Origin of the sequence: Neisseria sp. HMSC068C12 (assembly GCF_001814095.1) — a bacterium.
Lineage (GTDB): Bacteria > Pseudomonadota > Gammaproteobacteria > Burkholderiales > Neisseriaceae > Neisseria > Neisseria perflava.
On the sequence record NZ_KV814784.1, the window covers coordinates 1 to 57,124 of the forward strand.

57 protein-coding genes, 2 tRNA genes and 1 riboswitch (1 of these 60 cut by a window edge) are annotated in these 57,124 nt (G+C 49.7%); of the genes, 24 read left to right on the forward strand and 35 right to left on the reverse strand.

Going from position 1 to position 57,124, the window contains the following annotated elements; translation table 11 throughout:
- The 14 genes from HMPREF2952_RS01475 to glnA form a co-directional block, all read right to left on the reverse strand.
- The coding region (locus tag HMPREF2952_RS01475) for an ESPR-type extended signal peptide-containing protein (protein WP_283120691.1) at positions 1–2,305 on the reverse strand (2,305 nt) is incomplete at its 3' end.
- A 766-nt stretch (positions 2,306–3,071) separates the two neighbouring features.
- The gene (locus HMPREF2952_RS11445) at positions 3,072–3,200 is read right to left on the reverse strand and encodes a hypothetical protein (protein WP_256388877.1); all 129 of its coding nucleotides are present in this window, start codon (positions 3,198–3,200) and stop codon (positions 3,072–3,074) included.
- 24 nt (positions 3,201–3,224) lie between these two features.
- Positions 3,225–3,353: a hypothetical protein gene (locus HMPREF2952_RS11450; protein ID WP_039861836.1), complete on the reverse strand. Its 129-nt coding sequence runs from the start codon at positions 3,351–3,353 to the stop codon at positions 3,225–3,227.
- A gap of 47 nt (positions 3,354–3,400) precedes the next feature.
- Positions 3,401–4,981 carry a bifunctional phosphoribosylaminoimidazolecarboxamide formyltransferase/IMP cyclohydrolase gene (purH, locus tag HMPREF2952_RS01485; RefSeq protein ID WP_070695212.1) on the reverse strand — a complete coding sequence of 527 codons (1,581 nt, stop codon included), beginning with the start codon at positions 4,979–4,981 and terminating at the stop codon, positions 3,401–3,403.
- A 163-nt stretch (positions 4,982–5,144) separates the two neighbouring features.
- Positions 5,145–6,371 (reverse strand): chloride channel protein, encoded by a 1,227-nt coding sequence (locus tag HMPREF2952_RS01490; RefSeq protein ID WP_070504349.1) that lies wholly within the window; start codon positions 6,369–6,371, stop codon positions 5,145–5,147.
- Between the two features lie 51 nt (positions 6,372–6,422).
- Positions 6,423–7,241, reverse strand: a complete 819-nt coding sequence (locus tag HMPREF2952_RS01495) for a hypothetical protein (protein WP_004518783.1) — start codon at positions 7,239–7,241, stop codon at positions 6,423–6,425.
- 65 nt (positions 7,242–7,306) lie between these two features.
- On the reverse strand, positions 7,307–8,182 hold the full coding sequence (locus HMPREF2952_RS01500) for a DMT family transporter (RefSeq protein WP_004518784.1): 876 nt from the start codon (positions 8,180–8,182) through the stop codon (positions 7,307–7,309).
- Between the two features lie 76 nt (positions 8,183–8,258).
- Complete coding sequence (locus HMPREF2952_RS01505) at positions 8,259–8,993, reverse strand: glutamine amidotransferase-related protein (protein ID WP_004518785.1); 735 nt, start codon at positions 8,991–8,993, stop codon at positions 8,259–8,261.
- A 43-nt stretch (positions 8,994–9,036) separates the two neighbouring features.
- Positions 9,037–9,276, reverse strand: coding sequence for a Fis family transcriptional regulator (locus HMPREF2952_RS01510; protein WP_003684241.1), 240 nt, complete (start codon positions 9,274–9,276; stop codon positions 9,037–9,039).
- Positions 9,277–9,395: 119 nt separating this feature from the next.
- Entirely contained in the window at positions 9,396–9,917 is a 522-nt protein-coding gene (locus tag HMPREF2952_RS01515; protein WP_004518786.1) for a hypothetical protein, read from the reverse strand.
- Between the two features lie 130 nt (positions 9,918–10,047).
- Positions 10,048–10,320: a hypothetical protein gene (locus tag HMPREF2952_RS01520; protein ID WP_004518787.1), complete on the reverse strand. Its 273-nt coding sequence runs from the start codon at positions 10,318–10,320 to the stop codon at positions 10,048–10,050.
- A 38-nt stretch (positions 10,321–10,358) separates the two neighbouring features.
- A complete protein-coding gene (gene dusB, locus HMPREF2952_RS01525) occupies positions 10,359–11,363 on the reverse strand; it encodes a tRNA dihydrouridine synthase DusB (protein WP_004518788.1) in 1,005 nt (334 codons plus the stop codon).
- 131 nt (positions 11,364–11,494) lie between these two features.
- Positions 11,495–12,145: a site-2 protease family protein gene (locus HMPREF2952_RS01530; RefSeq protein ID WP_004518789.1), complete on the reverse strand. Its 651-nt coding sequence runs from the start codon at positions 12,143–12,145 to the stop codon at positions 11,495–11,497.
- A 375-nt stretch (positions 12,146–12,520) separates the two neighbouring features.
- Complete coding sequence (gene glnA / locus HMPREF2952_RS01540; RefSeq protein WP_004518791.1) at positions 12,521–13,939, reverse strand: type I glutamate--ammonia ligase; 1,419 nt, start codon at positions 13,937–13,939, stop codon at positions 12,521–12,523.
- Positions 13,940–14,136: 197 nt separating this feature from the next.
- Between glnA and aroE the strand changes: the two genes are divergently transcribed.
- Together aroE and mtgA are read left to right on the forward strand one after the other, a co-directional pair.
- Positions 14,137–14,946 carry a shikimate dehydrogenase gene (gene aroE / locus HMPREF2952_RS01545; protein ID WP_004518793.1) on the forward strand — a complete coding sequence of 270 codons (810 nt, stop codon included), beginning with the start codon at positions 14,137–14,139 and terminating at the stop codon, positions 14,944–14,946.
- A gap of 2 nt (positions 14,947–14,948) precedes the next feature.
- Positions 14,949–15,650, forward strand: a complete 702-nt coding sequence (gene mtgA, locus HMPREF2952_RS01550) for a monofunctional biosynthetic peptidoglycan transglycosylase (RefSeq protein WP_004518794.1) — start codon at positions 14,949–14,951, stop codon at positions 15,648–15,650.
- Between the two features lie 39 nt (positions 15,651–15,689).
- On the opposite strand, the gene pncB is transcribed toward mtgA, so the two are convergent.
- Both pncB and HMPREF2952_RS01560 read right to left on the reverse strand, forming a co-directional pair.
- Positions 15,690–16,910, reverse strand: a complete 1,221-nt coding sequence (gene pncB, locus HMPREF2952_RS01555; protein ID WP_039861840.1) for a nicotinate phosphoribosyltransferase — start codon at positions 16,908–16,910, stop codon at positions 15,690–15,692.
- A 92-nt stretch (positions 16,911–17,002) separates the two neighbouring features.
- Positions 17,003–18,298: a M23 family metallopeptidase gene (locus HMPREF2952_RS01560; protein WP_003748435.1), complete on the reverse strand. Its 1,296-nt coding sequence runs from the start codon at positions 18,296–18,298 to the stop codon at positions 17,003–17,005.
- A 362-nt stretch (positions 18,299–18,660) separates the two neighbouring features.
- Here HMPREF2952_RS01560 and HMPREF2952_RS01565 point away from each other — a divergent pair, with 362 nt between their 5' ends.
- Positions 18,661–19,641: a hypothetical protein gene (locus HMPREF2952_RS01565; protein ID WP_049337014.1), complete on the forward strand. Its 981-nt coding sequence runs from the start codon at positions 18,661–18,663 to the stop codon at positions 19,639–19,641.
- A 6-nt stretch (positions 19,642–19,647) separates the two neighbouring features.
- Here HMPREF2952_RS01565 and rfaQ read toward each other — a convergent pair whose 3' ends face one another.
- Positions 19,648–20,730, reverse strand: a complete 1,083-nt coding sequence (gene rfaQ, locus HMPREF2952_RS01570; protein ID WP_049337016.1) for a putative lipopolysaccharide heptosyltransferase III — start codon at positions 20,728–20,730, stop codon at positions 19,648–19,650.
- Between the two features lie 147 nt (positions 20,731–20,877).
- Positions 20,878–20,922: riboswitch (PreQ1 riboswitch) on the forward strand.
- A gap of 3 nt (positions 20,923–20,925) precedes the next feature.
- Between rfaQ and queF the strand changes: the two genes are divergently transcribed.
- Positions 20,926–21,399 (forward strand): preQ(1) synthase, encoded by a 474-nt coding sequence (gene queF / locus HMPREF2952_RS01575; protein WP_003748427.1) that lies wholly within the window; start codon positions 20,926–20,928, stop codon positions 21,397–21,399.
- 101 nt (positions 21,400–21,500) lie between these two features.
- Positions 21,501–22,178: a 7-cyano-7-deazaguanine/7-aminomethyl-7-deazaguanine transporter gene (locus HMPREF2952_RS01580; RefSeq protein ID WP_049337017.1), complete on the forward strand. Its 678-nt coding sequence runs from the start codon at positions 21,501–21,503 to the stop codon at positions 22,176–22,178.
- 67 nt (positions 22,179–22,245) lie between these two features.
- Here HMPREF2952_RS01580 and ubiM read toward each other — a convergent pair whose 3' ends face one another.
- The 3 genes from ubiM to rplU all read right to left on the reverse strand — a co-directional run bounded on the left by ubiM (position 22,246) and on the right by rplU (position 24,313).
- Complete coding sequence (gene ubiM / locus HMPREF2952_RS01585) at positions 22,246–23,430, reverse strand: 5-demethoxyubiquinol-8 5-hydroxylase UbiM (protein ID WP_004518804.1); 1,185 nt, start codon at positions 23,428–23,430, stop codon at positions 22,246–22,248.
- A 274-nt stretch (positions 23,431–23,704) separates the two neighbouring features.
- Positions 23,705–23,977, reverse strand: a complete 273-nt coding sequence (gene rpmA, locus HMPREF2952_RS01590) for a 50S ribosomal protein L27 (RefSeq protein WP_002212328.1) — start codon at positions 23,975–23,977, stop codon at positions 23,705–23,707.
- Between the two features lie 27 nt (positions 23,978–24,004).
- On the reverse strand, positions 24,005–24,313 hold the full coding sequence (gene rplU, locus HMPREF2952_RS01595) for a 50S ribosomal protein L21 (RefSeq protein WP_100066624.1): 309 nt from the start codon (positions 24,311–24,313) through the stop codon (positions 24,005–24,007).
- A gap of 263 nt (positions 24,314–24,576) precedes the next feature.
- Between rplU and ispB the strand changes: the two genes are divergently transcribed.
- From ispB to HMPREF2952_RS01610, 3 genes are all read left to right on the forward strand, one after another.
- Positions 24,577–25,551: an octaprenyl diphosphate synthase gene (ispB, locus tag HMPREF2952_RS01600; protein WP_004518806.1), complete on the forward strand. Its 975-nt coding sequence runs from the start codon at positions 24,577–24,579 to the stop codon at positions 25,549–25,551.
- A 4-nt stretch (positions 25,552–25,555) separates the two neighbouring features.
- A complete protein-coding gene (locus HMPREF2952_RS01605; protein ID WP_004518807.1) occupies positions 25,556–26,002 on the forward strand; it encodes a DUF441 domain-containing protein in 447 nt (148 codons plus the stop codon).
- A gap of 18 nt (positions 26,003–26,020) precedes the next feature.
- Positions 26,021–26,095: transfer RNA gene (locus tag HMPREF2952_RS01610), tRNA-Arg, on the forward strand.
- Positions 26,096–26,195: 100 nt separating this feature from the next.
- Here the strand turns inward: HMPREF2952_RS01610 and HMPREF2952_RS01615 are convergent.
- Entirely contained in the window at positions 26,196–27,353 is a 1,158-nt protein-coding gene (locus HMPREF2952_RS01615) for an NnrS family protein (protein ID WP_049344489.1), read from the reverse strand.
- Between the two features lie 86 nt (positions 27,354–27,439).
- The gene (locus HMPREF2952_RS01620; protein ID WP_049344491.1) at positions 27,440–27,820 is read right to left on the reverse strand and encodes a hemerythrin domain-containing protein; all 381 of its coding nucleotides are present in this window, start codon (positions 27,818–27,820) and stop codon (positions 27,440–27,442) included.
- A 146-nt stretch (positions 27,821–27,966) separates the two neighbouring features.
- On the opposite strand from HMPREF2952_RS01620, the gene HMPREF2952_RS01625 reads away from it, so the two are divergent.
- Positions 27,967–28,425: an RrF2 family transcriptional regulator gene (locus HMPREF2952_RS01625; protein ID WP_004518811.1), complete on the forward strand. Its 459-nt coding sequence runs from the start codon at positions 27,967–27,969 to the stop codon at positions 28,423–28,425.
- 596 nt (positions 28,426–29,021) lie between these two features.
- Here HMPREF2952_RS01625 and HMPREF2952_RS01635 read toward each other — a convergent pair.
- The 8 genes from HMPREF2952_RS01635 to HMPREF2952_RS01670 form a co-directional block, all read right to left on the reverse strand.
- Positions 29,022–29,097 (reverse strand) — tRNA-Ile (locus HMPREF2952_RS01635).
- Between the two features lie 93 nt (positions 29,098–29,190).
- The gene (gene folP, locus HMPREF2952_RS01640) at positions 29,191–30,042 is read right to left on the reverse strand and encodes a dihydropteroate synthase (RefSeq protein WP_070695213.1); all 852 of its coding nucleotides are present in this window, start codon (positions 30,040–30,042) and stop codon (positions 29,191–29,193) included.
- A gap of 83 nt (positions 30,043–30,125) precedes the next feature.
- Positions 30,126–31,787: an electron transfer flavoprotein-ubiquinone oxidoreductase gene (locus tag HMPREF2952_RS01645; RefSeq protein ID WP_070695214.1), complete on the reverse strand. Its 1,662-nt coding sequence runs from the start codon at positions 31,785–31,787 to the stop codon at positions 30,126–30,128.
- Positions 31,788–31,919: 132 nt separating this feature from the next.
- Positions 31,920–32,357, reverse strand: coding sequence for an ExbD/TolR family protein (locus tag HMPREF2952_RS01650; protein ID WP_049344497.1), 438 nt, complete (start codon positions 32,355–32,357; stop codon positions 31,920–31,922).
- 3 nt (positions 32,358–32,360) lie between these two features.
- Positions 32,361–33,020, reverse strand: coding sequence for a MotA/TolQ/ExbB proton channel family protein (locus HMPREF2952_RS01655; RefSeq protein ID WP_049332314.1), 660 nt, complete (start codon positions 33,018–33,020; stop codon positions 32,361–32,363).
- A gap of 102 nt (positions 33,021–33,122) precedes the next feature.
- Positions 33,123–34,052: an energy transducer TonB gene (locus HMPREF2952_RS01660; RefSeq protein ID WP_049344498.1), complete on the reverse strand. Its 930-nt coding sequence runs from the start codon at positions 34,050–34,052 to the stop codon at positions 33,123–33,125.
- 340 nt (positions 34,053–34,392) lie between these two features.
- Positions 34,393–35,289: a tyrosine recombinase XerC gene (locus HMPREF2952_RS01665; protein ID WP_070625055.1), complete on the reverse strand. Its 897-nt coding sequence runs from the start codon at positions 35,287–35,289 to the stop codon at positions 34,393–34,395.
- Between the two features lies 1 nt (position 35,290).
- Positions 35,291–35,719, reverse strand: a complete 429-nt coding sequence (locus HMPREF2952_RS01670) for an acyl-CoA thioesterase (protein WP_070588022.1) — start codon at positions 35,717–35,719, stop codon at positions 35,291–35,293.
- 150 nt (positions 35,720–35,869) lie between these two features.
- Between HMPREF2952_RS01670 and fba the strand changes: the two genes are divergently transcribed.
- The gene (gene fba, locus HMPREF2952_RS01675; RefSeq protein ID WP_003686828.1) at positions 35,870–36,934 is read left to right on the forward strand and encodes a class II fructose-bisphosphate aldolase; all 1,065 of its coding nucleotides are present in this window, start codon (positions 35,870–35,872) and stop codon (positions 36,932–36,934) included.
- A 128-nt stretch (positions 36,935–37,062) separates the two neighbouring features.
- Positions 37,063–37,992, forward strand: coding sequence for a glycosyltransferase family 2 protein (locus tag HMPREF2952_RS01680; protein ID WP_004518819.1), 930 nt, complete (start codon positions 37,063–37,065; stop codon positions 37,990–37,992).
- Positions 37,993–38,056: 64 nt separating this feature from the next.
- Here the strand turns inward: HMPREF2952_RS01680 and HMPREF2952_RS01685 are convergent, their stop codons facing one another.
- On the reverse strand, positions 38,057–39,733 hold the full coding sequence (locus tag HMPREF2952_RS01685) for a formate--tetrahydrofolate ligase (RefSeq protein ID WP_004518820.1): 1,677 nt from the start codon (positions 39,731–39,733) through the stop codon (positions 38,057–38,059).
- A gap of 178 nt (positions 39,734–39,911) precedes the next feature.
- Here HMPREF2952_RS01685 and HMPREF2952_RS01690 point away from each other — a divergent pair, with 178 nt between their 5' ends.
- A complete protein-coding gene (locus HMPREF2952_RS01690) occupies positions 39,912–40,343 on the forward strand; it encodes an EamA family transporter (protein WP_003680126.1) in 432 nt (143 codons plus the stop codon).
- A gap of 75 nt (positions 40,344–40,418) precedes the next feature.
- On the opposite strand, the gene HMPREF2952_RS01695 is transcribed toward HMPREF2952_RS01690, so the two are convergent.
- Positions 40,419–41,561, reverse strand: a complete 1,143-nt coding sequence (locus HMPREF2952_RS01695; protein ID WP_004518822.1) for an extracellular solute-binding protein — start codon at positions 41,559–41,561, stop codon at positions 40,419–40,421.
- Positions 41,562–41,868: 307 nt separating this feature from the next.
- On the opposite strand from HMPREF2952_RS01695, the gene rpsT reads away from it, so the two are divergent.
- From rpsT to lpxH, 6 genes are all read left to right on the forward strand, one after another.
- Positions 41,869–42,132 carry a 30S ribosomal protein S20 gene (gene rpsT, locus HMPREF2952_RS01700; RefSeq protein WP_002212556.1) on the forward strand — a complete coding sequence of 88 codons (264 nt, stop codon included), beginning with the start codon at positions 41,869–41,871 and terminating at the stop codon, positions 42,130–42,132.
- Positions 42,133–42,300: 168 nt separating this feature from the next.
- Positions 42,301–43,440 (forward strand): phospholipase A, encoded by a 1,140-nt coding sequence (locus HMPREF2952_RS01705; RefSeq protein ID WP_004518824.1) that lies wholly within the window; start codon positions 42,301–42,303, stop codon positions 43,438–43,440.
- 152 nt (positions 43,441–43,592) lie between these two features.
- Positions 43,593–44,294 carry a DUF502 domain-containing protein gene (locus tag HMPREF2952_RS01710; RefSeq protein ID WP_039861915.1) on the forward strand — a complete coding sequence of 234 codons (702 nt, stop codon included), beginning with the start codon at positions 43,593–43,595 and terminating at the stop codon, positions 44,292–44,294.
- 65 nt (positions 44,295–44,359) lie between these two features.
- On the forward strand, positions 44,360–46,168 hold the full coding sequence (aspS, locus tag HMPREF2952_RS01715) for an aspartate--tRNA ligase (RefSeq protein WP_004518826.1): 1,809 nt from the start codon (positions 44,360–44,362) through the stop codon (positions 46,166–46,168).
- 239 nt (positions 46,169–46,407) lie between these two features.
- Positions 46,408–47,793: a PIG-L deacetylase family protein gene (locus tag HMPREF2952_RS01720; protein ID WP_004518827.1), complete on the forward strand. Its 1,386-nt coding sequence runs from the start codon at positions 46,408–46,410 to the stop codon at positions 47,791–47,793.
- 151 nt (positions 47,794–47,944) lie between these two features.
- Positions 47,945–48,655: a UDP-2,3-diacylglucosamine diphosphatase gene (gene lpxH / locus HMPREF2952_RS01725; protein ID WP_198400576.1), complete on the forward strand. Its 711-nt coding sequence runs from the start codon at positions 47,945–47,947 to the stop codon at positions 48,653–48,655.
- Positions 48,656–48,726: 71 nt separating this feature from the next.
- Here lpxH and serB read toward each other — a convergent pair whose 3' ends face one another.
- On the reverse strand, positions 48,727–49,557 hold the full coding sequence (gene serB / locus HMPREF2952_RS01730) for a phosphoserine phosphatase SerB (protein ID WP_039861844.1): 831 nt from the start codon (positions 49,555–49,557) through the stop codon (positions 48,727–48,729).
- Between the two features lie 896 nt (positions 49,558–50,453).
- On the opposite strand from serB, the gene HMPREF2952_RS11135 reads away from it, so the two are divergent.
- Both HMPREF2952_RS11135 and argC read left to right on the forward strand, forming a co-directional pair.
- Complete coding sequence (locus HMPREF2952_RS11135) at positions 50,454–50,639, forward strand: hypothetical protein (RefSeq protein WP_004518831.1); 186 nt, start codon at positions 50,454–50,456, stop codon at positions 50,637–50,639.
- A 47-nt stretch (positions 50,640–50,686) separates the two neighbouring features.
- Positions 50,687–51,733: an N-acetyl-gamma-glutamyl-phosphate reductase gene (argC, locus tag HMPREF2952_RS01735; protein WP_004518832.1), complete on the forward strand. Its 1,047-nt coding sequence runs from the start codon at positions 50,687–50,689 to the stop codon at positions 51,731–51,733.
- Between the two features lie 76 nt (positions 51,734–51,809).
- Here the strand turns inward: argC and HMPREF2952_RS01740 are convergent, their stop codons facing one another.
- Positions 51,810–52,085 carry a hypothetical protein gene (locus HMPREF2952_RS01740; protein WP_003680156.1) on the reverse strand — a complete coding sequence of 92 codons (276 nt, stop codon included), beginning with the start codon at positions 52,083–52,085 and terminating at the stop codon, positions 51,810–51,812.
- A 261-nt stretch (positions 52,086–52,346) separates the two neighbouring features.
- On the opposite strand from HMPREF2952_RS01740, the gene HMPREF2952_RS01745 reads away from it, so the two are divergent.
- The 3 genes from HMPREF2952_RS01745 (at position 52,347) to HMPREF2952_RS01755 (ending at position 54,514) form a co-directional block, all read left to right on the forward strand.
- Positions 52,347–53,033, forward strand: a complete 687-nt coding sequence (locus HMPREF2952_RS01745) for a S24 family peptidase (protein ID WP_004518834.1) — start codon at positions 52,347–52,349, stop codon at positions 53,031–53,033.
- A 132-nt stretch (positions 53,034–53,165) separates the two neighbouring features.
- The gene (gene erpA, locus HMPREF2952_RS01750) at positions 53,166–53,504 is read left to right on the forward strand and encodes an iron-sulfur cluster insertion protein ErpA (protein ID WP_003680162.1); all 339 of its coding nucleotides are present in this window, start codon (positions 53,166–53,168) and stop codon (positions 53,502–53,504) included.
- A gap of 335 nt (positions 53,505–53,839) precedes the next feature.
- Entirely contained in the window at positions 53,840–54,514 is a 675-nt protein-coding gene (locus HMPREF2952_RS01755; RefSeq protein ID WP_004518836.1) for a hypothetical protein, read from the forward strand.
- Between the two features lie 80 nt (positions 54,515–54,594).
- Here HMPREF2952_RS01755 and HMPREF2952_RS01760 read toward each other — a convergent pair whose 3' ends face one another.
- The gene (locus HMPREF2952_RS01760; RefSeq protein ID WP_004518837.1) at positions 54,595–56,784 is read right to left on the reverse strand and encodes a primosomal protein N'; all 2,190 of its coding nucleotides are present in this window, start codon (positions 56,782–56,784) and stop codon (positions 54,595–54,597) included.
- Positions 56,785–56,919: 135 nt separating this feature from the next.
- On the opposite strand from HMPREF2952_RS01760, the gene HMPREF2952_RS01765 reads away from it, so the two are divergent.
- Positions 56,920–57,124, forward strand: partial view of a DsbC family protein gene (locus HMPREF2952_RS01765; protein ID WP_004518838.1) — the start only. It continues 587 nt past the right edge of the window; 205 of the gene's 792 nt are visible here — the first part of the coding sequence; it begins with the start codon at positions 56,920–56,922; the stop codon falls past the right edge of the window.

Genomic DNA, 57,124 nt, shown 5'->3' on the forward strand with positions numbered 1-57,124 from the left:
CACCTTTAGGGCCAGCAGGACCAGTATCGCCTTTTTCGCCTTTAGGGCCAGTTGCGCCAGTAGCACCAGTTGCACCGGTATCGCCTTTAGGGCCAGTTGCACCAGTTGCGCCGGTATCGCCTTTAGGGCCAGTTGCACCAGTTGCGCCGGTAGAACCAGTAGAACCACCACCAATTACGCTCAGGGTGTATTCGTTAGTGCCGTTTGAAGTCATCTTCAGACCGTCACCTGCGATCAGTTTCAGGGTGTTATTGGCATTTGATTTAGGATCGTATTTGTATGTACCTACATCTGGTGAGCTACCGCTACCATTATGGCCTGAGAATACAAACGGATTCAGGTTTTCGATGCGGTTTGCAACAGCGTACAATTGAGAGCCGTTGATTGCATCGGTAGAAGTTGCAGAAATACGGCCTGCGGCAACGTTTTGAATTTGACGTTCTTTACCTGCAGAACCTACAGACAATACTGCGCCATTGCCCAAACCGCTGGTTGCACCTGCGAAGCCGCTATAAGTGTAGCTGCCAACAGTAGCAGTGTTAGTAGGTACGAAGTTGCTGGTTGTAGAACCGTTACCCAGAGCTACGCTGTTTTCGATAGTAGATTTAGCTTCAGTACCCAAAGCCAGAGTGTTTTTAGCTGTTGCTTGAGCACCGTTACCCAGAGCAGTTGCATATTCACCGCCATTAGCTTGAGCACCACGGCCCAATGCAATTGCTTGTTTAGAAGCAGCGTTACTTTGTACGCCCAAAGCTACTGAGTATTTACCAGTTGCTGTAGCAGCAGGACCGAATGCTGCAGCAGAAGTACCATCAGCTACGGAACCACGACCGATTGCTACGTCAGAACCTTGTTTGGCTTGAGCGTCGCCACCCAATGCTACCGCGCCGTTTGCCAGAGCTTTAGAGCGCTCACCGATGGCTGTTGCTACGATACCGGTTGCTTGAGCTTCTGTACCGATTGCCATTGCCGAACCGGCATTATTTACTACGCCGTCGCCATCAGCGCCAGTAGAAGTACCGTCAGCTGTAGCAGCATGACCTACGGCAACGTCAGCAGCTTGCTTAGCAGTTGCACCGTTACCTTGAGCGATAGAGTTATTGCCAGCAGCTTTAGATTGAGTACCCAAAGCGATAGAGTTGTTACCGATTGCTTTAGCAGCAGTACCTGCTTTATTACCCAGAGTACCATCCATCGCACCGCCAATAGCTACAGAATTTTCACCTGTTGCTTGAGCGGATGCACCACCAGCAAATGAGCCTGTGCCATTAGCTTGAGACAATACGCCGATAGCGGTACCACGGTTAGCAGTTGATTCAGCATAAGCACCGATACCAATTGCGTTATCGCCTCTAGAAACTGTTTTAGTACCGACAGCAATGGAGTTATTGTTAGACGCAGTGGCAGTTTGACCCACAGCAATAGAGTTAGACTCAGCAGCAGTAGCGTTAGAACCTACAGCAACTGCAGCTTCTTTATTGGCTTGCGCATATGGACCAACTGCAACTGTCAGATTACCTTCTGCTTTTGTATATGAACCAACGCCGACAGCTTGAACACCTGACGCATTTGAGCTGGTACCCATTGCCATCGCATGGTCTTTACTTGCTACAGTATCTTTACCGACAGCAATAGTATTGGTCCAAGCACCATGAGCGTTATTACCAATAGCGATAGAATCTTGTTTTTCGGCGTTTGCATGCGTACCTACAGCAACTGCAGCAGCATTTGCATTGGAGTTATCACCAATAGCTGTTGCAAATTGTGCACCAGCATTTGCACGGTTACCGAATGCACTTGCGGAGTCTTGAGTAGCAGTTGCACGGTTACCTACTGCAGTCGCACGAATTTGAGTTGCTTGGGCTACATTACCGATTGCAACAGAAGCTTCACCACTTGCAACAGAGCTTACACCCATTGCAGTCGATGCACCGCCGGTTGCGATATTGTTATTACCTACTGCCAATGCTGCGTTTGCAGTCGCAGTATTGTTAGCACCGTAAGCGATAGTGCCATCTTGACTGCTGGCAGTATTTTGATAACCCACTACAACAGAGTTGACACCAACGTTTCTGTTAGAACCGTTGTAAGTACCATTTGGAGTAATGTTTACCGCACTACCACCCAAATCTACACCTGCCTGAGCAGCACTAGAAGCCATCAACGCACCTGCCGCTGCAACTGCAGCAGCTACGGCTTTACGCTTGTCAGAAGCGGATTTTTTGCCGTGTGCATGGCTGATTTCGGAAACCGCGGTCCATGTCTGGGTCGCGTGGTTCCAAATGACTTTAAAGACTTTATTCATATCGATTTTCCTGTAAGGGGTTTGATTTCTTTTGGGACGTTTGCTCGGCTATAAACCGCCTGCCCATACATATGCCGCACTTCAGAGTTTCCCCTTTATGCGGTTTTACGTCGTAACCTCTTGTATGCAATTCCCGTGCCAAAAGTTTCCACTCGGCCGAATGGCAGCTAAATTCCTGTTTTATGGGATTTTATGCTGATACATTTTGGGAAGCTTGTGAAGTTTGGGAAACGATGTGCCGTTTTTTGTCAGCTTGTTTCTTAACCAGTCACTTTTTGTCAGCTTCTTTCAATGCATTCGGAATCCTTGTCCAAATTTTATATGCGTTTGGTTTTACAAATCAACTCTTCCGATAAAGTGTTATTTTTTCGCCCTCAACGGTCATGCTGGTTAGATTTACTTGTTGCTTTTTTTAAACGATTTTTATAATTATATGATTCTTATTGAAATTTTTAAACAATAATGATTATTAAATAATATGTTAACAGGATAGTTATTTTAGTGATAGATTTAGATGTCAGCTTTTATTTAGAGAATTAATGAGATTTGTATCGAGGATCGGTTTAAACCGTGTGATGGGTTTATATCGCCTATTTTCAGACGGTCTTTGACGTTTTCTAACATAGCAAACAGCGGGCAAATGACACGAATTTATGCGCTATTGAGCCGATGGACAGCGTTAAAAAGGCAAGTGTAAAACTTGCCTTTACGTTTGGGATTTGTTTGTTCTCTATTGTAGAAAACTGTGTTGTTTTTTCAGACGGCCTTACCAATGGAATGTTTGGGTTACGCCTGCGGAAGCGCCGTTGTTGCCGGCATAGCCGTAGCCACCGGTATGACTGGAGGCGCAGGCGGTGAGTGTGGCGAGGGTAAGGATGAGGAGGATGTGTTTCATGTTTTTTCTCTGAATGGGTTGGTTTTAGGCTTTTGTGGCGTTGTGTTGCTGCATGAATTGGACGAGCTGGGGCTTGGTTGCTTTGTCCTGATTTACAGTTAGACCGCTAAATTGTTTGATGATTAAAGAAGGCCGTCTGAAAACGGGTTTCATGATATTGGAACTTTGTTTTCAGACGGCCTTTATTTTATATCAGCTTATCAGTGGCGGAAATGGCGGATGCCGGTTACGACCATGGCGATGCCGTGTTCGTCCGCTGCATCAAAAACTTCTTGGTCGCGCATGGAGCCTGCGGGGTGGATGATGGCTTTGATGCCCTGCTCGGCAATGACATCTACGCCGTCGCGGAATGGGAAGAAGGCATCGGAAGCGGCACATGCACCGTTGAGGTCGAAATTGGCATCTTGCGCTTTGCGGGCGGCGATGCGGGTGCTGTCCACGCGGCTCATTTGGCCTGCGCCGATGCCGTAGGTTTGACCGCCTTTGCCGAAGACGATGGCGTTAGATTTGACGTATTTTGCGACGTTCCATACAAACATCAGGTCGTTCCATTCTTGCTCGGTCGGTTCGCGTTTGGAGACGACTTTCAAATCGGCGCGGCTGATGCGGTGGATGTCGGGCGTTTGTACCAACAGTCCGCCGCCGACGCGTTTGAGTTCAAAGCGGTTGGCACCTGCTTCGAGCGGCACTTCCAATACGCGCACGTTTTTCTTGGCAGCGGCAATTTCGAGGGCTTCGGCGGTGAACTTCGGCGCCATGAGGACTTCCATAAATTGGTTGTCGGTAATTTGTTTGACGGTTTCGCCGTCCACTTCGCGGTTGAAGGCGATGATGCCGCCGAATGCGCTGGTGGTGTCGGTAGCGTAGGCGAGTTTGTAGGCATCCAAGGTATTGGAGGCGACGGCTACGCCGCACGGATTAGCGTGTTTCACGATCACGCAGGCCGGCGCGTCAAAGGATTTGACGGCTTCCCATGCGGCATCGGCATCAGCGATATTGTTGTAAGACAATTCTTTGCCTTGCAGCTGTTTGTAGGCGGAAAGGCTGCCTGCGGCGGGGGAAATATCGCGGTAGAACGCGGCGCGCTGGTGCGGGTTTTCGCCGTAGCGCATATCTTGTACTTTAATCCAGCTTTGGTTGAGCTGGCTTGGGAATTCGCCGATTTGGGGCTGGCCACTCAAGACGTCGTCTGAAAGCGAGGTCAGGTAGTTGGAAATCATGCCGTCGTATTGGGCGGTATGGCTGAATGCTTTGCGTGAGAGGTTGAAACGGGTTTTGTCGCTCAATGCGCCGTTGTTGGCTTCGAGTTCGGCGGCGATGGCCGGGAAATCGGCTGTGTCGGTAACGATGGCGACGTGTTTCCAGTTTTTCGCGGCAGAGCGCACCATGGTCGGGCCGCCGATGTCGATGTTTTCAATCGCGTCTTCCAGTGTGCAGTTTGGTTTGGCGATGGTGGCGGCGAAGGGGTAGAGATTGACGCACACGAGGTCGATGTTGCCGATGCCGTGTTCTTCCATCTTGGCGACGTGTTCGCCCAAATCGCGACGGCCGAGGATGCCGCCGTGGATTTTCGGATGCAGGGTTTTCACGCGGCCGTCGAGCATTTCGGGAAAACCGGTATAGTCGGCAACTTCGATAACGGGAACGCCTGCATCAGCCAAGAGTTTTGCTGTACCGCCGGTAGAGAGGATTTCTACACCGAGCTTGGTCAGGGTTTGGGCAAATTCGACTGCGCCTGTCTTGTCGGATAGGCTGATCAGGGCGCGTTTGATGGAAGACATTTGGATTTCCTTTGTTGAAGGTTTAATCAGTATGGGATGAATTTTCAGGGCGGTATTATCCCCTAGTTTCGCATTTTTGGCAGTAGGTTTTTATAGATATTGTTAACAATTTTATTGTAAAAGGCCGTCTGAAACGAGGTTTCAGACGGCCTGATGCTTTTGCCTATTTAAATCCCATTTTCTTCGCCACGCATACTGCGCCTGCCATGCCTGCACATAAGGGCATGAGCAAGGCAACGGGGGCGTAGGTTAGCTCTAAAATAAAGGCTATGGCCGTCAGGGGCATTTTGAGGGAAACGCCGAGGAAAACGGCTGCGCCGACAACGGCCGCGCTTTCGGACGACATGGCAGGAAAGAAAGTATTCCACGCGGCGGCAGCGGCAAAGGCGATGGTGCTGCCGAGCATCATGGACGGGGTAATCAGGCCGCCGTATGCGCCTGCCACCAGCGCCATTAAGACGACCAGCCATTTGACGGAGGTCAGCTCAAGGCTGTGTTGCCAGCCGGTCAATCCGCCAAAGGTCAGTTGGTTGCCTGCTTTGCCGTTGCCCAAAATTTCGGGAAACCAAACGGCAATCGCGCCAATGAGTGCAAACATACAGACGGCCAAGGGAATGATTTTGATATTATCGCGCTTGATGAAGGGGAATTTTTGGGCAGTACGCTGGAAAAAGACGGCGGTTGCGCCCAGTACTGGGCCGATGATGACGGAAAACCAAAGTAATGATGTGTTGATGGAAAGGTTAGCCGGATGATATTGCTGCACGTCGCCCAAGCCGATGCGCGCGACGGCAGTGGCGATGACGGAAGTCAGCAATGCGGCGGCGACGGCTTGCTGAGTCCATAAGCCCAGCATGGCTTCGAGGATAAAAAGTGTGGAGGCGAGCGGCACGTTATACACGGCTGCCAAACCTGCACCCGAGGCGCAAGCAATGACCAGCCTTGTGTCGTCTTCGCTCAACCCGAAACGGTTGACGCCTACTGAAGCAAAGGCAGCAGTCATTTCGCGCGGCGCAACTTCGCGGCCGAGCGGCGAGCCAAGCCCGACGGTAATGATTTGCAACAGAGCATGACTGACGGTTTCAAAAAACGGAAAACCGGCGAGCGGATTTTTAACCACAGCTTTAATGCTCGGTTGCGGCCTGCCGTAGCGTTTGAGCAACCACCACCCCAAGCCGACCACCGCGCCGCAAAAGGCCATCACTCCGATACGCCGCGCAGGACTTGCCTGCGATACGCCCTCTCGGAATGAAACGTATAGGCCGTCTGAACCGTAACCGTAGGCAAGATGTTGAATTGTATGCATGATTTCGGTTAATACAATGCCGACTATGCCGCCGATAATGCCGGTAATGATGAGGGCGGCCCAAAGTTTATGCGTTTCTTTCACGGGATTTGACTTGAGGTAGTAGTGGTTTGATCAAAGCGTTTTTCGAGGGAACTATTGTCCGCCCAAGGGATAGTTTTTGGGGGCGACGTGGGTTTTGCCGTTATAAGGGAAAATATATTTCTGATTTTTATAATTTTTCTTTCCTGATACGCCGCTGAGTTTTGCAGTCAGCGCCCATACGCCGGATACGGCAGGACGGCTTTTGTCAAAAGCAATTTTGGCTTCCAGACTGGTATATCTGTCTTTGCAGAGGCGTTTTTCACGCCCTTTCAATTCATCGCAATCGCCAAAATATGCGCCGTTATCGTTACCGCTGATCATGACGCTGTTGCGGATTCGGTTGCTATCATCGGTAAACAGGAAGTTTTGCGAAGTCGTCGTGTCGCCTTGGCCTGTATAACTTGATTCGGCAACATAGCCCCAGTTTTGTGCGCCCACCTGAACAAACTTCCATTCCTTATTCTCCGGCGGCTCGCCCCATGCGCCGATTTTATCTTTTCCGTGCTGTTTGATTGCCCACTTGCCGTCTGTTTTCTCCAAAACAAACAATTCTGCCAGACCGGAAGAAACATGAGCGTCCTGTTTTACTTTTTGTTCCATATCGTAGGCAAAACCTGTGTACAACACATAGCGCGCGGCTTTGCCGTTGCGCGTTACGGTATGATTGGCAACAGGTTTCATGCAATACATAATGTTGTCAGATGCTGTCTCACTGTCTTTCGGCGGCTTGGCGAGCTGGCATTTGTGCGCGGCAAGCGGTCGGTTGTAATACTTGGCAATGACGGCCTGTACAGCGGCTTTGTCGTTATCGGGTGCAGCCGACGTCAAAATAGGGCAGGCAAGCAAAAGCAGGGAGATAATGCGTTTCATAGAAATTTTCCCAAAATGTTTTATTGAAAAAAGTACTGCTTACTTCAGGCCGTCTGAAACCGTTTTCAGACGGCCTTTTTGTGTTTGTTGCCGATACGCGCCAGCATACCGGCGACAAAAGTGGACGCAATAACGACGGTAATGCCCATCGCAGACATAGCACTTAAATGTTCGCCCAAAATTAACACCGCCATGATAACGCCGATGACAGGCTCAAGCGAAATCAGCAGGCCGGAGACGTTGGCAGGGACTTTGTTCATGCCTTTGTTCCACAACAGATAGGCAAGCCAACTGCAACCGATCCCCATATACAAAATCGACAGCGTACCGCCCCATGACCAGTTGATTTGATAACTGTCTGCCAACACCAGCGAAAACGGCAGACACAATACCGCCGCCACCGCCATGGAAGCCACGGTAAATGCAGGCGCACCGATGCGGGCAATCATCTGCTGGCTCGGTCGTATCACGCCTGCAAAACCCAATCCCGCAAGCAAAATCAGCAAACAGCCGAACCAATCAATCGTGCCGCCTTCTTCTGCACCGCCCATTACCATCATGCCCACGCCGGCAAACGCCACCGCGCCGCAAATCCAGTGGTAAATTTTCGCTTTGTCGCTGAAAAAGAAATGACCGACAAAAACCACCAGCAAGGGTTCCAGCCCGACCATGGTAATCGCGCTGGCGGCAGACGTGTATTTCAAACCGATAAACTGAAGCATCAAAACGACAACGTAGTTGACAAAGGAAATCCATAACAACGGCTTCCACTCGCTCCGCGGAATCCTTCCCAAATGACGGCGGCACGACGGCAGTACCATCAACGCGGCAATCAACAACCGTGCCTCAACCATCAGCGCAGGGTCGATCATCTCGTAAGAATACTTGGCAGCGATAAAAGAGCTGCCCCAAATCAGCAGGGCAAGTATTTGATAGAACATGGTCCGACCTTTTAAAAAGGGTTAATCGTTTCTTCTCTATATTTATTATTCAGACGGCCTGGAGGGTTGGCCTTTTTTATTTTGTCTGCGTCAGAGAATCCAAAAAGTCGAAGAGTTTGGCATTCATTTCACTGAAATCCGCCGCTTCGATTTTATCCGGATGCTGGACATAAGTTTGGGCTTGGCTTTGTTCGGCCACATTTTCGCGTCCGTCCGCCGCAATCAGCAGCCCGACGGCTTCACGGTCAAACTCCAAATGGGCCTGGAAGGCATAATGTTTGGGCGCAAAACGGATAATCTGGCGCGGACAGCCTTTGCTGGTTGCCAACACAACCGCCTTATCCGTCAAACCGGGCATATCGCCGTGCCAATGGCCGGTATTCAGGGTTTTGCCCAACAGGGAAACATGGGCATCCGCCAAACCTTCCGCCGTCAGCTCAATCGGATAAATGCCGATTTCACGCTCAGGGCTGCGTGTGTGGCGCGCGCCGTAGGCAACGGATAAAAGCTGCGCACCCAAACACACGCCGACAATATATTTATCCGCCGCCATCGCCTGACGCATCAGGCGCAGCTCGGATTCGGGGTCGTAATACGAGAATGCCTGCCTGTCTTCATCAGGCGATTGCGGCCCGCCCATCACAATCAAAAAATCTATATCGTCCACATTGTCAGGCAGGGTTTCCCTTTCGTACACTTTGGTTGTACTGATGTTATGTCCGCGCCATTGCGCCCATTTCAAATATGCTCCCGGCACTTCAAATGCCTCGTGCAAGATGAAATGGATATTTAATTTATTCGGATTTTGCATTGTTATTTCTCCTTCGACCGTCAGGACGGATTGCCCTGCCGTATTACAGCATACCGTGCTGTTGTAATTTTTTACGCAGGGTATTGCGGTTCAAACCCAAAATAACGGCCGCTTTAGACTGGTTTCCGCCGCATTGCTCCATCACGCAGGCAAGCATCGGCTTTTCCACTTGATGCAATACCATATCATACACACCGCAAGGTTCCGTACCATCCAAGTCTTTGAAGTATTGTCGTAAGTTTTGTTCAATACATTGCGCAATGTCAGTCGTCGTTTGATTCATCGTGATTGTCTTTCTTTAGATTTGTTTTTAGATGATGAGTCCGTCTGAACATTCAGACGGCGTTTATTTAATTTGATTGAGAAATTTACTCTATTCAATTCTTATTTTTTATCAAAATCTTATACTGCAATAGATTTCTGTAATTTACTATCCCAAAATGCCCGCCATATCCCGTTTTCTTGAGCCAGATAGATAACAAATTCATTATTGGCATGATCGGCAACGTAACGAATGGAATACGGTTTTTCTTCACAATTGACTATCCAAACATGAAATTTCCGTGCTTTTTCCCAAGATTGGCGGTTATATCCTATTTCTTGATACGCTCTAGGAATAGGCGATTGAGCCTCTTTTTCCAGAGAGGTTTGAACCTGATTATCCCATGCGTTCAAACGCTGCAGGATTTCCATACATTGAGCTTCATCCCCTGAGGCAAAATACAGCAGGATATTATGCGCTCCCTCACTTAACTCCAGCTCAACCGTATTACCCTGCTCGTCATAATGCCCTTCATCATTGACCAGCCGACGAGTGGCATCAGCCAATTCCTGTTCCCAATCCACATGTTCGAAACGATTGCGCGGAAACATGGAATCAGCTTGATGCTTTTTAGAAAATATACGTTTAATCAACTGAAACATAGGGTTTCCTGAAACCATCTCCTCACACAACCTACTGCTCAAAGCAAGTAATCTTGCCAACCTTTTCTCCGTCAGGTTCGATTTCTGCTACATTATCTCCATATTTATTACCCCAAAAGAAACGCCCGTTCTACTCATACCAAGGCTTGCCCAGTACATACCAAGCCTTGTCCAAACTGTCACCGGGGCGGATGGTTTCGCATGTTGCTTTATCCTTACCTGCACTCAGCATACAAGCATCATGTTGACGACAATCAGGATTCATGCACCTGCTCTTGTCTTCATTCCAATAGCGATCCATTAATTTACAGGCTATCAGATTGTAGTCATAAGCATAAATACCAAATCCTGTCAGCAACAGCACGGCTATGCCGAAGCGTTTGAACCGTGAGGTCAATTTCATATTTACTTCCCCAAAAGAAAAATGCCGTCTGAAACCCTTTAGCCTTCCCGATAGTGGCATACCCAACGGTCGGTTTTCTCTGAAAGCGTCTCAAGATAGGCGGCAAGGGTGTCGTATTGTGCTGCGGCGCTGTCCAAGCGGTTGATGTCTCGGCGTGTTTGCTCGCCGTTGGGCATTTCATCGATGTACCAGCCGATGTGTTTGCGGGCGATGCGTACGCCGGCCACTTCGCCATAAAATTCATACATAGCGCGGATGTGGTTCAAAATGGTGGCGTTGCATTCTGCCAAGCTTAAGGCCGGCGGCAAAACGCCGTGTTCGGCGTAATGTTTTAAATCACGGAAAAGCCACGGACTGCCTTGTGCGCCGCGCCCTATCATGATGCCGTCTGCGGCGGTTTGCTTGAGGACGGCGGCAGCTTTTTGCGGCGAAGTAATATCGCCGTTGACCCAAACGGGAATGTTCAGACGGCCTTTGGTTTCGGCAATCAGTTCGTAACGCGCTTCACCTTTGTACATCTGCGTACGGGTGCGGCCGTGGATGGCAAGGGCTGCGATGCCTGATTCTTCGGCGATTTTGGCAATGGTCGGCAAATTTTGATGTTCATTGTGCCAGCCCAAACGGGTTTTGAGGGTAACGGGTACGTCCACCGCGTTGACAACGGCTTCCAAGATTTCGGCAACCAAAGGCTCGTTTTGCATCAATGCGCTGCCTGCCTGCACATTACAGACTTTTTTGGCCGGACAGCCCATGTTTATATCAATCACCTGAGCGCCCAAGCCGACGTTATACCGCGCGGCTTCCGCCATCTGCTGCGGATCGCTGCCGGCAATCTGCACGGCCACCACTCCGCCCTCGCCTTCAAAATCGCTGCGGCGCAAAGTTTTTTTGGTATGGCGCAAGCTCGGATCGCTGGTCAGCATTTCGCATACCGCCCACCCTGCGCCAAACTCGCGGCAAATCCGGCGGAACGGTTTGTCCGTAATGCCTGCCATGGGGGCGAGTGCGATGGGGTTGTCAATGAAATAGCCGCCGATGTGCATGATGTGTGCGCCAAATTGAAAGGGCTGAAATTGTACAATTTTTAAGCAATTTTTCCAATTGTATTTACATGTTGCACAATGAAAAAGGCCGTCTGAAACTGAGTTTCAGACGGCCTTTTCAGCCAAAACATTTAAATAAACAACATGACAACCATCCGCACTGCGTCCTGAATCATGGCAATAATCGGCCAAATCAGTTTGGCCAGCAGGCCGGTAAACAACAGGATCAGGATAATCCATGTGCCGTATGGCTCGATTTTACGGAACTGCATGGACTGTTTGGCGTTGAGAAAGGTATCGATAAAAATACCGCCGTCCCAAGGCAAAATCGGAATCAGGCTGAATGCGACCCAAATCGAGTTCACCATCACGCCGTAACCGGCCATCTGCGCCAAGGGCGCTTGATAAGACTCAGGCACATACGCGGCAAGTACGACGACAAAACCCCAGAAGAACGCCAAAATCAGATTGGCTATCGGACCCGAAATCGACACCCAACGCCACGCGCGGCGCGGATCACGGAAATTGCGCGAATCGATGGGCATGGGACGCGCCCAGCCGAACAGAAAACTGCCTATCATCAGACACACCAACGGCACGACAATCGTACCGACAGGATCGATGTGCGGCAGCGGATTGAGCGTCAAACGCCCAAGCTGCTCGCCAGTATGGTCGCCCCAATACCGCGCCGTATAACCGCGTGCCACTTCGCGCACGGTAATGGCCAACAACACGGGCAATACTGCCAGCAGAAATACGCCTAAATCAAAATTTGCAAACATGGTTTTCCTTATCAAACATGCCGTCTGAAAACAGAAAATATCCTTTCAGACGGCCTGAGGCTTTAATCTTCTTCTGTCTTATCCGAATCGAAAGACTCTTTCAGCTCTTCCCAAGTAATGCCTTTACCTTGAGGATTAAATTTGAAGACTGGTTCACTATAAAGTAATGGCGAATATCTTTAATAAAAGGCCTGTCATGCTGAAATTTAACACGCAATACCGATTCCATAAAGGTTTTCAAACGGCATGATTTATTGCTTCTCGCTATCATACCTAATTCAATTGCCCTATCTATTTCAAGCCTAAAGGCCGTCTGAAACTTCAAATCCAGTTTCAGACGGCCTTTGATTTCCTATTTAAAATGCCTCAGCTGTTTTACAGGCTGTAATACATTTCAAATTCCAGCGGATGAGGTGCCATGCGGATACGGCGGACATCTTCCTCTTTAAAGGCAATGTAGCTGTCGATCCAGTCTTTGCTGAATACGCCGCCGCGCAGGAGGAATTCGTGGTCGGCTTTGAGGGCGGCCAGTGCTTCTTCCAAAGAGGCGCAAACGGTAGGCACCAATGCATCTTCTTCCGGAGGTAGGTCGTACAGGTTTTTATCGGCAGGGTCGCCCGGATGGATTTTGTTTTGAATACCGTCCAAACCGGCCATCAACAAAGCGGCAAACGCCAAGTATGGGTTGGCGGTCGGATCAGGGAAACGCGCTTCGATGCGGCGTGCCTTGCTGCTGTTCACGGACGGAATACGGATGGAAGCGGAACGGTTTTTGGCGGAATATGCCAGTTTGGTCGGTGCTTCAAAGTGCGGCACGAGGCGTTTGTAGGAGTTGGTGGACGGATTAGTAATCGCGTTCAGGGCTTTGGCGTGTTTGATGATGCCGCCGATGTAATAAAGGGCGGTATCGGACAAACCGGCATAGCCATCGCCTGAGAACAGGTTTTGACCGTCTTTCCAAATGGATTGGTGAACGTGCATACCGCTGCCGTTGTCGCCCATGATGGGTTTGGGCATGAAGGTAGCGGTTTTGCCGAAGTTGTGGGCGACGTTTTGAATCACGTATTTCATGTCTTGGGTTTGGTCGGCGCGTTTAACCAAAGTGGCAAAACGGGTGCCGATTTCCATTTGGCTGCCGGTACCGACTTCACTGTGGTGCACTTCCACTTCGATGCCGAGTTCTTCCAAAACATTGACCATGGAAGAACGCAGGTCTTGACCGCAGTCAATCGGTGCAACAGGCGCGTAACCGCCTTTGACGGTCGGACGGTGGCCGGTATTTTGACCGTCCATGTGCAGGCCGCTTGACCATGCGCCGCTTTCGGAAGTGATTTCGTAACGGGTTTTGTGCATGTCGGTTTCGAACTCTACGCCGTCGAAGACGAAGAATTCAGGTTCTGGGCCGAAATAGGCGGTGTCGCCGATACCGGAAGATTTCAAATAGGCTTCGGCGCGGCGTGCGATAGAACGAGGGTCGCGGTCATAACCTTGGCCGTCAGCAGGGTCGATAACGTCGCAGGTAAAGACAACGGTGGTATCGTCGTAGAAAGGATCGACGAAAGCTGTAGACGCATCGGGACGCAACTGCATATCGGAAGCCTGAATACCTTTCCAACCGCCGATGGACGAACCGTCAAACGCTTGACCGTTTTCGAACCATTCTTCGGGATCGTCGAGAACGATGCGGGCGGGGATGGTAAAGTGGTGCTGCTTGCCTTTGGTATCGGTAAAGCGCAAATCTACGAAGCGGGCTTCGCTTTCTTCAATCAGTTTTACAGCGTCTTTGATGGACATCTTCAGCTCCTGAGGGATTGGGTTTAAGTTGTTATTCTATCACGGTAAGGCCGTCTGAAATACATCAGGGCACCCGTTTTTACGCAATGAAATATAGTTTCAGACTGTTTAATTGTCAACAATTTTACATTACGCTTTCTTAACATAAAGACCGCTATAATAAGCACTCTTTTCTTTTGTTTTCTCAGACCCATTTTATGAACAACACTCCGCGTTACGCCGTTTTCGGCAACCCCGTCGCCCACAGCAAGTCGCCGCAAATCCATCGGCAGTTTGCCCTTCATGAAGGCATCGACATCGAATATGAGCGCATTTGTGCCGAAATCGGCGGTTTTGCCGAGGCTGTTGCGGCGTTTCGTGCCGAGGGCGGGCAAGGTGCGAATGTAACTGTCCCATTCAAGCAGGAAGCTTTTGCGCTGGCGGACGAGCATTCTGACCGCGCTTTGGCTGCCGGCGCGGTCAATACGCTAGTGTGGTTGGAAGACGGCAGGATACGCGGCGACAATACCGACGGTATCGGTTTGGCCAACGACATCACGCAGGTCAAAAATATTGCCATCGAAGACAAAACCATTTTGCTTTTGGGCGCAGGCGGCGCGGTACGCGGCGTGATTCCTGTTTTGAAAGAACACCGCCCTGCCCGTATCGTCATTGCCAACCGCACCCACGCCAAGGCCGAGGAATTGGCGCGGCTTTTCGGCATTGAAGCCGTCCCGATGTCGGATTTGAACGGCGGTTTTGATATCATCATCAACGGCACATCCGGCGGCTTGAGCGGTCAGCTTCCTGCCGTCAGCCCTGAAATTTTCCGCGGCTGCCGCCTTGCCTACGATATGGTTTACGGCGAAGCGGCTCAGGCGTTTTTGAACTTTGCCCAAAGCAACGGCGCGGCCGAAGTTTCAGACGGCCTGGGCATGCTGGTCGGTCAGGCTGCCGCCTCTTACCATACTTGGCGCGGATTTACGCCCGATATCCGCCCTGTTATCGAATACATGAAAGCCCTGTAACCATGTTCCGCATCATCAAATGGCTGATTGCCCTGCCCATCGGCATCTTCATTTTCTTCAACGCTTATGTGTACGGCAACATCATTACCTACCGCGCCGTCGCGCCCAGCAAAACCGCCTTCATGTCCATGCGCATGAGCCAGTTTGCAAAAGAAGGCCGCGATGTCAAGCTGGATTACCGCTGGGTGCCTTACGACCAAATTTCCGTCAACCTCAAAAAAGCCCTGATTGCTTCCGAAGACGCCAACTTTGCCGAACACAGCGGCTTTGACTGGAACGGCATCAAATACGCCATGAAACGCAATAAGCAAAGCGGCGAAGTCAAAGCCGGCGGTTCGACCATCAGCCAGCAGCTGGCGAAAAACCTGTTTCTCAACGAAAGCCGCAGCTACATCCGCAAAGGCGAAGAAGCGGCAATTACGGCAATGATGGAAGCGGTTACAGACAAAGACCGCATTTTTGAGCTGTATTTAAACTCAATCGAATGGCACTACGGCGTATTCGGCGCGGAAGCGGCGTCCCAGTATTTCTACAAGAAACCTGCCTCTGCCCTCACCCGCCAACAAGCCGCCAAACTCACGGCGCGCGTTCCGGCTCCGCTGTTTTACGCAGACCACCCTAAGAGCAAACGGATGCACAACAAAACCAATATCATCCTGCGCCGCATGGGTTCGGCAGAATTACCTGAAAGCGATATGGATTAATGAAAAAGGCCGTCTGAACATTTCAGACGGCCTTTGTTTTTAGGCTTTCTCTTCCGGCTCCGGTACGTCAAACACTTGGCGCAGGTAAGCGAGGAAGGTGTTGTTGGTGGTCATGGTTTTGCCCGGGGAGTCGGAGAGCTTGGCGACGGATTGGCCGTTACACTCGACGAGCTTCAAAACAATGTTCAAAGGCGTGTGTCCCAAGTCGTTGGTCAGATTGGTACCGATACCGAAACTGGTTTTGAAACGGTCTTTGAAGTATTGGTGCAACGCCCATGAACGCTCAATATCGAGGCCGTCTGAAAAGGTCAGCATTTTGGTGCGGCTGTCGATTTTAAGTTTTTTGTAATGCTCGTAGGCTTTGTCGCCCCAAACATAAGGATCGCCGCTGTCGTGGCGCAGGCCGTCGAAGAGTTTGGCGAAGTACAGGTCGAAATCACGCAAGAAGGCATCCATGCCGACTACGTCGGTCAGGGCGATACCGAGGTCGCCGCGGTATTCATGTACCCAGCTTTCCAGCGCGGCTTTTTGGAAATTACGCAAACGTACGTCCAAGGCTTGGAAGGCTTGGAGGAACTCGTGTGCCATGGTGCCGATGGGTGTGATGCCGAGCTTTTTGGCCAGATAAACGTTGCTGGTACCGCGCACGATGTCGGGAGCGGCTTCCAACAAGGTGCGGATAACGTGTTCCTGCCATGCAAGGGTGTAGCGGCGGCGTGTGCCGAAATCGGAAATAAGGAACGGCGGATCATTCGGATTTTGTGTAGCCGCAATTTCCTTCAGCTGTTGCGCTTTGGCCTGCAAACGGCGCTCGCCTTCTTCGATGACGGCAGGCGTTTCCAAGCGGCGGAAATAGAGTTCGTTGACGATGGCAAGAATAAAAATCTCGAAGAACATCGCCTGTACCATCGGGCCTTCGATGCGGATGTTCAGACGGCCTTGATCGTCAGGGCTGACTTGGACGAAGCGGCGTTGGAGTTGAAAAAGTTCGAGATAATCGACAAAATCGCTTTTGATAAAACGCAGGCTGCGCAGATAGTCGAGTTCGTCATGGGTAAAGCGCAGCTGGCACAGGGCGTTGAGCTCGCGTTCCAAGTCTTCTTGAATATCGGCCAGCGGATACACCATCTCTTTGTTGCGGCAGCGGAATTCGTAGAGGCTGTGGGTTTGCGGGAATTGGTGCAACACGACTTGCAGCATGGTGAATTTGTACAGGTCGGTATCAAGCAGGGATTGGATAATGGGCTGATAAGCAGACATAAGTTTTCTCTGAGTAAACGTGGGCGTTGAGGTATCAATTTTAATGGGAAAGGCCGTCTGAAAGAAACCTTATTCAGACGGCCTTTATCTTATTAATCCAGCTGCGCTACGGAAACCGGCAAAGAGCGGATGGTAGACAACATCGTGCTGGCATCTTTTTGCTGTTTGCGGAACGCGGCCATATTGGTCGGGGTCAATTTCGGCGTCGGCAGGGCGACGGTAGTCGGGTTGACCGGCTGGCCGTTGACGCGTGCTTCGTAGTGCAGGTGCGGGCCGGTCGAACGGCCGGTTGTACCGACAAAACCAATCACTTCGCCGGCGCGGACTCTGCCGTCGGCAGGGCTGAACGCGCTCATGTGGCCGTACAGGGTTTCCACACCGTTGGCATGTCGGATCATCACGGTATTGCCGTAGCCGCCTTTCCAACCTTTGAAAATCACTTCGCCGTCGGCAGCAGCCTTAATAGGCGTACCGGTCGGCGCGGCATAGTCGATACCGGTGTGCATACGAACGGTATGCAAAACCGGATGGACACGGTAGCCAAACGGGGAAGAAATGCGCGTGTATGCAACAGGCTCGGTATTAAAGCCTTCTTTTTGTTGCAGGGACTTACCGTTTTGGTCGTAGTAGCTGCCGCTTTCTTCGTCGCCTTTGCCTTGGCTGTAATAATAGGCTTGGTAGGTTTTGCCGTCTTTAACCACTTCAGCCGCCAAAATATCGCCGACCGCCATTTGTTGGCCGCGGAAATACATGCTGTTGTACAAAAGACGCACGGTATCGCCTTCTTTCAAATCGCTCATATTAAACGAGTCGGCAAAGATTTCTTTGAGCTGGATATACACTTCGGAAGGGATTTCGGCACGGAGCATATCGCCGATGGCGGAAGTGCGGATTTGCACAGAACGCAGGGTCGGCATGGTTTTCATGTCGATTTCGGCATTGGAGATGCGCCATTTACCTTTGACTTTTTCCAAAGCCACCAAGTTGCGTTCCAATTCTTCATCAGTAAAGAATTGAACGTCGGTCACTTGGCCTGAAGAATCGATGCGGATGTTGACGGATTGGTTGGTCCGCAGGTTTTTCATGTCGAGGTTGGCATTGTTTTTCGCCATGATTTGCTTGATGTCTTCTTGGTTGACACCCATACGTGTCAAAACGTCTGCCAAAGAGTCGCCGGCTTGGACGGCTTCTTGCGCCCAATAGCTGGATTGATAGGTATTGGTTTCCACATAAACGGCAGGCAGCTCTTCGGAAATACGCTCGACTTTAAAATCGGTTTGTGCAGGTTGAGGGTCGGTAATGGCGTATGCGGTCATGATGCCTGAAGCCGGCAGCAGAAACGCTAAGAGGGTTGCTTTGAATCGAGTGGAATATTTGTTTTTAATCACGCGTTATCCTTAATGGGGCGGTCTGTTTTTGAGGTTTGCAGAATGCCGGCACATCCGGCCTGCTGCGACCGCCTGCTGGTTTAAACAGTTTTGGGGATAAAGGACTTTGAGTCTTTTTTCCGATCTGAAAATCAGGTTTTCATTCGGAATGAATGAGGTCGTGTTTGAGATTGACGTTATTATCAGGGCTATTGTGTTGATTTACACCCTGTTTTTCTGAAATTTACGCCACGCATTTTAGCATGGCAGCCCGTTTTTTCCAAACCGGCCGTCTGAACGGCTCTTTTTGAGTACGTGAGGGCAAGGTTCCGAAACGCATCATTTGTCGCGTAAAATAACGGTTTTTCTATCTATTTGCGCTTATGAAGCTGACCCTCGCCCTCCCCTCACTCAACCGCTTTGCCGACGAATCCGTCCCTGAGCTTGCCTTACCTGCTTTTAACCGTCTTTTGCGTTACGGCACATTACGCAAAGAAACACTCAGGCCGTCTGAATTTTACGGACGCCATTTGTGGGGCGGCAGCCTCATTGCCCAAGTGCAACGTTTACGCCACACAAGCCAAAAACGCACAGCCGCTTTTGCCTCTCCGGTTTGGCAACAGATGGGCATGCACCATGTCAACATTATCAGTGGCGAGTTTATCGGCATCCAAAAAGAGGAGGCGCAACGGTTATGTGCGGACTTGTCGGCGTTTTATCAAGATAAAGATTGGCAATTCGAGCCGCTTTGCGAAAGCATGTGGCTGCTCAGTATGCCGACGATAGAAGATTGGGGGGCGGAATGTGTTTTGGATGTGTGCGGGCAGCCGGAAATGGACGGTCAGGCGCACGGCAAAGATGCGGTGTCTTGGTTGGCCGTGCAGACGGAAATCCAAATGTTTCTCCACTCGCATCCGATTAACCAAGCGCGTGAACAACAAGGATTGCCGGAAATCAACGGTTTGTGGCTGTGGAACGATGCGAACGGCACACAGTCTGCGGATATTGTCGCCTCAGACAGCGCATGGGCGCGTTTTTTAGATACGCCCAAACTCGATGCGCCGTATGATTTGAAGGCTTGGTTTGAGATGGTTCAAGAAACAGGCAGCACAGTTTCAGACGGCCTTATCTTTTTGGACGACTTGGTTTCCACCTTACAGACAGGCGATGTTTGGGCATACAAAGATATTTTGGAAAGCTGGGAAACCCGTTGGTTTTCGCCTTTATGGGACGCACTCGCCTCAGGCCGTCTGAAAACTGTATGCATTACCACAGACGGCGAAAACGGCGGCACGCTGGAAATCGGCCGCCGTTCCAAATGGGCATTTTGGCGCAAAGCTAAAACGTTTAACGGATCGTGGTAAGCGGTTTTAAGCCTCCAACGCCTCCAATTTGGCAGAAATTCTATCCCACACATCCTGCAAAGGAATCGCTTTCAACAAACGTGTCGGATCGTTGGTATCGATACTGTCGGGGTGAGGCAGTTCGGCATAATCGCCGGCATAAATGACTTCGGCCTGCTCGGAATACGGACGCCATTTATCCACCCATGATGCGCCAAACAAAGCGATTTGCGGTTTATCCAAAGCTGCAGCGATGTGCATCGGTGCGGAATCGACACCGACAAACAGCTTGGCGCCCTCAATGGCCGCCGCCAATTCACGCAGGCTCAAACATCCGGACAACACATATACTTTTCTGCCTTCCGGAATATTCAGACGGCCTATAATTTCCTGAAGCATGTATTGTTCGACAGTGTCGGGAGAAGCAGTCAATACGACATTCTGTCCGCTGTTGAGCAGAAGTTGTACGATGGCGGCGTTTTTGCCGTCTTCCCAACATTTGAAATGCCAACGCGCACCCGGGTGCAGTAACACATAATCTTCACCGCTCCACCCCTGCTCACGCAATTTCTGCTGCATGCTTTCCCTTGCATCTTGTGCTACCCAAAGGCGTACCTTCGCATCGGCGACGTCTTCAGGCTGGATAAGCGGCGCAAGGATATTCAATTGGTTTTCAACGATATGATGGCTGGGATCAAGCTCATGGTTGATAAAATCATGACAGAAACGCCACCAAAAACCGTCGCGCTTGATGCAGTCAAAACCCACACTGCAACGGGCGCACAGTTTGGCGATTATTGCCGCGCGCCATTGGTCGGACAGGTTGAAAGCCCAGTCGTAATCGCGCGCCTTCAGCTTAGACAAAAGGTTTTTCTCACACGCCAACTGCTTGAATACGCCTAGCTTCTTCCAATTTCGATCAATGGTCAAAATCTGCGCAATCTGCGGATTATCAGCAATCAGCTGCTCCGTACCGGCATACACCAGCATATCGATTTCGCAATCGGGGAAACGGGTTTTCAGCGCATCGACCACCGGCGTGCTCAAAAGCACATCGCCATGATGGCGCAATTTGATGATCAGAATACGTTTGGGTTGGGCTAAAGACATACAAAACTTTCAGACGGCCTGTTGATTGGCTGCTATTGTAAAGCGGAAAACAGGTTTCATAAAATACAAAACAGGCCGTCTGAAAGCTATCCTGCTGATTCATCGCTATAAAATCCGCACAAGTCATGCAATTTATATTACAATCCGCACCCCGTGGTTCGAAAACCTCCCACATTAAAAAACTAAGGAAACCTCATGTCCCGCAACAACGAAGAGCTGCAAGGCATCTCCCTTTTGGGCAACCAGAAAACCCAATACCCAAGCGAATACGCGCCTGAAATTTTGGAAGCGTTCGACAACAAACATCCAGACAACGACTATTTCGTCAAATTCGTCTGCCCCGAGTTCACCAGCCTCTGCCCGATGACTGGCCAGCCCGACTTTGCCACCATCTACATCCGCTACATCCCCCATATCAAAATGGTGGAAAGCAAATCACTGAAACTCTATCTCTTCAGCTTCCGCAACCACGGCGACTTCCATGAAGACTGCGTCAACATCATCATGAAAGACCTCATCGCCCTGATGGATCCGAAATACATCGAAGTATTCGGCGAATTCACACCGCGCGGCGGCATCGCCATTCATCCGTTTGCCAACTACGGCAAAGCAGGCACAGAGTTTGAAGCTTTGGCACGCAAACGCCTGTTTGAGCACGATGCACAATAATCCTATTCAGACGGCCTAACGCCCTTTTCATTGCAAGACTTTCTCTATTGCACGGTCTCGCAAGGCTTCATGCCGTCTGAAAAAACTTCCGAAAGATTTCCATGTACGAATTTACTGCCGCACAGCAGAAGAAAGCGCTCTTCTGGCTGGTGCTTTTCCATATTTTTATTATCGCCGCCAGCAACTATCTGGTGCAGTTCCCCTTTCAAATTTTCAGTATCTTTACCACTTGGGGCGCATTTTCCTTCCCCTTTATCTTCCTCGCAACCGACCTGACCGTGCGCATTTTCGGCGCACCGTTGGCGAGACGGATTATTTTTTGGGTGATGTTCCCCGCCCTGCTGCTCTCTTACGTCTTCTCCGTCCTCTTTCATGACGGCAACTGGACAGGCTGGGCATCTTTAGCCGAATTTAACACCTTCGTCGGCCGTATCGCATTGGCCAGCTTTTCTGCCTATGCGCTCGGGCAAATCCTCGATATTTTCGTGTTCAACAGATTACGCCGTCTAAAATCATGGTGGATTGCCCCCACAGCTTCTACCGTTGTCGGCAACGCTTTGGATACGCTGGTGTTTTTCGCCGTTGCCTTTTATGCGAGCAACGATGAATTTATGGCGGCAAACTGGCAAGGCATCGCATTTGTCGACTATCTATTCAAACTTGCCATCTGCACCCTCTTCTTCCTGCCTGCCTACGGCATCGTATTGAGCATCTTGACCAAAAAACTGACTTCCTTAAACGTCCGTCAAGAAATGCCCGAATCGGTTTTAGCCAAATAAGCAGTAGATAAAAAACAAGGCCGTCTGAAACTTTAATCGTTCAGACGGCCTTTTATGTTTTAAACAATTAACCGGTTAATTGTTTGGTAATCAGTTTTTTCAGCGGCGGGAAGTTATTGCTTGCACGCAATACCAAACCGCGCAGCAGTTTTGCCGGAGCAGTTTCATTGGTAAAGAGTTTCAGCAGCATATTGGTGCCGTGGTAAATCGGATGGGCGTGTAGCATATGCTTGGTGCTGTATTTTTCCAGCAGGCTCTTCGCACCAATATCCTGACCGCGTTGCTCGGCTTCAAGAACCAATTTAGCCAAAAGATCGGCACTTGCCAGACCCAAGTTGAAACCGTGCGCAGTAACCGGATGCATACCGACTGCGGCATCGCCGATCAACGCGCTGCGTTTGCCGTAGAAACGTTGGGCAATCATGCCGACCAAAGGATAATTGTGAATGGTGCTGACCAATTCCATATCACCCAAACGGCCTTTGAGTTGCTCTTTCACGCTGGCTGCCAACTCTTCCGGCGACATGTTTTTAATCGTCTCGGCTTTATCGCTGTCCACCGTAATCACCGTATTGGTTAAATGCTCTTCCAAAGGCAGCAACGCAATGGTACGGCCGTAGTGGAAGCATTCATATGCGGTATGCAGATTAGACAAAGTATGCTTCATGCGGCACACAAACATAGTGCGGCTGTAATCGTGCATATCGGAAGAAATGCCCAATTGACGGCGCGTTTGCGAGAAGCGGCTATCGGCGGCCAACAACAGACGGCCGGTCAATACTTCGCCGCTTTCCAAAATAACTTGCGCCTCATTGTCGGAAGTTTTAACTTCTTTAACATTGGTGCCGGTCAAGATTTTGACGTTATCCAATTTGGACACGACTTCATAAGCGGCTTTACGGATGTTGTGATTGGAAATCAAATAGCCCAAGCAGTCCGCAGGCTCACCGCGTGCCTCTGTCGGTTGCGGGAAGTGGAGCTGGTAATCGGAATGACCGTTCAACACTTTGGCATCGCGCAAAGGATAAATTTCGTCTTTTGGAATCAAATCCCACATACCCAATCGCTGCATGATTTCGCGCGACAAGTGCGTCAGTGCGATTTCACGGCCGTCATACGGCGGATTTTGCAACACTTCTAAAGGACTTCTTTCAATCAGGGTTATGTTCAAACCGCTTCCGGCCAACTCTGCGGCAAAACTTAATCCGGCAGGGCCTGCGCCGACGACGAGAATATCACTGTGTAAGCTCATGGGAGGAATTCCTTGTATTCAACTGATACGGATTTTTTCAGACGGCCTTAAGTTTACTGTGTTTAGCTACATGAGGGTAAATCAAAGGCATTTGATAGATTATATAGAAAGCATTGATAGAATAAAACAAATGTTATCAATTGTAAGCGCGTTTTTACTTTGGCCTTAATATAAATCAAGCTTCACGACATACGGATTTTATCAAACGGACAAACATTCAGATAAACAAAAACCGCATTCCGAAAAGGGAATGCGGCTTTCAATCGTAAAACGATTATTCTTCAGAACCGGTGTAAGGACGGATGCTGACAGTTTTACGGTTCAGCGCGCCTTTGGTTTTGAATTCAACGTAACCGTCGACTTTAGCAAACAAAGTGTGGTCTTTGCCCATGCCTACGTTGTCACCTGCGTGGAATTTAGTACCGCGTTGACGAACGATGATGGAGCCTGCCGGGATCAGCTCGTTGCCGTAGGCTTTAACGCCCAAGCGTTTGGCTTCTGAATCGCGACCGTTGCGGGTGCTACCGCCTGCTTTTTTACTTGCCATTTGTAATACTCCTGAACTTACTTGAAATTAGGCGATTGCCACGATTTCGATTTGGGTGAAATTTTGGCGATGGCCTTGGCGTTTTTGGTAGTGTTTGCGACGACGCATTTTGAAAATGCGTACTTTCTCGCCACGACCATGAGCAACGACTTTGGCTGTTACTTTTGCGCCTTCGATAAAAGGTGCGCCTACTTTTACAGATTCGCCGTCAGCAATCATCAAAACTTCAGTCAGTTCGATTTGGCTGTCGAGTTCGGCTGGTATCTGTTCTACTTTCAATTTTTCGCCAACGGAAACTTTGTATTGTTTACCGCCGGTTTTTATGACCGCGTACATACTCAACTCCATGAGAATTAGGTTAACATTCCGCACACCATGTGCGAAACGAGCTATTCTATTTCTATTTGCCTATTTTGTCAAAATTTATTTTATTTACAACTGAAAAGGCCGTCTGAAAGATATGTTGCATGCTTTTTAACTGATATAATCACGCGCTGGATTGCTGATATCTTTATGCAACGTTATTACCCCGACCGAATGTACGGGTTTAAACAGATTCATTGGAGCCTCCGCTCCGTTTTATCAACAGAGAATGTTTTATGCTCGAAAACCTGCCTTACTTCCAACGCCACCTGCCCGATGACCTTGCCAAAGTGAACGCGGTCATCAACCAAGCTGTTCAATCCGATGTCGCGCTGATTTCGCAAATTGGCACATACATCATCAGCGCGGGCGGTAAGCGACTGCGTCCGATTATTACCATTTTGGCAGGCAAAGCAGTCGGGCATGACGATGAAAAGCTGTATTCGCTGGCAGCGATGGTGGAATTCATCCACACCTCCACCCTCCTGCACGACGATGTCGTTGACGAAAGTGAATTGCGCCGCGGCCGTAAAACCGCAAACAATCTCTTCGGCAACGCAGCGGCCGTTTTGGTCGGCGACTTCCTCTATACACGCGCCTTCCAACTGATGGTCGGTTCAGGCAGTATGCGTATATTGGAAGTGATGGCCGATGCGACCAACATCATCGCCGAAGGCGAAGTCATGCAGCTGATGAACATCGGCAATACGGATATTACCGAAGAGCAATACGTCCAAGTTATCCAATACAAAACAGCAAAATTGTTTGAAGCGGCCGCGCAAGTCGGCGCAATTTTGGGCAAGGCTTCCCCCGAACACGAGCAAGCCTTGAAAGACTACGGCATGTACGTCGGTACGGCTTTCCAAATCATTGACGATGTTTTGGACTATTCAGGCGAAACCGAAGAAATCGGCAAAAACGTCGGCGACGATTTGGCAGAAGGCAAACCTACCCTGCCATTGATTTACCTGATGCGAAACGGCTCCGAGCAGGCCGCCAACGATGTGCGCTATGCTTTGGAAAATGCCGACCGCAGCTATTTTGAAAAAATCCACGACTATGTCGTCAACTCCGACGCTTTGCCGTATTCGATTTCTGAAGCGAAAAAAGCCGTTGACAAAGCCATCGCTTCATTGGACGTGTTGCCTGACAGCGAAGTCAAAGAAGCCATGATCCAACTGGCAAAAGAATCTTTAGCCCGAGTATCTTAATCCGATGAATTTCAGCTTTGTCCCTTTGTTTCTGGTTACGCTGATTTTTTTGGGCGTCGTCAGCAACAACAACTCGATTACGATTTCGGCGGCGGTATTGCTGCTCATGCAGCAGACGGCCTTGTCGCAATATCTTCCCTTGGTGGAAAAACACGGTTTGCATCTGGGCATCATCCTGCTGACCATCGGCGTATTGAGTCCGTTGGTTTCCGGTAAAATCCAGATTCCGCCGGTTTCCGAGTTTATCAATTTCAAAATGATTGCTGCCGTCCTTATCGGCATTTTGGTTGCCTGGCTTGCCGGACGCGGCGTTCCATTGATGAGCGAACAGCCTGTTTTGGTAACCGGATTATTAATCGGCACGGTCATCGGCGTTGCCTTTGTCGGCGGCATTCCGGTCGGCCCTTTGATTGCCGCCGGCTTATTGTCTTTTTTTGCTGGAAAGGTTTAAAATCCCCTCCTTTACCGCCTCGCCATAGTTCAACGGATAGAACGTATGCCTCCTAAGCGTAAAATACAGGTTCGATTCCTGTTGGCGAGGCCACAGTTTCAAGAAAAGCCTTCATACTTTGAAAGGCTTTTTTATTATCAACAATAAAGGCCGTCTGAAACTTTTCAGACGGCCTTCTCATTTCGCCAAACCGTTAACCCGGACGACCATCCGAACGCGGACGGATCAGCCAAGGAATATATTTCCATGCGTACAACAGCAAAGAGGCGGCAAACAAAGCGGCGGAGCAACGAATACTGTGCGTGTATGCCGTACCGCTCACAAAGGTAGCCAAAACACGGACAACCGTTGCGGCAATCATCAGCCAAAAGGCGACAGGAACCACTTTAGGCGGCGGATAAATGGAGTTGCCGGTATGGCCAAGCGCAGTTCGCGCCATCATGCCCAAAGTCAGCACGCCGATACCGCCAACGCCGATAAGGTGCACACCCAAATTCAGGAAACTTGGAATCCAATAAGAAAGACCGACCGCAATCAAGCCCAAGCCAGTAAACAGATAGCCGGCAAACAAAATCCAAAGCATAGGCTCTTTCAGCACGGCTTTATACCACCAGCGGTACACCTGCACGGTAAAAATCACACCGGCAGCCAACGCAAACAACGCGGCCAGTCCCGGCAAAATGTTATGCGCCATCAGCATGGCGGTCAGCATAGGCAGCCAAAGTGAAGCATGCGCCACCCATTGAGGGCTGGGGATTTGCGGCACGTTCAGGCGTTTGGACGTAAAGAACGAGATAATCCGCATACCGATCAAACCAATAAAACCGGCCACCATAATCAAACCGGATTGCAAACCGGTCATCAGCGCAATGGCATCAAACGGCTGCACTTTCAGATGGAAGGCGAAATGGGTGCCGCCCAAAACAAAAATAGCGAACACGGCAACATAGTTGCGCTTGTTTTGAGAACGAATTACCGGCAAAGCCATGCATACCGCGCCATACCAGAAAAAGATCGTACCGAATATGCCGCTTGCCGTTACCCCCCAACCAGGAATAAACATACAAATGCGGGCCAACAGCCAAAATGCGGTCAAACCGGCCAAAGCCTTACCGCGTGTCGGCGGCTGGCCTGTCCAAGTCGCCACGGCCGTCAATAAAAATGCAATGACAACCAATCCGGCATAGCCCCAAATCATTTCATGGGCATGCCAATAAAAACCCGGCAACTCAGGCGTACCCTGAAAGCCGAAGCCCCAAAGCAGTATAGACAATGCGCCATACAAAGCCGCCAACGAATAAAACGGGCGGAAGGCCATTGCCCAAACCGGGTGTTTGAACAAATCGGTCATGGTGGTTCCTTCAATTTTTATATCATCATAAAACAGCAACAGAGGCCGTCTGAAACTTTTCAGACGGCCATCAATTCCCTTTCCTGTTACACATTCTCAGGCAAAGGCAAAAAAGGTTCAATCGCAGGGAAAAGCTCGCGCTCCTCAAAGCGCGCATGATCGCGCAAAGTGACAGCAAACTCCTTATTCCATGATTCATTCATATATTCAGGATGCGCCATCATCGCGCGTAATTTGGCATGATCGCCTTCAAAACGCTGCCGCAACGCAGGGTCAATTTTATCCCAATACGGCGCAAACATGGTTTCCTCTTCCCAAAAATGTGGCTCAAGCTCAACAAAATGAGGCTCCAGCTCCGCCTGATGGCTTTGATCGGGCGTACGCAGAAGACGGACGCACAACGACAGCGAACCATGATGTTCGCGGGAAAGTTCTATTAAGGCAGGATGGCGTTTCAAGGGCTTCATAAGTTCGTTATAATGGCAACAGTCTGTCAAACTGGATTAATTCAAATGTTTCAGATATTATGAAACCCAATCCCACATAAAGTCAAACAGCCCCTCACCAAGCACTACGCTTTTGACATATAATAAAAATATCTAAAGAGCCAGCCATGTATCTGACCCAACATACCGATTACGGATTGCGCGTATTGGTTTATACCGCCATCAACGACGACACCCTCGTCAATATCGGCACTATTGCCGAGACTTACAATATTTCCAAAAGCCATTTGATGAAAGTGGTTACCTCATTAGTCAAAGGCGGTTTTCTGGTCAGCGTGCGCGGCAAAGGCGGCGGTTTGCGCTTGGCAGACAATCCTGAAAACATCAATATCGGTGCAGTGGTACGCCATCTTGAGCCGATGCAGGTTGTCGAATGCATGGGCGACAACAACGAATGCCTCATCACCCCATCCTGCCGACTGACCGGTATCATCACCGGTGCCATCAAAGCCTTCTTCAATCATTTAGATCAATACTCACTGCAAGATCTGCTGGACAAGCCGACTTACGACATACTTTATACACCGCGCATCCCAATCAACGAAATACGCGGAACGGCCGACTAAATCTTCAGGCCGTCTGAAAACAATCCAGCCATACTGAAATAGTATTACTTAAAAAATAAAAAATGCCGTCTGAAATAAAGATTTTCAGACGGCATTGGTTTACAAAACATTCTACAACTTAAATAGCTGACTTTCATTTGATAGGTTATTTTTTATACTAAATATGTTGAATATAAGACAACAGAAAAACCCAAAATAAGAATAATCATAGCAACCGTAAAATTTATTCTTAATATTTTCAAATAAAATTTATTGGATATTTTTTGTATTCCAAATAGCACTCTGAAAAATTTAAATTGCATACTTCCAATAAATAGATATTCAAAAAAACCTATATCTACCCCTTCTGATTTTAATATTTTATATACTATTACTGAATTAATTATAATTGCAATAAAATACAAAAATACTAAACAAAACAGAAAATAAGGCAATAACTCCACCAAACTACTCCTTCTTTTTTAAAAAGAATTTTCCCTAAAAAATATATTGGACGACATAACCGAATTTCTATACTCGACATTATATTCCAACCCTTCACAAACCAATAAATACAAAAATGCCCGAAGCCAAAAGCCTCGGGCATTTTTAATATTTGGTGGGTCCGGTGGGTTTCGAACCCACGACCAAGGGATTATGAGTCCCCTGCTCTAACCCCTGAGCTACAGACCCGTCAAGAGTAGATGCGGATTATAGCATAACTTGTTGCTTGTTCAAGATGCCGAGCAAATGTTTCAGACGGCCTGTTGGTTTTCTATTCGGGCATTATGCCGATACGCCCAATGCTTCCCAAACTTTCAAAGCGTCCGATGTTGCTTTGACATCGTGAACACGGATGATTTGCGCGCCTCTAGCCACTGAGGCCAAAGCAGCTGCGACGCTGCCGTGTACGCGTTTGGCGGCATCTTGTTCGCCTGTCAGTTCGCCAATCATACGTTTGCGCGATACGCCGATCAGAAGGGGGAATCCGGTTGCTTCCATCAATTCAGGCAAATGTTTTATCAGGGTGATGTTGTGTTGCAGGTTTTTGCCGAAACCGAAGCCGGGGTCCAGCGTGATGCGTTCAGGGGCAATGCCTGCTTGAACGCATTCTGCCGCGCGTGCTTTTAAATAGCGCGCGACCTCTTCGACGACATCTTGATATTGCGGATTAAGCTGCATGGTTTTGGGCAAACCCTGCATGTGCATAAGACACACGCCCGTCTTCGGCTGTTGCGCCAACAAGGCGACTGCGCCTTCATCACTCAATGCGGCAACATCGTTGATAATATCGACGCCGCCTTGTGCCAAGGCTTTTTCCATAATCGCCGTACGGCGCGTATCCAAGCTGACGGGAACATTCCACTTGGCCACTTCCACTAAAACCGGCTGCACCCTGGCCCATTCTTCTTCGAGAGAAACATCATCCGAACCCGGGCGGGTAGATTCGCCGCCGATATCGAGAATATCCGCGCCGTCTTTCAGCAGCTGCTCGGCATGTGTCAATGCTATTGAGACATTTTGCGAATAGGTGCCGCCATCGGAAAATGAATCGGGGGTCAGATTGACGATGCCCATGATTTTCGGTTTGTCCAAGGCGATTTCAAATCGGCCTGCCTGCCAAATGCGTGTGTTCATAATGCTTCCATTGATGAAATAATAGGATAGAGGCCGTCTGAAATTTTTCAGACGGCCTTTAGGTTTTAACTTCAAACAGTCAATTACATTCCGCCGTAATTCGGACCGCTTGCGCCTTCGGGGCAAATCCAAGTGATGTTTTGCGTCGGGTCTTTGATGTCGCACGTTTTGCAGTGGACGCAGTTGGCAGCGTTGATTTGCAGGCGCGGACTGCCGTTTTCTTCGACGATTTCATATACGCCGGCCGGACAATAGCGGGTTTCGGGCGAGGCGTATTCTTTGTAGTTTACGTCTATCATGACTTGCGGATTTTTCAGTACCAAATGGTCGGGCTGGTTTTCTTCGTGCGCAAGGTTGGCAAGGAAGACGCTGCTCAAACGGTCGAAAGTCAACACACCGTCGGGCTTCGGATAATCAATCGGCTTGCATTCGGCGGCTTTTTTGAGCTGCTCGTTGTCTTTGCCGTGATGTTTCAAGGTCCACGGGGCTTTGCCTCTGAAAATCATTTGGTCGATGCCGGTATAGATTGAGCCGAGGTAAACGCCCCATTTAAATGACGGACGGACATTGCGCGCGGCGTAAAGCTCTTGATACAGCCAGCTTTGTTCAAAACGTTGCTGATAATCCGCCGCCTCTTTGCCGCTGTCGAAGCTTTCCACTTCCTCGAGGTTTTCCAACATAGGGAACACGGCTTCTGCGGCAAGCATGGCGGATTTCATGGCCGTATGAATGCCTTTGATGCGCGGCATATTCAGGAAACCCGCCGCATCGCCGACCAAAACGCCACCTTTAAACGAGAGTTTCGGCAGGCTTTGCAAACCGCCTTCAATCAACGAACGCGCGCCATAAGCGATACGGCGGCCGCCTTCAAAGGTTTTGCGGATTTCAGGATGGGTTTTGAAACGTTGGAACTCTTCAAACGGCGACAGATAAGGGTTTTGATAATCTAAGCCGACCACAAAACCGACAGCGACTTTGTTTTCATCAAAGTGATAAATAAACGAGCCACCGTAGGTTTTGCTGTCCAACGGCCAGCCTGCGCTGTGCATGACCAAACCGGGCTGATGTTTTTCAGACGGCACTTCCCAAATTTCTTTAATGCCCAAGCCGTAAGTTTGCGGTTCGCTGTTTTGGTCGAGCTTGAATTGTTCAATGACTTGCTTGGAAAGCGAGCCGCGACAGCCTTCGGCAAACAGGGTTTGCTGCGCCCAAAGCTCCATGCCGGGCTGAAATGAATCGGTCGGTTCGCCGTCTTTGCCCACACCCATATTGCCGGTCGCAATGCCTTTGACCGAACCGTCTTCGTGATACAGCACTTCGGCGGCGGCAAAGCCCGGATAGATTTCCACGCCCAAATTTTCCGCCTGCTCTGCCAACCAGCGCACGACTTCACCCAAGCTGGCAATATAGTTCGCATGGTTGTCGAAATTCGGGGTAACCGGCAAGTTGAAGGCTTTTTTCTCGGTCAGGAACAAAACCCTGTCCTTCGTCACTGTACGCGTCAGCGGCGCGCCTTTTTCTTTCCAATCAGGAATCAACTCATTCAAAGAAATCGGATCGATGATGGCACCGGCTAGCGAGTGCGCACCGGCCTCCGAACCCTTCTCCACCACGCAAACGCTGATTTCGCGTCCATTCTTTTCGGCAAGCTGCTTGAGTTTGATGGCGGCAGACAAACCCGACGGGCCTGCGCCGACAATCACGACATCGTATTGCATACTGTCGCGCTCGATGGTTTCTGTCATAGTGGTTCCTGTATTGTCATTATTCAATTTAATCCGCTAATTATACAGCCTGGACATATAGTTACCAAATACAACAAAAGGCCGTCTGAAACTTTACTCAAATTTCAGACGGCCTTTACTGTATTCAAAAGATTACTGCGCTTTGGTTTCCGTTACAAAACCGATTTTGCTGATACCGGCTTCGCGCGCCGCTTGCAGGGCTTGGTTGACATAATCGTATTCAACCGCTTTATCCGCCGCAATCGCCACAATCACATCTTCGTTTTTCGCTTTGGCTTCTTTCAGTTTGGCAGTTACCGTTGCCAAATCCACTTTGTTATCCGAATCTCCGCCAACAACATAAGCACCATTGGCATCAATGCTCAAACGCAAAGGATCTTTAGGCTGCTGCTTATCCTCTTTCGCCGCTTTTTCCGAAGCAGTCGGCAACTCCAAAGGAATCGAGTGGGTCAGCACCGGCATGGTAATCATAAATACAATCAGCAACACCAGCATCACGTCCACCAAAGGTGTAACGTTGATATCCGACATCGGCGCATCATCGCCAGAATTCATTGATCCGAAAGCCATGATTTAATCCTTTTGATTCAGAAGGCGGACATGCAGGTCATGTGCAAATGCGTCCATATCTTGCGCGATGGTTTTTGTACCGCGATTGAGGAAGTTGTATGCCAATACAGCCGGAATCGCTACAAACAGGCCGACGGCAGTCGATACCAAAGCCTCACCAATCGGACCGGCTACCGCAGCAATGCTCATTTGACCGCTTTCGCTGATGCCGATCAGGGCATGGTAAATACCCCAAACAGTACCCAACAGGCCGATAAACGGAGCGGTTGCGCCGATGGAGGCCAACGCGGTCATGCCATAGTCGAACTGACGCATGGTTTGTGACATGCTGTTGCGGATGTGAACGACCAAGTATTCATTCAAAGGCAATTCGTCAATCAGCGATTTGCTTGTCGTTTGACGGTAGTTTTGGTATGCGCGCAGAGACTCATCGGCAACATTGCTCATCGGTGCTTCTACCGCTTTGGCTTTTTGTACGGCATCAGCCAGCGTAAACGCATTCAACATCAACTCTTTTACCTGAGCATTGCCTTTTTTCGCTTTGCGGTATTTGATGCAGCGAATCACAATGACACTCCAAGTCACCACACTCATCAACAACATCAGGACAAATACACCAATCAGTACCACATCACCTGATTTGAAAACTAAACTTAAATCCATAATTTTTCCAAGTTAAAAATAAAATTAAAATTTCTATCGGGTCATTTAAAAATATTCCCCAACAGCATATATTTTCCAATCAATCAGCTTAGTCCTAGATACTTATTCAAGCGTGAATTTGACAGGTACTTTAAATTCAGTCCAAACGCTTGCATGACAGCTACCATCTTTAACGGCTTTACGCGCTGCATTATCCAGACGACTATAACCACTTGATTTATTCACACTAATTGAATCCACTTTACCGCCGGGACCAACCAAGACTTTCAAAACAACCAAGCCCTCTTCGCCATTTTCAGTGGACAGTGAAGGATACGGAGGTCTCGGAATATGGCAGGTTCCTTTTGCCGGATTGCCTTTACTGCTGCCGGCACCTGTACCGCTGCCACCACCTCCGCCACCGGTACCGGAACCATGTTCGCCTTTCGCACCGCCGCTACCGGATCCGCCGCCTTCGCCACGGCCGCTGCCTGTACCTTTCGTACCGCCGCCGTTGCCTTTTCCTTCTCCACTCAAGGCTTTGCCTTCGCCGTTGCCTTTACCGTTTTCAGCAGTGTTCGGCCCGGTTTTGCTGCCTGAGTATTCAGATGCTTTAGGAGATGGTTTAGGTTCTGCCTTCGGCTCTGGTTTTGGTTCAGGTTTTGGCTCGGGCTTCGGCTCAGGTTTGGGTTCCGGCTTAGGCTCGGGCTTAGGTTTCTCGATAGGTTTCGGTTTTTCCTTTTGCTGCACGATATCCGCTTTTTCTTTTTTCGTTACCACAGGTTTGATAACAGGTTTGGGCGGTTCGACAGGCTTAGGTTTGGGTTTCGGCTTGGGTTTCGGTTGTTCTGGAGTAGGCTCGGGGGCTGCAGGTGCGCCTTCGCCCTCAGGACTACCGTCGCCACCGCCGAAATCGCCTAAATCGACAAATTCAATATTCGCCATTTCGACAGGAGGCGGTTTGTGCGCGTGCCATAAAAGTGCAACCAAGCCGACGTGAATCAACGCAACGGAAGTCACGACGGCTGGAGTTAAAATTCGTTTTTTATCCATAATTCCGTTATGTTAATAGCAACAATTCCCGTTTGCAAGTCGTTTTACAGTCAAAATAAGCATTAATGCTTATAGAGAAAGTTTATAGACCTGCTGTTTTAAAGGCTGCATATCATAATATGATATTAGCTCTCATTACTAATATTATCAAACAAAAGGTCGTTTTAAAAGATAAACGGTAAGACAAAACAGCCTATTCTTCCGGCGTTTATGCTATCCGCACATTAAACCAATATCGAAACCTCATCAGACCGATCAAAATTCAAATGGTTTCAAATCATCTGTATAAAACATCAGGCCGTCTGAAAACATTCTTTCAGACGGCCTGATTCAAACAAAATCATTTTTTCCGTTTCGCCCTTGGGTGCGCCTCATCATAAACGCGCGCCAAATGGTCAAAGTCCAGCTTTGTATAAACTTGCGTAGCGGAAAGGTTGCTGTGACCCAACAATTCCTGTACGGCGCGGATATCGCCCGATGCCTGCAAAAGATGGGTTGCATAGCTGTGGCGCATCATGTGCGGCGAGATATGGCTGGCGCTGCCCACGCGCACTGCCCACGCCTGCAGGCGTTTTTGAATTTGACGTTGCCCCAGCCTGCCGCCGTTCTTATTAGTAAACAAGGCCTGCTCGCCCTCTTTGGCAATACGCACTGCCAAATAATCACGCAATGCCGCAATGCTCTTGCCCACCAAAGGCACTTGCCGCTGCTTGCCGCCTTTACCCTTCACACTGACCCAGCCTTCGTCCAAAACGATACCGTCCAGATTCAAACCTTGTATCTCGCTCAGGCGCAAACCGCTACCATACATCAATTCAAACATGGCCTTATCGCGCACGTCCAATTCGTCATCAACAGGCGCATGGTCAAGGATATGGTTTAAAGGTTCTTGCGGTAGTGCTTTAGGCAAGCGTTCGGGCAGGCGCGGCGCTTTCATATTAAATGTCGGATCGCTTTCCATGACTTCTATCTGCACCAGCCAACTGCAATACTGCCGCCATACCGACAATTTCCGCGCCAAGCTGCTTTCGCTCAAGCCCTTTTGCGACAGCTTTTTCAATACCGCCACAAAATCACGGCGCGTCGGCAGACCGTTTTCCAGATTATCGGGCAATAGGCGCATCAATTCACTCAAATCGCGCCGATAAGCGGAAACGGTATGCTCCGACTTGCCTTGTTGCAGCAAGGTTTTCAGATAGCGTTCAAGATGAAGCGCAAAATTATTTGATTCCGCCATTTCAGACGGCCTCCAATGCTGCTTTCAAGGCCGAAGGCAGACGGCAGACGCGTTGTTTGCCATAATCAAAACACACCATGCCTGTCTGTACTTTCGCCAGCACAAGGCCGTCTGAAATCCTGCGGATACGGTACAACAAAGAAAAGCCCACACCGGCCATGCCTGCCGCCCCCATTTCTACCGACAGCTCATCGCCATGATGACCTTGCGCCAAATACTGCACCGCCGCATCCGCCATAATCAGGCCTGCCCCTCCAGCATCCATTTCGCTCCAACCCAGCTTCGCCAACCAACGCATCCGCACTTCATGGCACAAACGCAACACAGCATCGTTCGCCAAATGGCCGCCATAGTTCACATCGCCCACCTGCACCGTCAAGGCCGTCTGAAACAAAGGCTTATCACACTTGGCCACCGAAATCCTATCCATTTTGCACACCCGTTTTCAATACCACGCCATTATAAACCGAGACCCTGTTCGTTAATATATAAAAACAATGTAGCAGCTTGTAGTTTTTCATTTCAAAAAACATTATAATTTATCGGATAAATTTACCCTTCACTACTTCAGGAGCTTCTCATGGCACTCGTATCCATGCGCCAATTATTGGACCATGCTGCCGAAAACAGCTACGGTCTGCCCGCATTCAACGTTAACAACCTCGAACAGATGCGCGCCATCATGGAGGCGGCCGACCAAGTCAACGCCCCCGTTATCGTTCAAGCATCCGCAGGCGCACGCAAATACGCAGGTGCCCCATTCCTGCGCCATCTGATTTTGGCCGCAGTTGAAGAATTCCCGCACATCCCTGTCGTAATGCACCAAGACCACGGCGCATCTCCTGATGTGTGCCAACGCTCCATCCAACTGGGCTTCTCCTCTGTGATGATGGACGGCTCGCTGATGGAAGACGGCAAAACCCCTTCTTCTTACGAATACAACGTCAACGCCACCCGTACCGTCGTTAACTTCTCCCACGCTTGCGGCGTGTCCGTCGAAGGCGAAATCGGCGTATTGGGCAACCTCGAAACCGGAGAAGCCGGCGAAGAAGACGGCGTCGGCGCAGTGGGCAAACTTTCCCACGACCAAATGCTGACCAGCGTCGAAGATGCCGTACGTTTCGTTAAAGATACCGGCGTTGACGCATTGGCTATTGCCGTCGGTACCAGCCACGGTGCATACAAATTCACCCGTCCGCCCACAGGCGACGTATTGCGTATCGACCGCATCAAAGAAATCCACCAAGCCCTGCCCAACACCCACATCGTGATGCACGGTTCCAGCTCCGTTCCGCAAGAATGGCTGAAAGTCATCAACGAACACGGCGGCAAAATTGGTGAAACCTACGGCGTACCTGTAGAAGAAATCGTCGAAGGCATCAAACACGGCGTGCGCAAAGTCAACATCGATACCGACTTGCGCCTCGCCTCTACCGGTGCCATCCGCCGCTTCATGGCAGAAAACCCATCCGAATTCGACCCGCGCAAATACTTGAGCAAAACCGTCGAAGCCATGAAACAAATCTGTCTTGACCGCTACCTCGCATTCGGTTGCGAAGGCCAAGCCGACAAAATCAAACCGATTTCTTTGGAAAAAATGGCAACCAAATACGCCAAAGGCGAATTGAACCAAATCGTTAAATAATCCGTATCTCGGATTCACACTAAGGCCGTCTGAAAACTTGAAAATAAGGTTTCAGACGGCCTTAGCTTTTGGGAAATTTATAGTAAAATCTTCCACCGACTACACATCAAAACACATCGAAAGCAAACATGAAACTCGCCGTTATTTTGCCGGCCTATTGTGCCGAAGCTTATTTGCCCGAATGCTTGGATTCGGTATTGAATCAAACATTCCGTGACTTTTTCGTCATCGCCATCAACGATGCTTCAACAGACAAAACCGGCGAAATCCTCGAGGCTTACGCAGCTAAAGATTCACGTTTGCAGGTTTTCCACCTTCCGGAAAACAGGGGCGAGCCGTTTGCCTGCCAATTTGCCATGGATATGCTCAAAGACGTAAAGGTCGAATATGTGGCACGAATGGACGCAGACGATATTTGCGCCTTGGATCGTTTTGAAAAACAGATTCAGTTTTTAGACAGCCATCCCGAAATCGATATTGTCGGCAGCCAAGCCACCATCTTTTTCGACGACCAAACCGGAAGAGAACCCGTTTTAAGCGACCTCCCCCTGCTCGACAAAGACATTAAAGCCTTTCTCTCCTTTGCCGCCCAAAACATGTTCAACCCCACCACCATGTGGCGGCACGATAGCATTAAAAACCTTGGGATAAACTACACCGCGACAGAAACCGCTCCCGATTTCCATATGTGGGTACAATGCGCCCTACATGGCAAAACCTTTGCCAACCTGCCCGAGTCTTTGTTGTCATACAGGATACACACAAATCAAGAAAGCAAAAAAAGAGACAAAATCAACAGATCCGTCCAATACACCATGGAGTTGTGGATCAGTCATCTCTTCCCTGATTTGAACGCGACGGAAGTAACGCTCTTAAGCCGCATCTTGTACGAAAAGCAACTGCGCTTGACCACCGAAGAGCTGAAAACCATTTTTGCCGCGTATGACAGAATCAGTAAGGACCGCAGCATTTCTTTGTTTGGCGAAGACCGCAATACGATGTTCGACATGATAGACAATTTCTTCAATTTCTTAAAAAGCCGGTTGAAATTCACTTAAATTATAAAAGGCCGTCTGAAACCTCGTTTCAGACGGCCTTTATCTATTTCAAAATCAATCTAAATCAGAACAAGCCATGAATCACGCCGTCTGCATCCACATCGATTTTCTCGGCAGCTGGAACTTTCGGCAGACCCGGCATCTTCATCATGTTGCCGCACAGCGCAACGATGAAGCCCGCACCGGAAGAAACGGTAATACCGCGCACGGTAATGCGGAAGCCTTCAGGGCAGCCCAAGAGTTTGGCGTTGTCGCTCAAAGAATATTGGGTTTTCGCCATGCAGACCGGCATTTTGTCCAAGCCCAGTTTTTCCAGTGAAGCGATTTCGGCAGACGCTTCTGCGCTGAAATCGACATCTTCCGCGCCGTACACTTTTTGGGCAATCGCACGGATTTTGTCTTTAATGCTCAACTCAACATCGTAGGCAAAATTGAAGTTATTCGGTTGATTTTCGATGGCGTTGACGACTTTGTGCGCCAAGTCTGCACCACCCGCGCCGCCTTTACCCCACACTTCGGTCAAGGAAACTTCGACGCCGTGTTCCGCACAGGCTTTTTCAATCATGGCCAACTCGGCATCGGAGTCGGACACAAAGCGGTTGATGGCAACCACCACAGGCAGGCCGAATACGTTTTTCAGGTTGGAAATGTGTTTCAGCAGATTAGGCAGGCCTTTTGCCAAGGCTTCGAGGTTTTCTTCGCCGAGATTGGCACGCTCCACGCCGCCGTTGTATTTCAAAGCGCGGACGGTAGCCACGACAACAGCCGCATCAGGTTTCAAATCCGCCAGACGGCATTTGATGTCGCAGAATTTTTCCGCGCCCAAATCCGCGCCGAAGCCTGCTTCGGTTACGGCGTAATCGGCAAGGTGTTTCGCCAAACGGGTAGCGGTTACAGAGTTACAGCCGTGGGCGATGTTGGCGAACGGGCCGCCGTGTACAAAGGCCGGAGTGCCTTCGATGGTTTGTACCAAGTTAGGCTTAATCGCATCTTTAAGCAATGCCGCCATCGCGCCATTCGCTTTTAAATCTTTGGCGTAAACAGGGCTGCCGTCTTTGGCATAGGCGACAAGGATGTTGCCCAAACGCTCTTTTAAATCGCTGATGTCTTTGGCAAGACAGAATACTGCCATCACTTCGGACGCAACGGTAATGTCAAAACCATCGGGACGCATCACACCGTCAACAGGTTTGCCCATACCGTCGATAATGTTGCGCAACTGACGATCGTTCATATCGACCACGCGACGCCACAGCACGCGTTTCGGATCGATGTTCAACTCATTGCCTTGATAGATATGGTTGTCGAGCATGGCGGCGAGCAGGTTATTCGCCGCACCGATGGCGTGAAAGTCGCCGGTAAAGTGCAGGTTAATGTCTTCCATCGGCAAAACTTGGGCATAGCCGCCGCCTGCCGCACCACCTTTAACACCAAACACCGGACCCAAAGAAGGCTCGCGCAGGGCGATAACCGAGTCTTTGCCGATATGGCGCAATGCGTCCGCCAAACCGATGGTTACGGTGGTTTTACCCTCACCCGCAGGAGTCGGATTAATGGCGGTAACCAAAATCAGACGGCCTTGTTTTTCCGGCAGCTTGAATGCCTCGGCAGGATTGATTTTGGCTTTGTAATGACCATAGGGCTCGATGTTGTCAACGTTCAAACCCAGCTTGGCGGCAATTTCACCAATCGGGCGCATGGTGGAAGACTGGGCAATTTCAGCATCGGTTTTGAAGCTCATGATTTTCCTTTATTGAGAGAGGGAAAGGCCGTCTGAAACAATATAATAAAGACGGCTGGAAGAAAAAGAATATTAGTTCTATTATAGCGTTTTCCAAAGACAAACCGCAGTGAAAATTTCGATATTTCATCAACAAGCGGATTCATATTGTCAACAATTTGAAACAAAGGAATAAAACATGAGCAGTAACGCATGGCTGTTTTGGGCATTGGCATCGGCAGGCTTCGCCTCATTGACCGCCATTTTCGCCAAAATGGGTTTACAGGGCATAGATTCAGATTTCGCCACCTTTATCCGCACCTTGGTCATCCTCGCCGCTTTGGTATTGTTTTTAACCTACACCGGCAAATGGCAGGGTGTGAACGGCTTTACCGGCCGCAACTGGACATTCCTCATCCTATCCGGCCTCGCTACCGGCGCATCTTGGCTTGCCTACTTCAAAGCCCTGCAACTGGGCAACGCCTCACAAGTCGCGCCCGTCGACAAATTCAGCCTGGTCTTGGTTGCCCTGATGGCCGTCGTTTTCTTAGACGAGCGCCCAAGCACGCAGGAATGGATAGGCTTAGGCTTGGTAACCGCAGGCGTATTGACTTTGGCTTTGAAACGATAAAAATTGGGACATCAAAAAAGGCCGTCTGAAAAATTTCAGACGGCCTTTGCTTTGCTTCAAACAATCAGCTCACAATTAATTTGAACCGACTTTGATTTTTTGCCACAAGTTGACAGACAGTTTTTTCGCATCTGCGCTCATTTGAGGCATGACGAAACCGTCTTTCATGTCTTGCTCGTTCGGGAAAATAGAACGTGTATTCACCAGCTCTGCAGGCATTTTTTCGCGTGCCGGTTTGCTGGCCGGGGCGAAGGTCACGGCAATACCGTTTTTCGCAGCCACTTCGGGATCAAGTGTGTAGTTGATGTATTTGTGGGCATTAGCGATGTTTTTTGCATCAGCCGGAATCAACCAAGATTCAATCCAGAAGCCCATGCCTTTCGGTGTCAACACTTCAATGCCGACGTTGTTTTTCACTTCTTCGGAACGCGCTTTGGCCAAGTTCAAGTCGCCGCCGTTACCTGCCGCCAAGCAGATATCGCCGCGCGCCAATTCGTCAATGATGGAAGGGCTGAAACGTTTCACGTCAGGACGGATAGACTTCAACACTTCCGCCGCCGCTTTCAAATCTTCAGGATTCGAGCCTTTAGGATCTTTACCCAAGTAGTTCAACAAGATTGGGAACATTTCGCTCGGGGTATCCCACAAAGCGATGCCACAAGATTTCAGCTTGTTGGTGTATTCGGGTTTGAACAGCAAATCCCAGCCGTTTTCAGGCAATTTTCCGCCCAAAAGCTCTTTGCCCTTCGCCGTAATCGCAATCGTATTCACACCTGAGAAGTATGGAACGGCGTATTGATTGCCAGGGTCGGCGGTTTCCAACATCTTCAGCAATTCAGGGTCGATGTTTTTGTAGTTCGGAATCAGATCCTTATTGATTTTTTGGTATGCACCTGCCTCAATTTGGCGCGGCAGGAAGGCAATACCGGGTACAACCAAGTCATAGCCGGATTTGCCGGTCAGCATTTTGGCTTCCAACGTTTCGTTGTTTTCATACAAATCGTAAGTCAGCTTCAAATTGTTGGTTTTTTTGAAGTCTTCGACTGTACTTTCGTCAACGTAGTTTGACCAGTTGTAGATATTCAAAGTATCGGTGGCGGCTGCTTCGGTATTGGCAGCAGGCGCGCTGCCTGCTTGAGGTTGCTCGGCTTTTTTCTCGCCACCGCCGCACGCGGCCAAAGACAATGCGGCCAATACGGCTAATACGGATTTTTTCATACGGGCAGATTCCTGATGAAAGAGTGGTTAATGTCAATAAATAAGAAACCCTGCACCCCATAAACACCCCGGCGCAGAGTTAGGTTATTGTAATGGAAACGTAAGCAAACGCAAAGCAATATCCATCTGATTTTTATTGAAATAAGGCAAAGCAACACCATCTTTTTACCAAAAGCGTTGCACCGGCTGTAGTTTTTGGGCAAAATACGGCTGATTTGCGCGCGTTATAGAGAAAAAGCTTGCATATAAGGAAATCTGTCTTTAAAATTGCGCGTTTACAGAATTTATTTTTCAGGAGATATTCAATATGGCAAACAGCGCACAAGCCCGCAAACGTGCCCGCCAGTCGGTTAAACAACGCGCCCACAACGCCAGCCTGCGTACTGCATTCCGTACCGCTGTGAAAAAAGTGTTGAAAGCAGTTGAAGCCGGCGACAAAGCTGCTGCTCAAGCAGTTTACCAAGAATCCGTTAAAGTCATCGACCGTATCGCTGACAAAGGCGTATTCCACAAAAACAAAGCAGCCCGTCACAAAAGCCGTCTGTCTGCTAAAGTAAAAGCTTTGGCTTAATACTGATGCAGATGCTGGAAGTCCTGATAACCAAAGCAGGATAATCGAGCTGATACGATGCCCCTGAGGTCTTGCCTTTCAGGGGCATTGCCGTATTCACAGTCCAAACCAACTAAATAAAACCATTTACCCTTTCATCAGGCCGTCTGGAAAACAACGGAAACTCTCATGAACAAGATGTTGAAACATTCCCTAAGTATCGGATTCATTGCCGCCGCCCCGCTGGCCGCCGCCGATACCGCCCTACACTGCACCACCATTCAAGACAACGCCACCCGTTTGGCGTGTTACGACAACATCTACTCGGCGCAACTCCCCCCTCAATTCCCACTGCCGCAAGCGCAAACCGAAACCGCCAAAACACCAGTTGACCTCGAACAAAGCGTCCGCAAGAGCATCGAGAAAAAAGAAGCGGCCATCGTATTCGACAACCCTACCCATCCGAATATTTCAGACGACGTATTAAGCGAAACTACCGACAGCTACACACCTTTAAGCCTGATGTACGATTTGGATAAAAACGACACACGCGGCCTGTTGAGCGTACGCGAGCACAACCCTATGTACCTCATGCCCGTTTGGTACAACAGCAGCCCCAACTATTACCCGGAATCCCCCAGCCGCGGCGTAACCACACAGGAAAAATTCAGCGAGCAAAAACGCCTCGAAACCAAAATGCAGGTTTCCTTCAAAAGCAAGATTGCCGAAGATTTATTCAAGACCCGTGCCGACGTATGGTTTGGCTACACCCAAAAATCCGACTGGCAAATCTTTAACCAAGGCCGCAAATCCGCTCCGTTCCGCAATACCGACTACGAGCCTGAAATCTTCATTACCCAACCCGTTAAAGCAGACCTGCCTTTCGGCGGCAAACTGCGCATGGTTGGCGCAGGTTTTGTTCACCAATCCAACGGTCAAAGCCGCCCCGAATCACGCTCATGGAACCGCGTTTACGCCATGGCCGGTATGGAATGGGGCAAGCTGACCGTTATTCCTAGAGTTTGGGTGCGTGCCTTCGACCAAAAAGGGGATGACGATGACAATCCGGACATCAACAAATACATGGGCTACGGCGACTTAAAAGTCCAATACCGTTTCAACGATAAGCAAAATGTTTATTCCGTCCTGCGTTACAACCCGAAAAGCGGACGCGGTGCCGTTGAAGCGGCCTATACTTTCCCCATCAAAGGCAAACTCAAAGGCGTTGTCCGCGGCTTCCACGGCTACGGCGAAAGTCTGATTGACTACAACCACAAACAAAACGGCATCGGCTTCGGCCTGATGTTCAACGACTGGGACGGCATCTAAATGACCCCATATTATTTCAGACGGCCTTTGCAATCAAGGCAGCCGTCTGAAACAATGAAACAAAACAAGCCATTCGTTTAAAATACTCGTTTCCTAGCGTCCAAACGCGTATAATGCAAAGTTTGGGCAAAACTTGCCGGAATGAAACAAAGATGACAGAAGCCGCAGCCGAAAGCGGAAAAATCGCCAAGGCTTTAAAGAAATACCTGATTACAGGCGTGCTGGTTTGGTTGCCGATTGCCGTAACCATCTGGGCGATGAGCTATATCATCTCCGCCGCCGACAAACTGATCAACCTATTACCGGAAAGCTGGCAGCCCCAGCATTTCTGGGGGTTCAACATTCCCGGCTTGGGCATCGTCGCCGCCACAGTCGTCTTGTTCGTTACCGGTGTATTCGCCGCCAACGTATTGGGCAGACGGATTCTCGGCGCATGGGACAGCCTTTTAGGACGCATTCCCGTCGTCAAATCCATCTACTCCAGCGTTAAAAAAGTTTCCGAATCCCTGCTCTCCGACAGTAGCCGCTCGTTCAAAACCCCCGTACTGGTTCCCTTTCCGCAACCGGGCATTTGGACGATAGCCTTTGTTTCCGGCCATATCCCCGACAAACTCAAAGGCAGCCTGCCGCAAGATGACGACTATATTTCCGTTTACGTCCCAACCACGCCCAACCCGACCGGCGGCTACTACATCATGGTTAAAAAAAGCGACGTTCGCGAGCTGGACATGAGTGTGGATCAGGCATTGAAATATGTAATTTCACTGGGCATGGTGATGCCGGACGACTTACCAGTTAAAGCCCTACCTGCCCAAAAGCCGTCTGAAGACGGTGATACCGAACACAACAATTAAGGTCTTCTTTTTTTTCAGACGGCCTTTCCTTCTTTTCAAATTGAACAATATAAAAAGGTGATTTTATGCGTACCAACTATTGCGGCCTTATCAGCGAGCAATACTTAGACCAAACCGTTACCGTCAAAGGCTGGGTACACCGCCGACGCGACCACGGCGGTGTGATTTTTATCGACCTGCGCGACCGCGAAGGCATCGTTCAAGTCGTTATCGACCCTGATACTCCGGAAGCATTTGCCGCTGCCGACTCTTCCCGCAACGAATACGTTTTAAGCATTACCGGCCGCGTACGCAACCGTCCAGAAGGTACAACCAACGACAAAATGATTTCCGGCAAAATCGAAATCCTTGCCAAAGAAATCGAAGTCTTGAACGCTGCCGCTACGCCTCCGTTCCAAATCGACGATGAAAACATCAGCGAAAACGTTCGCCTGACCAACCGCGTTATCGACTTGCGCCGTCCTGCCATGCAACGCAACCTGCGCCTGCGTTACCAAGTGGCCATGGGCGTTCGCCGCTACTTGGACGCACAAGGCTTCATCGACATCGAAACACCGATGCTGACCCGCTCCACTCCGGAAGGCGCGCGCGACTACCTCGTACCAAGCCGCGTTCATCCGGGCGAATTCTTCGCGCTGCCGCAATCTCCACAATTGTTCAAACAATTGCTGATGGTTGCCGGTTTCGACCGTTACTACCAAATCACCAAATGTTTCCGTGACGAAGACTTGCGTGCCGATCGCCAACCTGAATTTACTCAAATCGACTTAGAAACCTCGTTCTTGAACGAGGATGAAATCATGGACATCACTGAAGGCATGGCCAAACAAGTCTTCAAAGATGCTTTAAACGTAGATTTGGGCGACTTTCCTCGCATGCCTTACTCTGAAGCCATGTTCTACTACGGCTCTGACAAACCGGATATGCGCATCAACTTGAAATTCACCGAGTTGACCGACCTAATGAAGACCGAAGAATTCAAAGTCTTCCGTGGTGCAGCCGACATGAAAGGCGGCCGCGTAGTCGCTCTGCGCGTGCCTAACGGTGCGAAATTCAGCCGCAAAGAGATCGACGAATATACTAAATTTGTCGGCATCTACGGCGCGAAAGGTCTGGCATACATCAAAGTAAACGATGTCAGCAACCTCTCCAACGGCGAAAACAGCGGCCTGCAATCTCCAATCGTGAAATTCCTGTCCGAAAACGCCCTGAAAGAAATCATCGAGCGTACCGGCGCGCAAAACGGCGACATCATCTTCTTTGGCGCAGACAAAACCAAAGTTGTGAACGAAGCCATCGGCGCATTGCGTATTAAAGTCGGCTTGGAACACGGTAAAGACAACGGCTACTTCGTAGACGAATGGAAACCTTTGTGGGTTGTCGATTTCCCAATGTTCGAATACGACGAAGAAGCCAACCGCTACGTAGCCGTACACCATCCGTTTACAGCGCCTAAAGAAGGTCATGAAGACCTGATGGTTTCCGACCCTGCAAACTGCCTGGCCCGTGCCTACGACATGGTATTGAACGGCTGGGAAATCGGCGGCGGCTCTATCCGTATCCACCGCGCAGACGTACAAGAGAAAGTGTTTGCCGCGCTGAAAATCAGCCCTGAAGAGCAACAAGAGAAATTCGGCTTCCTCTTGGACAACCTGAAATTCGGCGCGCCTCCGCACGGCGGCCTTGCATTCGGCCTCGACCGTCTGGTTACCCTGATGACCGGTGCAGAATCTATCCGCGACGTGATTGCCTTCCCAAAAACACAACGTGCACAATGTCTGCTGACCAATGCACCTAATGTGGTCGACGACAAACAACTTCGCGAGTTAAGCCTACGTCTGCGTCAGAAAGCAGTTGAAACAAAAGAAGCATAATTTACCGGCTTAACCTTTAAAATATCAAGGCCGTCTGAAATTTTTGAAATTTCTTTCAAATTTTTCAGACGGCCTTTCTACATTTTGGTCGTTTATATATAATCAACCCGCAAACTGTTTTATTTTAAATGTTCACTTTAATGACGTTAGAGTATGAAAAACAACCGTTTGTAAGAAAAACAAACAAATAAGCTCCACAAGCACTATCATGACTGTTACAACAATAAAGGAACCAAACAATGTTTCTGATACTGACGGGGCTGATACTGACTTTTTTTATTTTGTTGTTTATTATTACTTCAATTATTCACAAAAAACAGTTTGCCTATAACACACACCAAGACTATAACTATCCCTCCCTTCCCTCTACCGCGCATGCTACCCTCAAAGGCGGCAGCCTAACCTTGCCCGCCACTGTCAGCGGACAGGATACCGTCATTGCCAAAATCCGTATCAAGTCCAACTGGATGGGACTGCTGTTCTTGCCTTTTATCGAAACCATTTCATCCAAAGGCAAATGGAAGCAATATTTCGAATACGGCGCAAAAGGCGTGCGCTATATCAATCTGAGCGACACCTTCTCCGACAGTGACAAAACCATCCGTTTGGAAGGCAAATACCTGTCCTTGCCCGATCAAGAAATCGAACTCTCCGTTTATCCGCGTGAAAACCTCGACGGCAAAAAAATCCTTGTCCTCGCGCCCCATGCCGACGATGCTGAACTCAGCGCATACGGTTTGTACGAAAAACACGCCGCCAATTCAATGATCTGCACCTTAACCGCTAGCGAAGGCGGCAGCTTCCACTATGGCAACCTTTATAGCACGTGCGACTGCGACACCCAGGCACAATATCTGCAAAAAGGCCGGATGCGCGTTTGGAACAGCCTGACCGTTCCCCTTTTGGCCGGTGTGCCGTCTGAAAACATCCTGCAACTGGGCTACTTCGACAGCACATTGACCGCCATGCGCCAAAATCCGGAAAAAGAGATTAAATCGACCAAGATCGATACGACCGACGTCTATATTTTCCGTCGTGCCAATACATCCCCATTGGCGAAACACCTCAAACCCGGCTCAACTTGGAACAGCTTGGTAGACAACCTTGGCTATCTGATAGAAACGTTCCAGCCGGATATTATCGTGTCGCCGTCCCCCAATATTGATGCGCATCCCGACCACCAACATACTGCGCTGGCCGCCATCGAAGCCCTGCGCAAAATCGATTACCGCCGCGGCAATCTGTTTTTGCACACCATACATTATCTGAGCGACGACTTCCCTATCGGCAAAGTAGGCTCTTCCCTCAGCCTGCCGCCATCCTCCGAGCAACCGTTTTACTTCCAAAGCATCTATTCCCATCCTTTGGATAGAGAAGAGCAAAACCGCAAACTTCTCGCCCTTGACGCCATGAACGACATCCGTCCTAATTCAGACGGCTATATGCGTTGGAGTACCATGATATTCAAAGGCCTAAACAAACTGCGACACCATGTCCTCCATCTCGACAAAGACTTGGTCAACCGCTTTGTCCGCAGCAACGAATTCTTCTATACCGTCCCCATCAGCGACTTGTACCAAGAAGATACGCTGAAACAAATCACTTATCAGGGCAAAGCCCTATAAACCACAAAGGCCGTCTGAAAAGATGTTTCAGACGGCCTTTATCACACCAAATCAAAACAATAAAATCACTACATTACAAACGAAAAACACCAAACCCAACCAAACGCGACAACCCAAGTTATAATAAAACCCTTCCCACACGTCCCACATCATCATGCCGATTTACTTCATCGCCGATTTGCACCTGAGCGAATCCCATCCTCAACTGACCGCACTCTTCCAGAAATTTATCCAAGAAAAAGCCGTTCATGCCCAAGCCGTATACATTCTTGGCGACCTTTTCGATTTTTGGATCGGCGATGACGAAAACAGCCCTTTGGTTCAAATCATCAAGCAAACCATCCGCAGCCTGACCGAGCGTGGTGTCGCCTGCTATTTCATCCACGGCAACCGCGACTTCCTCATCGGCAAAACCTTCGCCCGCGATACCGGCATGACCTTACTGCCCGAGTACGCCGTTATCGACTTGTTCGGCACACCCACCCTGCTCTGTCACGGCGACACCCTCTGCACCGACGACCATTCTTATCAAAAATTCCGCCGTACCGTCCATCAAAAATGGCTGCAACGCCTGTTTCTGCTCCTGCCGCTCACACTCCGACTGAACATCGCCACCAAAATCCGCAAACAGAGCAAACAGGACAAGCAACACAAAACCGCCGACATCATGGATGTCAATCCGGCCTTTACCCACGAAACCGTCCAACGCTTCCACACGCCCCTGCTCATCCACGGCCATACCCACCGCGAAAACATCCATCGCAACGCCGATTACACCCGCATCGTACTTGGCGACTGGCGCGACAATTACGCCTCCATTCTCGAAGTCGATGCCGAAGGCTACCGTTTTATCGCCTTATAAAACATCAGGCCGTCTGAAAACCGGTTTCCCGATTGTTCAGACAGCCTGACTGACAAATATCCTCAACCGGTTTACGCAAACCAACCGCGTATCCGCTCCAAACCACCAAAGCGCACACACGCATCCGCATTCGCCTCAGTTTTCGGTTTCGCCCGATAAGCAATGCCGAATCCCGCCTCCCTTATCATCGGAATATCGTTCGCACCATCACCCATCGCCACCACCTGCCACGGAGCCAAACCCAGACGCTCACGGTATTCACGCAACAAATCCGTCTTAGCCTGTGCATCGATAATCCGCCCTTTCAGACGGCCTGTCAGCTTGCCGTTTTCCACTTCCAACACATTCGCAAAATGGAAATCCAAGCCCAAACGCCGTTGTAGGCGTTCCGTAAAGAACGTAAATCCGCCCGACACCAGCATAAACTTCACATCATTCCGTTTACACTCTTCCAACAAAAATTCCGCGCCCGGCGACAGCTGCAACACATTCTCGTACACCTCTTCCAACACGCGCTCGTCCAAACCGGCCAGCAAAGCCACACGCTTGCGCAAAGACTGCTCAAAGTCCAGCTCGCCGCGCATCGACTGCTCCGTAATCTTGGCCACCTCATCTTTCAGCCCGACACCGGCCGCAATCTCATCCACGCACTCAATCGTAATCAGCGTCGAATCCATATCGCTGACAATCAGCCTCAAATCAGCAAAAGCCATATCCGGCAACATCGCGCCATCTATCTGCTGCGCAATCAACGCCGCACGCATCTCGTCCGTCAATTCAAAATCATCCGAAACCGGCACACGCAACACCGACTTCCCTGATGGCGCAGACACCAAACCGCCAAACGCCGACCAGTCGCACGCGCCCAAATCCCCATGTTGCAACACCAAAACTTTCTTCATCTCATTCTCCTCATACCCCAAAACCTTTGCAAACAGATCGGGTACACATTCAGCCTAAAACCCCGAAACCGTATTTTTGCGAAGACCTTAAAAAACCAAAACAGCATTATAGCCAACCACCCCGAAAATTTTTAGACGGCCTGGAAACAAATTCAGCTAGAGCTACCAACCCCTGCATCAACCAAGTAATTACTCAAAAATTTGATTTTAGGCAAGCCGACTAAAAATTTTTGCCAGTAACAGGCAACTTGTGTTGATTTTTCTTACAGTTTCGATATAGTTACTTATAGCTAGTTTGGCACTACTCCTTATATCTAGCTTTCATTGCATTACCACCTCCATTCGTTGCCAACGACTTCCTTTCCGGTGGCAACCTTTTTTTTGGCTCGATGGTTTGACAATATCAAATTTAAATGAAATAAAATGATTCAGGGATCTATATTTAAAAACAAACCCTTCCTCATCTGCGCACGCATTTCATGCCTTGCAGCTATTTTATCTAACAGTTTGAAGAAGCCCTCACTTTAACTCAATTCGGTTAGTCAGGAGATTTCAGCTTTCCCCCCCCGACCGACTCAATCAATATGGCCATGTACACACACATCAGAGTAATGCTCAGAGTATGGCTGCTCCCAATCACTGATGCCTGCCGTTTTAATTGTCCTTAGCCTATCCTCTATTACCATCATCTCAAGATTCAATCCCTATCTGATAACTCACTGAATTTGAATGAAAAAATTATTTAAATGTTAAAATGTGCAAAACGCTTGCTTTCAATCCTAACAAGAGATATAGTACTAAATAACTAGTTCTTATTGATGAGAGATACTCCTTGGATACTTGCCTCCGGTCCTCCAACCCGGGGGCATTTTTTTACATTTTTATTTTGTGTTCGTATGGATAGGATAAAGACGAAACACCCACCACAAATCAACAAACAAATCGAACCGCAAACTGCGTTTTCCAAACGCTCAGGCCGTCTGAAACCCGCTCTCGAATATTATTCATGCCATATTTCAGACAGCCTGTTTAACCCTCTATTGCAAAGCTTGGCACAAGCACCTCTGACCGACGGCAATTAATTACTATATAATCAAACGCATCATCATCCCTACAAAGGAGCCACACCATGACCACAAAAATTAAAATTGGTATCGTCGGTGCAACCGGTTACACAGGCGTTGAATTGTTACGCCTGCTCAGCAGCCACCCCAACGCAGAAGTCACTGCCGTCACCAGCCGAAGCGAAGCCGGTATTGCGGTTGCCGACTACTTTCCCAGCCTGCGCGGCATTTACGACCTTGCATTCCAAACGCCCGAAGATGCCGGGCTTGACCGTTGCGACCTCGTGTTCTTCGCCACACCCAACGGCGTGGCCATGAAAGAAGCACCGTCCCTTGTCGAAAAAGGCGTACGCGTGATTGACCTGTCTGCCGACTTCCGCATCCGCGACATCTCAACATGGGAACAATGGTACAAAATGACCCATGCCGCGCCGCAACTCGTTTCCCAAGCAGTGTACGGTTTGTGCGAACTTCACAAAGACGACATCGCCAAAGCCATGCTGGTGGCCAATCCGGGCTGCTACCCCACCTGCGTTTCCCTGCCCTTATTGCCACTGCTTCAGGCTGGCCGTCTGAAAGCCAATGCGCCGCTGATTGCCGACTGTAAATCCGGTGTTTCCGGTGCAGGCCGCAAAGCCAGCACCCACGCCCTATTGTGCGAAGCAGGCGACAACTTCAAAGCCTACGGCGTCGGCGGCCACCGCCATCTGCCTGAAATCCGACAAACCCTGTCCGGGCTGCAAGACCATGTTTCAGACGGCCTGATTTTCGTGCCACACCTTGTTCCAATGATACGCGGTATGCACGCCACCCTGTATCTGCACCTGCAAGAACATACCGATCCTGAAGCCTTACTGCGCGAATACTACCGCGACAGTCCTTTTGTCGATATCCTGCCTTCAGGTTCGACACCTGAAACCCGCAGCGTGCGCGGCGCCAACCTTTGTCGTATCAGCGTTCAAAAAGCGCCCGAACAAGACGATGTGTGGATTGTTCTTTCCGTCATCGACAACTTGGTCAAAGGCGCAGCCGGTCAAGCCGTGCAGAATATGAACATCATGTTCGGCCTACCCGAAACCACCGGCCTGACTAATGCACCATTGATGCCTTAAGCCATCATTATTAAAAACACAAGGCCGTCTGAAACTTTGATCATTCAGACGGCCTTTATCGATTCATTCACAAACATCACTCATACACTACGCCGGCAAGCATTTCTTCTTCATTCAAGTTGCCGTACTGTTGCTCCCAATCGTGGGTAGCCTCCACCATATCGCATTCTTTGGCAAAAGCCAGCAGCCTGCCGTCCATCTGATCCAGACTCAAGCTGCCCAAGCGTTCGCATTCCGAAGCCGTCAGATTACCGTCCGCCTCATGCGCCTCCGAAGATCCGAAAGGCAGAGCAAAAAAACCCAGTACCAACGCCAGCAGCACCCAAAAAGTATTTTTACGCGAACGAGTCATTTCACACCTCTCATCATAATCATATAGCAGGTTTAAATCAGAAAAACTAAACCAAATAAAATTAAACTAAGAAAAATCGAACAGAAATTTAGAAATATCGATTTATCTAAGACAAAACGAATAATACTAAGAAAAAATAGAATATGCAATACTTTTTCTTAGATGAAGTAATTTTTTTCTTACAATTTTATAAAAACTAAGGTAAAATACACTCAAATCGTCCAAACCATATAAAAAACATACCTCCACAAAGGCATAAACATGGATACCTTTAAAGACCGCCTGGCTTTCTTATGGAAAGATGAAGCCCGCCAAGCCAAAATTGCCGCCGACATCGATATGACCATCGCCGGATTCAGCCGTATCTGGAACGAAGGAGGCCTGCCGAAATCGGAAACGCTAAAAAAAATCAAACAACTTAAAGGCTGCAGCATAGACTGGCTTTTAACAGGCGAAGGTTCTCCCTTCCCTGATTCCGAAGCCCCAAAGGCCACAGCAACCGACACACTAGGCAACCCTGTCGATATAGACGAATTTGTCTTCGTACCGCGTTACGACATCCAGGCCGCGGCCGGACACGGCCAGCTCGTCGGCGATGAGCAACCCATATTCGCCATGGCGTTCCGACGCTATTGGATTGAAAATTATGTAACGCGAGACATCAAAAACCTTTCCGTTATCTCAGTCAAAGGCGACTCGATGGAAGGCGTGCTGAATGATGGCGACACCATCCTCATCAACCACGGCCAAACCACGCCGCGCGACGGCCTCTATGTTTTACGCCTCAATGAAAACCTTTTGGTCAAACGCCTGCAACTGATACCCGGTGGCATCGTCAACGTCATTTCTGCCAACGAAGCCTACCCTACTTTTGAAATCGACTTGAAAAACCCGACCGACGACGTTGCCATCATCGGCCGTGTAGAATGGTTTGGCAGAAGCATCTAAATCTGACATACTGGTGCTTGAAATTTCTGCCATGCCCTCCATGTAAGCTGGCAGACCCTGTCTGCACAAACTTGCCTTGGCTAACGGTTTGAGCGACAATAGTAAAAATATTCATATAAAAGGAATCACATCATGTCAGACGAAAGCCCTATTATCTTTACTGACAGCTGCTGCACCAAAGTTGCCGACCTGATCGCCGAAGAGAACAATCCCGATTTGAAATTGCGCGTATTCGTCAACGGCGGCGGTTGCTCCGGCTTCCAATATGGTTTTACCTTTGATGAAATCAAAAACGACGACGATTTCGAAATCCAAAAAAACGGCCTGACGTTCTTGGTCGACCCGATGAGCTACCAATATCTGGTTGGTGCAGAAATCGACTACACCGAAAGCCTGCAAGGTTCTCAATTCGTCATCCGCAATCCGAATGCCGAAACAACTTGCGGTTGCGGCTCGTCCTTCTCCGTATAAATAATCCGTTTCTTCATGAAAAACAGGCCGTCTGTATCTTCAGACGGCCTTTTGTGTGAATTTATTTTAAACAATATTGGATTTATCTTATAATAATAATATCGGGCGTGAATATTTACTCTACAATAGACATAACATTGGACATGCATATTGCCATATAAATAAAAAATCATTGTCCAGCCGATTAACGACACAAAGGCACCCCCTATCCGGTCTGCCTAAGACTGCGGCCTCTGTTTTTGCCTGCATCGCAAGCCAAAACAGCTCAAACACAATAACAAAACCTCAGACCCAACCCATTTGGTTGATGCAGTCGAAATATTCATGGGATATCAATGAGCAAACAAGAAAAATTTTTCGACGTATACGTTTCCTATCCGCCGAACACGGATAGGGAGCGCATCCATGCCTGCCTGTATGACAACCTGCCTGAAAACGAAGTCGAGAGTCTGATTCAAGCTTTGGCCGAGCGTCCGCAAGCTATTGTGGCCGAGAAATGCACCCAAGACGAGCGCGAAAATGCGCAGCATTACTTCAGCTATTTAGGTTTGGACGTAATCGTCCGTCAGGCTATGGAGTTGGAAGCGGTTGAAGAAGAACCCGTGTTGGCAGTCAACACGCCCGACCCTATCCAATGCCCAGTCTGCATGACGATTATCGACGAACTCGACGCACAGGAATGTAAAACCTGCCACTTTGATTTGACAGAAAAAAATGAGCTGGCCATCCAGCGCAAGCGCATTGAATGGCAGGAAAAAATCTCTTTCGAGCATAAAAAACAAACCGAAATTGCCCACAAGCTCAAATATGAACGCGAGCAGGAAGAGAAAAAGCTGCGCAAGAAAATCCGTGCTGAATTGGAATCCCAACTACGCGAAGAGTTAGGCCAAAATCCTGAGCTGGCCGCACTTGCAGCAAGGAAGAAAACACAGTTTCTGCTTACAATGGCTATCGTATTCGCCGTTTTGAGTCTGCTTGCACTCGGCTATATCGCTGCAAAATTCTTCTAAACTGATTCCAAAACTTAAGGCCGTCTGAAAAACAGATTTTCAGACGGCCTTTTATTTCTATATTGATTGAATCATTTCAATCAAGCCTCTTGCACATCAACGTCCACCGACCATCGGATTTTGCCGTCCCTGTTTTGCTGTAACACTTGTACCCACAAACTCACGGCGCGATGCAAATCTTGTCGAGATGTCGATTCGAGGAAAACTTGCGCACGTTCGCGTTCGGCAAGGCGCACCATCAGCATGGGGGCGGCGCCGAACTGGGAGACGCTTTCAGGCAAAAGCGGAGCAATGGTTTCTTTGGCGGCGTTGAGAAACTCCATCGCATCGGCAACGCGCGGCGCGTCGGCGCGGACGGCAGTCTGGAAACCGAAGGGCGGCATGGCGAACATTTGTCGCTCGTTCAATTCGTTTTCGGCAAACACGGCGTAGTCCTGCGCTTTGACGGCGGCGAAGACGGGATGTTCGGGCAGTTGGGTCTGTATCAACACCTTGCCGGGTTTGTCGGCGCGCCCCGCCCTGCCGGACACCTGCATCAGCTCGGCGAACAGCCTTTCCGGCGCGCGGAAATCCGCGCTGTATAGACTGCCGTCGGCGTTTAACACGATAACAAGGTTGAGTCGCGCGAAATCATGACCTTTGGCGAGCATCTGCGTGCCGACCAGAATATCGATTTCGTTGTCGGCGATGCGGCGGTACAAATCCGCCCAGTCATTTTTGTGCGCGGTGCTGTCCCTGTCGACGCGGACGACGGCGGCCTTGGGCAGGAAGGCGCGCAGGGTTTCTTCGACGCGCTGCGTGCCGTGGCCGACGGCGGTCAGGTCTTGGTTGCCGCAGTCGGGGCATTTGAATGGGATGGGTTCGCGGTGGTCGCAGTGGTGGCAGCGCAGTTGGCGGGCGCGTTGGTGCAGCACCATCTTGGCGGAGCAGTTCGGGCAGCCGAAGGTATGGCCGCAGTCGCCGCAAAACAGCGCGGGCGCGAAGCCGCGCCGGTTGAGGTACACCAGCGACATGCCGCCTGCTTCAAAGTTCTGTTTCAAAAGCTGCAAGGCTTGCGGCGAGAAGCCGTTGTCGAGTTTCAGACGACCTACGTTGAGGATGTCTACTTGCGGCAGTTGCGCAGTGGTATGGGCGCGTTCGGTCAGTTGCAGCAGGCGGTACGCGCCGCTTTGCGCCTTGTGCCAGCTCTCCAAGCTGGGCGTGGCGCTGCCCAAGACGACGGGACAGCCGCTCTGCTTCGCCCGCCACACCGCCAAATCGCGGGCGTGGTAGCGTAATTCGTTGTCCTGTTTGAACGAGCCGTCGTGTTCCTCATCGACCACAATCAGCCCGACATCATCCATCGGTGTGAACACCGCCAGCCGCGTGCCGATGACCAATTTCGCCTGTCCCAACATCGCGCGCAGATAATCCTGCGTGCGTTTGCCTGCCGCCATTTGGCTGTGCAACACAGCGGTCGGCACATCGGCAAAACGGTCTTCCACCCGCTTCAAAAGCTGCGGCGTGAGGTTGATTTCGGGCAACAGAAACAACACCTGCCGCCCCTGCGCCAACACTTTCGCCATCGCATCGAAATATACCTCGGTCTTGCCGCTGCCGGTGATGCCGTACAGCAAAAACGGCTGAAATTTACCGAAGGCCGTCTGAATTTCATCGGAAGCCTTCTGCTGGTCAGCATTTAATACAAATTCAGAGTGCGAAGCCTGCCCATTGCACGACCTTAAAACGGGTTTCGCCGCTTCCATAGTTTCAATCCAACCCTGTTCCGCCCAATCTTCAATTAATTTCGCCGCCTGCGCGTTCACCTGCTTCAACGCCGCCATCGTCATCCCGCCCGACAGCAGCGCGTCCCACAAAGCCGCTTTTTTGTTGAACCGAGACGGCGGCGGCGTTTGCGCCCTACCCGCTTCGTTCAAAGCGTAAAACAACGGCGGCTGCGGCATTTCCACCACGCGCGTTTCCTTCAAACCTTGCGGCAATGCGGCAAACACCGCCTGCCCGGTCGGATAGTGGTAATAACGCGACGTAAATGCCAACAAATCACGCCAGCTTTGAGGCAACGGCTTTTCTTCCATAAAGGCCGTCTGAACACTCAAAATCCGCGCCGTATCCATATCCGGCGCAATATCCGTTTCCCACACAACCCCAACAACGGTTTTATTGCGGAAAGGCACAAGCACCCGCGTTCCCGGAGGAAGCGGCTCGGAATAGGAATACGTCAAAAGGCCGTCTGAAAGCGGCACGTTTACGGCAATACGGTGGTAGATCATACAAACAATCAAATCATTTTTTCGTATTTTAACAGCCGAAAGCTATTTTCAGACGATAATTTGAGCCTTAGTACAATGCAGACATGACAGAGGTTTGATACAATGCCTTACTTTCAACACACGCAAGTCTCTCGCATGAAAACCAAGTTAATCAAAATCTTAACGCCGTTTGCCGTCCTTCCTTTGTTGGCATGCGGTCAACCTGCCGTATCCAACGCCAATGCGGCGCCTGCTCCGGCCGCCAAAGCGGAAGCGCCTGCCGACAAATCCGTTGCCGCTTCTTTGAAAGCGCGTCTGGAAAAAGTCTATGCCGCCCAAGATTTGAAAGTTTTGAGCGTCA

Coding starts and splice junctions, on each gene's coding strand:
- HMPREF2952_RS11445 (WP_256388877.1), bottom strand. CDS start 3,200: ATGAAACACATCCTCCTCATCCTTACCCTCGCCACACTCACCGCCTGC.
- HMPREF2952_RS11450 (WP_039861836.1), bottom strand. CDS start 3,353: ATGAAACCCGTTTTCAGACGGCCTTCTTTAATCATCAAACAATTTAGC.
- purH (WP_070695212.1), bottom strand. CDS start 4,981: ATGTCTTCCATCAAACGCGCCCTGATCAGCCTATCCGACAAGACAGGC.
- HMPREF2952_RS01495 (WP_004518783.1), bottom strand. CDS start 7,241: ATGAAACGCATTATCTCCCTGCTTTTGCTTGCCTGCCCTATTTTGACG.
- HMPREF2952_RS01500 (WP_004518784.1), bottom strand. CDS start 8,182: ATGTTCTATCAAATACTTGCCCTGCTGATTTGGGGCAGCTCTTTTATC.
- HMPREF2952_RS01505 (WP_004518785.1), bottom strand. CDS start 8,993: ATGCAAAATCCGAATAAATTAAATATCCATTTCATCTTGCACGAGGCA.
- HMPREF2952_RS01510 (WP_003684241.1), bottom strand. CDS start 9,276: ATGAATCAAACGACGACTGACATTGCGCAATGTATTGAACAAAACTTA.
- HMPREF2952_RS01515 (WP_004518786.1), bottom strand. CDS start 9,917: ATGTTTCAGTTGATTAAACGTATATTTTCTAAAAAGCATCAAGCTGAT.
- HMPREF2952_RS01520 (WP_004518787.1), bottom strand. CDS start 10,320: ATGAAATTGACCTCACGGTTCAAACGCTTCGGCATAGCCGTGCTGTTG.
- dusB (WP_004518788.1), bottom strand. CDS start 11,363: ATGCACATCGGCGGCTATTTCATTGACAACCCCATCGCACTCGCCCCC.
- HMPREF2952_RS01530 (WP_004518789.1), bottom strand. CDS start 12,145: ATGTTTGCAAATTTTGATTTAGGCGTATTTCTGCTGGCAGTATTGCCC.
- glnA (WP_004518791.1), bottom strand. CDS start 13,939: ATGTCCATCAAAGACGCTGTAAAACTGATTGAAGAAAGCGAAGCCCGC.
- aroE (WP_004518793.1), top strand. CDS start 14,137: ATGAACAACACTCCGCGTTACGCCGTTTTCGGCAACCCCGTCGCCCAC.
- mtgA (WP_004518794.1), top strand. CDS start 14,949: ATGTTCCGCATCATCAAATGGCTGATTGCCCTGCCCATCGGCATCTTC.
- pncB (WP_039861840.1), bottom strand. CDS start 16,910: ATGTCTGCTTATCAGCCCATTATCCAATCCCTGCTTGATACCGACCTG.
- HMPREF2952_RS01565 (WP_049337014.1), top strand. CDS start 18,661: ATGAAGCTGACCCTCGCCCTCCCCTCACTCAACCGCTTTGCCGACGAA.
- rfaQ (WP_049337016.1), bottom strand. CDS start 20,730: ATGTCTTTAGCCCAACCCAAACGTATTCTGATCATCAAATTGCGCCAT.
- queF (WP_003748427.1), top strand. CDS start 20,926: ATGTCCCGCAACAACGAAGAGCTGCAAGGCATCTCCCTTTTGGGCAAC.
- HMPREF2952_RS01580 (WP_049337017.1), top strand. CDS start 21,501: ATGTACGAATTTACTGCCGCACAGCAGAAGAAAGCGCTCTTCTGGCTG.
- ubiM (WP_004518804.1), bottom strand. CDS start 23,430: ATGAGCTTACACAGTGATATTCTCGTCGTCGGCGCAGGCCCTGCCGGA.
- rpmA (WP_002212328.1), bottom strand. CDS start 23,977: ATGGCAAGTAAAAAAGCAGGCGGTAGCACCCGCAACGGTCGCGATTCA.
- rplU (WP_100066624.1), bottom strand. CDS start 24,313: ATGTACGCGGTCATAAAAACCGGCGGTAAACAATACAAAGTTTCCGTT.
- ispB (WP_004518806.1), top strand. CDS start 24,577: ATGCTCGAAAACCTGCCTTACTTCCAACGCCACCTGCCCGATGACCTT.
- HMPREF2952_RS01605 (WP_004518807.1), top strand. CDS start 25,556: ATGAATTTCAGCTTTGTCCCTTTGTTTCTGGTTACGCTGATTTTTTTG.
- HMPREF2952_RS01615 (WP_049344489.1), bottom strand. CDS start 27,353: ATGACCGATTTGTTCAAACACCCGGTTTGGGCAATGGCCTTCCGCCCG.
- HMPREF2952_RS01620 (WP_049344491.1), bottom strand. CDS start 27,820: ATGAAGCCCTTGAAACGCCATCCTGCCTTAATAGAACTTTCCCGCGAA.
- HMPREF2952_RS01625 (WP_004518811.1), top strand. CDS start 27,967: ATGTATCTGACCCAACATACCGATTACGGATTGCGCGTATTGGTTTAT.
- folP (WP_070695213.1), bottom strand. CDS start 30,042: ATGAACACACGCATTTGGCAGGCAGGCCGATTTGAAATCGCCTTGGAC.
- HMPREF2952_RS01645 (WP_070695214.1), bottom strand. CDS start 31,787: ATGACAGAAACCATCGAGCGCGACAGTATGCAATACGATGTCGTGATT.
- HMPREF2952_RS01650 (WP_049344497.1), bottom strand. CDS start 32,357: ATGGCTTTCGGATCAATGAATTCTGGCGATGATGCGCCGATGTCGGAT.
- HMPREF2952_RS01655 (WP_049332314.1), bottom strand. CDS start 33,020: ATGGATTTAAGTTTAGTTTTCAAATCAGGTGATGTGGTACTGATTGGT.
- HMPREF2952_RS01660 (WP_049344498.1), bottom strand. CDS start 34,052: ATGGATAAAAAACGAATTTTAACTCCAGCCGTCGTGACTTCCGTTGCG.
- HMPREF2952_RS01665 (WP_070625055.1), bottom strand. CDS start 35,289: ATGGCGGAATCAAATAATTTTGCGCTTCATCTTGAACGCTATCTGAAA.
- HMPREF2952_RS01670 (WP_070588022.1), bottom strand. CDS start 35,719: ATGGATAGGATTTCGGTGGCCAAGTGTGATAAGCCTTTGTTTCAGACG.
- fba (WP_003686828.1), top strand. CDS start 35,870: ATGGCACTCGTATCCATGCGCCAATTATTGGACCATGCTGCCGAAAAC.
- HMPREF2952_RS01680 (WP_004518819.1), top strand. CDS start 37,063: ATGAAACTCGCCGTTATTTTGCCGGCCTATTGTGCCGAAGCTTATTTG.
- HMPREF2952_RS01685 (WP_004518820.1), bottom strand. CDS start 39,733: ATGAGCTTCAAAACCGATGCTGAAATTGCCCAGTCTTCCACCATGCGC.
- HMPREF2952_RS01690 (WP_003680126.1), top strand. CDS start 39,912: ATGAGCAGTAACGCATGGCTGTTTTGGGCATTGGCATCGGCAGGCTTC.
- HMPREF2952_RS01695 (WP_004518822.1), bottom strand. CDS start 41,561: ATGAAAAAATCCGTATTAGCCGTATTGGCCGCATTGTCTTTGGCCGCG.
- rpsT (WP_002212556.1), top strand. CDS start 41,869: ATGGCAAACAGCGCACAAGCCCGCAAACGTGCCCGCCAGTCGGTTAAA.
- HMPREF2952_RS01705 (WP_004518824.1), top strand. CDS start 42,301: ATGAACAAGATGTTGAAACATTCCCTAAGTATCGGATTCATTGCCGCC.
- HMPREF2952_RS01710 (WP_039861915.1), top strand. CDS start 43,593: ATGACAGAAGCCGCAGCCGAAAGCGGAAAAATCGCCAAGGCTTTAAAG.
- aspS (WP_004518826.1), top strand. CDS start 44,360: ATGCGTACCAACTATTGCGGCCTTATCAGCGAGCAATACTTAGACCAA.
- HMPREF2952_RS01720 (WP_004518827.1), top strand. CDS start 46,408: ATGTTTCTGATACTGACGGGGCTGATACTGACTTTTTTTATTTTGTTG.
- serB (WP_039861844.1), bottom strand. CDS start 49,557: ATGAAGAAAGTTTTGGTGTTGCAACATGGGGATTTGGGCGCGTGCGAC.
- HMPREF2952_RS11135 (WP_004518831.1), top strand. CDS start 50,454: ATGGATAGGATAAAGACGAAACACCCACCACAAATCAACAAACAAATC.
- argC (WP_004518832.1), top strand. CDS start 50,687: ATGACCACAAAAATTAAAATTGGTATCGTCGGTGCAACCGGTTACACA.
- HMPREF2952_RS01740 (WP_003680156.1), bottom strand. CDS start 52,085: ATGACTCGTTCGCGTAAAAATACTTTTTGGGTGCTGCTGGCGTTGGTA.
- HMPREF2952_RS01745 (WP_004518834.1), top strand. CDS start 52,347: ATGGATACCTTTAAAGACCGCCTGGCTTTCTTATGGAAAGATGAAGCC.
- erpA (WP_003680162.1), top strand. CDS start 53,166: ATGTCAGACGAAAGCCCTATTATCTTTACTGACAGCTGCTGCACCAAA.
- HMPREF2952_RS01755 (WP_004518836.1), top strand. CDS start 53,840: ATGAGCAAACAAGAAAAATTTTTCGACGTATACGTTTCCTATCCGCCG.
- HMPREF2952_RS01760 (WP_004518837.1), bottom strand. CDS start 56,784: ATGATCTACCACCGTATTGCCGTAAACGTGCCGCTTTCAGACGGCCTT.